This is a genomic window from Sphingobium sufflavum (genome assembly GCF_021403115.1).
In the GTDB taxonomy this organism is placed as follows: Bacteria; Pseudomonadota; Alphaproteobacteria; order Sphingomonadales; family Sphingomonadaceae; genus Sphingobium; species Sphingobium sufflavum.
The window spans coordinates 1-57,061 of record NZ_JAJSSH010000009.1; the positions used below are offsets into that span (position 1 = coordinate 1).

Annotated in this window: 49 protein-coding genes, 1 tRNA gene and 2 pseudogenes; 16 read left to right on the plus strand and 36 right to left on the minus strand. The window is 64.1% G+C overall.

Going from position 1 to position 57,061, the window contains the following annotated elements; translation table 11 throughout:
• Together LWE61_RS13440 and LWE61_RS13445 are read right to left on the minus strand one after the other, a co-directional pair.
• Positions 1-1,884 (minus strand): annotated as a pseudogene (locus LWE61_RS13440) (hypothetical protein); the annotation flags it as partial.
• 4 nt (positions 1,885-1,888) lie between these two features.
• Positions 1,889-3,928 (minus strand): hypothetical protein, encoded by a 2,040-nt coding sequence (locus LWE61_RS13445; protein ID WP_234150837.1) that lies wholly within the window; start codon positions 3,926-3,928, stop codon positions 1,889-1,891.
• Between the two features lie 772 nt (positions 3,929-4,700).
• Here LWE61_RS13445 and LWE61_RS13450 point away from each other — a divergent pair.
• A complete protein-coding gene (locus LWE61_RS13450; RefSeq protein WP_234150838.1) occupies positions 4,701-6,071 on the plus strand; it encodes a hypothetical protein in 1,371 nt (456 codons plus the stop codon).
• Positions 6,072-6,281: 210 nt separating this feature from the next.
• A tRNA-Gly gene (locus LWE61_RS13455) sits at positions 6,282-6,355 on the plus strand.
• Positions 6,356-6,394: 39 nt separating this feature from the next.
• Here LWE61_RS13455 and LWE61_RS13460 read toward each other — a convergent pair.
• Positions 6,395-7,162, minus strand: coding sequence for a competence/damage-inducible protein A (locus LWE61_RS13460; RefSeq protein WP_234150839.1), 768 nt, complete (start codon positions 7,160-7,162; stop codon positions 6,395-6,397).
• Positions 7,163-7,351: 189 nt separating this feature from the next.
• Here LWE61_RS13460 and map point away from each other — a divergent pair, with 189 nt between their 5' ends.
• The 3 genes from map (at position 7,352) to glnA (ending at position 10,262) form a co-directional block, all read left to right on the plus strand.
• The gene (gene map, locus LWE61_RS13465) at positions 7,352-8,179 is read left to right on the plus strand and encodes a type I methionyl aminopeptidase (protein WP_234150840.1); all 828 of its coding nucleotides are present in this window, start codon (positions 7,352-7,354) and stop codon (positions 8,177-8,179) included.
• Between the two features lie 266 nt (positions 8,180-8,445).
• Complete coding sequence (locus LWE61_RS13470) at positions 8,446-8,784, plus strand: P-II family nitrogen regulator (RefSeq protein ID WP_234150846.1); 339 nt, start codon at positions 8,446-8,448, stop codon at positions 8,782-8,784.
• Between the two features lie 65 nt (positions 8,785-8,849).
• The gene (gene glnA / locus LWE61_RS13475) at positions 8,850-10,262 is read left to right on the plus strand and encodes a type I glutamate--ammonia ligase (RefSeq protein WP_234150858.1); all 1,413 of its coding nucleotides are present in this window, start codon (positions 8,850-8,852) and stop codon (positions 10,260-10,262) included.
• A gap of 412 nt (positions 10,263-10,674) precedes the next feature.
• On the opposite strand, the gene folP is transcribed toward glnA, so the two are convergent.
• From folP to LWE61_RS13510, 7 genes and pseudogenes are all read right to left on the minus strand, one after another.
• Positions 10,675-11,763 carry a dihydropteroate synthase gene (folP, locus tag LWE61_RS13480; RefSeq protein ID WP_234150860.1) on the minus strand — a complete coding sequence of 363 codons (1,089 nt, stop codon included), beginning with the start codon at positions 11,761-11,763 and terminating at the stop codon, positions 10,675-10,677.
• Positions 11,764-12,288: 525 nt separating this feature from the next.
• Positions 12,289-13,443 carry a site-specific DNA-methyltransferase gene (locus LWE61_RS13485; protein ID WP_326490648.1) on the minus strand — a complete coding sequence of 385 codons (1,155 nt, stop codon included), beginning with the start codon at positions 13,441-13,443 and terminating at the stop codon, positions 12,289-12,291.
• 185 nt (positions 13,444-13,628) lie between these two features.
• Complete coding sequence (locus LWE61_RS13490; protein ID WP_234150864.1) at positions 13,629-14,339, minus strand: aspartate/glutamate racemase family protein; 711 nt, start codon at positions 14,337-14,339, stop codon at positions 13,629-13,631.
• A 105-nt stretch (positions 14,340-14,444) separates the two neighbouring features.
• Positions 14,445-15,347 (minus strand): annotated as a pseudogene (locus LWE61_RS13495) (NAD(P)(+) transhydrogenase (Re/Si-specific) subunit beta); the annotation flags it as partial.
• A gap of 5 nt (positions 15,348-15,352) precedes the next feature.
• A complete protein-coding gene (locus LWE61_RS13500; protein ID WP_234150876.1) occupies positions 15,353-15,637 on the minus strand; it encodes an NAD(P) transhydrogenase subunit alpha in 285 nt (94 codons plus the stop codon).
• Between the two features lie 11 nt (positions 15,638-15,648).
• Positions 15,649-16,413 carry a hypothetical protein gene (locus LWE61_RS13505; protein WP_234150879.1) on the minus strand — a complete coding sequence of 255 codons (765 nt, stop codon included), beginning with the start codon at positions 16,411-16,413 and terminating at the stop codon, positions 15,649-15,651.
• 193 nt (positions 16,414-16,606) lie between these two features.
• Entirely contained in the window at positions 16,607-16,732 is a 126-nt protein-coding gene (locus LWE61_RS13510; RefSeq protein WP_234150882.1) for an aa3-type cytochrome c oxidase subunit IV, read from the minus strand.
• A 217-nt stretch (positions 16,733-16,949) separates the two neighbouring features.
• Between LWE61_RS13510 and LWE61_RS13515 the strand changes: the two genes are divergently transcribed.
• Together LWE61_RS13515 and LWE61_RS13520 are read left to right on the plus strand one after the other, a co-directional pair.
• Positions 16,950-18,410, plus strand: coding sequence for a sigma-54-dependent transcriptional regulator (locus LWE61_RS13515; protein ID WP_234150884.1), 1,461 nt, complete (start codon positions 16,950-16,952; stop codon positions 18,408-18,410).
• A gap of 53 nt (positions 18,411-18,463) precedes the next feature.
• The gene (locus tag LWE61_RS13520; RefSeq protein WP_234150887.1) at positions 18,464-18,895 is read left to right on the plus strand and encodes a hypothetical protein; all 432 of its coding nucleotides are present in this window, start codon (positions 18,464-18,466) and stop codon (positions 18,893-18,895) included.
• A 20-nt stretch (positions 18,896-18,915) separates the two neighbouring features.
• Here the strand turns inward: LWE61_RS13520 and LWE61_RS13525 are convergent, their stop codons facing one another.
• Both LWE61_RS13525 and LWE61_RS13530 read right to left on the minus strand, forming a co-directional pair.
• Entirely contained in the window at positions 18,916-20,256 is a 1,341-nt protein-coding gene (locus tag LWE61_RS13525; RefSeq protein WP_234150889.1) for an amidohydrolase, read from the minus strand.
• Positions 20,257-20,434: 178 nt separating this feature from the next.
• The gene (locus LWE61_RS13530; RefSeq protein ID WP_234150893.1) at positions 20,435-20,599 is read right to left on the minus strand and encodes a hypothetical protein; all 165 of its coding nucleotides are present in this window, start codon (positions 20,597-20,599) and stop codon (positions 20,435-20,437) included.
• On the opposite strand from LWE61_RS13530, the gene LWE61_RS13535 reads away from it, so the two are divergent.
• Positions 20,582-21,691 carry a Rieske 2Fe-2S domain-containing protein gene (locus LWE61_RS13535; protein WP_234150905.1) on the plus strand — a complete coding sequence of 370 codons (1,110 nt, stop codon included), beginning with the start codon at positions 20,582-20,584 and terminating at the stop codon, positions 21,689-21,691. The genes LWE61_RS13530 and LWE61_RS13535 overlap by 18 nt on opposite strands.
• 180 nt (positions 21,692-21,871) lie before the next feature.
• Here the strand turns inward: LWE61_RS13535 and LWE61_RS13540 are convergent, their stop codons facing one another.
• The 4 genes from LWE61_RS13540 to sdhC form a co-directional block, all read right to left on the minus strand.
• Positions 21,872-22,315, minus strand: coding sequence for a hypothetical protein (locus LWE61_RS13540; RefSeq protein ID WP_234150908.1), 444 nt, complete (start codon positions 22,313-22,315; stop codon positions 21,872-21,874).
• A 1,162-nt stretch (positions 22,316-23,477) separates the two neighbouring features.
• Positions 23,478-25,280, minus strand: coding sequence for a succinate dehydrogenase flavoprotein subunit (gene sdhA / locus LWE61_RS13545; protein ID WP_234150911.1), 1,803 nt, complete (start codon positions 25,278-25,280; stop codon positions 23,478-23,480).
• Positions 25,280-25,669 carry a succinate dehydrogenase, hydrophobic membrane anchor protein gene (sdhD, locus tag LWE61_RS13550; protein ID WP_234150935.1) on the minus strand — a complete coding sequence of 130 codons (390 nt, stop codon included), beginning with the start codon at positions 25,667-25,669 and terminating at the stop codon, positions 25,280-25,282. The genes sdhA and sdhD overlap by 1 nt, the downstream gene beginning before the upstream one ends.
• Positions 25,669-26,064 carry a succinate dehydrogenase, cytochrome b556 subunit gene (gene sdhC, locus LWE61_RS13555; RefSeq protein WP_234150938.1) on the minus strand — a complete coding sequence of 132 codons (396 nt, stop codon included), beginning with the start codon at positions 26,062-26,064 and terminating at the stop codon, positions 25,669-25,671. Before sdhC ends, sdhD begins: the two co-directional genes overlap by 1 nt.
• 236 nt (positions 26,065-26,300) lie before the next feature.
• Between sdhC and LWE61_RS20800 the strand changes: the two genes are divergently transcribed.
• Together LWE61_RS20800 and LWE61_RS13565 are read left to right on the plus strand one after the other, a co-directional pair.
• The gene (locus tag LWE61_RS20800; protein ID WP_234150941.1) at positions 26,301-27,611 is read left to right on the plus strand and encodes a methyl-accepting chemotaxis protein; all 1,311 of its coding nucleotides are present in this window, start codon (positions 26,301-26,303) and stop codon (positions 27,609-27,611) included.
• Between the two features lie 200 nt (positions 27,612-27,811).
• Complete coding sequence (locus tag LWE61_RS13565; RefSeq protein ID WP_234150944.1) at positions 27,812-28,798, plus strand: 50S ribosomal protein L11 methyltransferase; 987 nt, start codon at positions 27,812-27,814, stop codon at positions 28,796-28,798.
• Positions 28,799-29,077: 279 nt separating this feature from the next.
• Here LWE61_RS13565 and chrA read toward each other — a convergent pair whose 3' ends face one another.
• On the minus strand, positions 29,078-30,391 hold the full coding sequence (chrA, locus tag LWE61_RS13570; protein ID WP_234150956.1) for a chromate efflux transporter: 1,314 nt from the start codon (positions 30,389-30,391) through the stop codon (positions 29,078-29,080).
• 290 nt (positions 30,392-30,681) lie between these two features.
• On the minus strand, positions 30,682-31,371 hold the full coding sequence (locus LWE61_RS13575) for an OmpA family protein (RefSeq protein ID WP_234150958.1): 690 nt from the start codon (positions 31,369-31,371) through the stop codon (positions 30,682-30,684).
• 212 nt (positions 31,372-31,583) lie between these two features.
• Here LWE61_RS13575 and LWE61_RS13580 point away from each other — a divergent pair, with 212 nt between their 5' ends.
• Entirely contained in the window at positions 31,584-32,900 is a 1,317-nt protein-coding gene (locus LWE61_RS13580; RefSeq protein WP_234150960.1) for a hemolysin family protein, read from the plus strand.
• Between the two features lie 149 nt (positions 32,901-33,049).
• Here the strand turns inward: LWE61_RS13580 and LWE61_RS13585 are convergent, their stop codons facing one another.
• The gene (locus tag LWE61_RS13585) at positions 33,050-33,616 is read right to left on the minus strand and encodes an HNH endonuclease (protein WP_234150963.1); all 567 of its coding nucleotides are present in this window, start codon (positions 33,614-33,616) and stop codon (positions 33,050-33,052) included.
• A gap of 113 nt (positions 33,617-33,729) precedes the next feature.
• Between LWE61_RS13585 and gluQRS the strand changes: the two genes are divergently transcribed.
• From gluQRS to LWE61_RS13600, 3 genes are read left to right on the plus strand one after another with little or no spacing between them, the layout of a single operon-like run.
• The gene (gene gluQRS / locus LWE61_RS13590) at positions 33,730-34,623 is read left to right on the plus strand and encodes a tRNA glutamyl-Q(34) synthetase GluQRS (protein ID WP_234150966.1); all 894 of its coding nucleotides are present in this window, start codon (positions 33,730-33,732) and stop codon (positions 34,621-34,623) included.
• Between the two features lie 15 nt (positions 34,624-34,638).
• Entirely contained in the window at positions 34,639-34,872 is a 234-nt protein-coding gene (locus LWE61_RS13595; RefSeq protein WP_234150969.1) for a twin transmembrane helix small protein, read from the plus strand.
• Between the two features lie 6 nt (positions 34,873-34,878).
• The gene (locus LWE61_RS13600; RefSeq protein WP_234150971.1) at positions 34,879-35,460 is read left to right on the plus strand and encodes a cob(I)yrinic acid a,c-diamide adenosyltransferase; all 582 of its coding nucleotides are present in this window, start codon (positions 34,879-34,881) and stop codon (positions 35,458-35,460) included.
• A gap of 272 nt (positions 35,461-35,732) precedes the next feature.
• Here LWE61_RS13600 and LWE61_RS13605 read toward each other — a convergent pair whose 3' ends face one another.
• Positions 35,733-37,004 carry a DUF1176 domain-containing protein gene (locus LWE61_RS13605; protein WP_234150972.1) on the minus strand — a complete coding sequence of 424 codons (1,272 nt, stop codon included), beginning with the start codon at positions 37,002-37,004 and terminating at the stop codon, positions 35,733-35,735.
• A gap of 78 nt (positions 37,005-37,082) precedes the next feature.
• Here LWE61_RS13605 and LWE61_RS13610 point away from each other — a divergent pair, with 78 nt between their 5' ends.
• On the plus strand, positions 37,083-37,964 hold the full coding sequence (locus tag LWE61_RS13610) for a 3-hydroxyacyl-CoA dehydrogenase family protein (RefSeq protein WP_234150973.1): 882 nt from the start codon (positions 37,083-37,085) through the stop codon (positions 37,962-37,964).
• A gap of 95 nt (positions 37,965-38,059) precedes the next feature.
• Here the strand turns inward: LWE61_RS13610 and LWE61_RS13615 are convergent, their stop codons facing one another.
• Positions 38,060-38,812, minus strand: a complete 753-nt coding sequence (locus tag LWE61_RS13615) for an SDR family oxidoreductase (RefSeq protein WP_234150975.1) — start codon at positions 38,810-38,812, stop codon at positions 38,060-38,062.
• Between the two features lie 138 nt (positions 38,813-38,950).
• Between LWE61_RS13615 and LWE61_RS13620 the strand changes: the two genes are divergently transcribed.
• On the plus strand, positions 38,951-39,349 hold the full coding sequence (locus tag LWE61_RS13620) for a winged helix-turn-helix transcriptional regulator (RefSeq protein WP_234151351.1): 399 nt from the start codon (positions 38,951-38,953) through the stop codon (positions 39,347-39,349).
• A gap of 67 nt (positions 39,350-39,416) precedes the next feature.
• On the opposite strand, the gene LWE61_RS13625 is transcribed toward LWE61_RS13620, so the two are convergent.
• From LWE61_RS13625 to rbfA, 15 genes are all read right to left on the minus strand, one after another.
• Positions 39,417-40,940, minus strand: a complete 1,524-nt coding sequence (locus LWE61_RS13625; RefSeq protein ID WP_234150978.1) for a methyl-accepting chemotaxis protein — start codon at positions 40,938-40,940, stop codon at positions 39,417-39,419.
• Positions 40,937-41,353: a hypothetical protein gene (locus tag LWE61_RS13630; RefSeq protein ID WP_234150981.1), complete on the minus strand. Its 417-nt coding sequence runs from the start codon at positions 41,351-41,353 to the stop codon at positions 40,937-40,939. Before LWE61_RS13630 ends, LWE61_RS13625 begins: the two co-directional genes overlap by 4 nt.
• Before the next feature lie 82 nt (positions 41,354-41,435).
• Positions 41,436-43,607 (minus strand): NAD-dependent DNA ligase LigA, encoded by a 2,172-nt coding sequence (ligA, locus tag LWE61_RS13635; RefSeq protein ID WP_234150984.1) that lies wholly within the window; start codon positions 43,605-43,607, stop codon positions 41,436-41,438.
• Positions 43,608-43,611: 4 nt separating this feature from the next.
• A complete protein-coding gene (locus LWE61_RS13640) occupies positions 43,612-43,911 on the minus strand; it encodes a hypothetical protein (RefSeq protein WP_234150986.1) in 300 nt (99 codons plus the stop codon).
• The gene (recN, locus tag LWE61_RS13645; protein WP_234150989.1) at positions 43,911-45,572 is read right to left on the minus strand and encodes a DNA repair protein RecN; all 1,662 of its coding nucleotides are present in this window, start codon (positions 45,570-45,572) and stop codon (positions 43,911-43,913) included. Before recN ends, LWE61_RS13640 begins: the two co-directional genes overlap by 1 nt.
• Positions 45,573-45,585: 13 nt before the next feature.
• Positions 45,586-46,368, minus strand: coding sequence for an outer membrane protein assembly factor BamD (locus LWE61_RS13650; RefSeq protein WP_234150992.1), 783 nt, complete (start codon positions 46,366-46,368; stop codon positions 45,586-45,588).
• 152 nt (positions 46,369-46,520) lie between these two features.
• A complete protein-coding gene (locus LWE61_RS13655; protein ID WP_234151005.1) occupies positions 46,521-47,618 on the minus strand; it encodes a phytase in 1,098 nt (365 codons plus the stop codon).
• Positions 47,619-47,684: 66 nt separating this feature from the next.
• Positions 47,685-50,018, minus strand: a complete 2,334-nt coding sequence (locus tag LWE61_RS13660; RefSeq protein ID WP_234151008.1) for a TonB-dependent receptor plug domain-containing protein — start codon at positions 50,016-50,018, stop codon at positions 47,685-47,687.
• A 140-nt stretch (positions 50,019-50,158) separates the two neighbouring features.
• Complete coding sequence (locus tag LWE61_RS13665) at positions 50,159-51,169, minus strand: sensor histidine kinase (protein ID WP_234151010.1); 1,011 nt, start codon at positions 51,167-51,169, stop codon at positions 50,159-50,161.
• 247 nt (positions 51,170-51,416) lie between these two features.
• The gene (locus LWE61_RS13670; RefSeq protein ID WP_234151014.1) at positions 51,417-51,824 is read right to left on the minus strand and encodes a hypothetical protein; all 408 of its coding nucleotides are present in this window, start codon (positions 51,822-51,824) and stop codon (positions 51,417-51,419) included.
• Between the two features lie 264 nt (positions 51,825-52,088).
• Positions 52,089-54,419 carry a polyribonucleotide nucleotidyltransferase gene (gene pnp / locus LWE61_RS13675; RefSeq protein WP_234151021.1) on the minus strand — a complete coding sequence of 777 codons (2,331 nt, stop codon included), beginning with the start codon at positions 54,417-54,419 and terminating at the stop codon, positions 52,089-52,091.
• A 271-nt stretch (positions 54,420-54,690) separates the two neighbouring features.
• Complete coding sequence (gene rpsO / locus LWE61_RS13680) at positions 54,691-54,960, minus strand: 30S ribosomal protein S15 (protein ID WP_234151024.1); 270 nt, start codon at positions 54,958-54,960, stop codon at positions 54,691-54,693.
• A 22-nt stretch (positions 54,961-54,982) separates the two neighbouring features.
• Positions 54,983-55,882: a tRNA pseudouridine(55) synthase TruB gene (gene truB / locus LWE61_RS13685; protein ID WP_234151027.1), complete on the minus strand. Its 900-nt coding sequence runs from the start codon at positions 55,880-55,882 to the stop codon at positions 54,983-54,985.
• 83 nt (positions 55,883-55,965) lie between these two features.
• Positions 55,966-56,430, minus strand: a complete 465-nt coding sequence (locus tag LWE61_RS13690; protein ID WP_234151039.1) for a DUF6491 family protein — start codon at positions 56,428-56,430, stop codon at positions 55,966-55,968.
• Positions 56,431-56,566: 136 nt separating this feature from the next.
• A complete protein-coding gene (gene rbfA, locus LWE61_RS13695) occupies positions 56,567-56,959 on the minus strand; it encodes a 30S ribosome-binding factor RbfA (protein WP_234151041.1) in 393 nt (130 codons plus the stop codon).
• Between the last annotated feature and the right edge of the window lie 102 nt (positions 56,960-57,061).

Sequence of the window (57,061 nt, forward strand, 5' to 3'; positions counted from 1 at the left end):
GCCATAGAGTTGCGCCTCGCAATAGGTGCGCGCTTCGCTCATGCCGCCTGAGAGATAATGGTTGAGCGACCCCCAAGGACGGTCTTGGAACGCGAGTTCCAGATCGGCGTGCAGTGCAATATATTCCTCTGGATCAAAGTCCAAGGGAACGAAGCGCCCTAATGTCTTGCTCTCCGCCAGAAGCACTGCAAGGGATGCAACACGCTTCTCTGAACGCCCATGGCGCTCATAATGTTCGCGCAGTTCCACATCCCCCAGATGCGCAAGATCCGGATTGTAGGAACGGCAGAAAACCGGATCGAAATCGTTGATCGACCCTCCTTCTGCACCCGAGAAAAAAGCTTGGACAACCTCGGGAAGGATCGTCACCTTCTCCGGGTCTACCGGCAGTATCCGCTGAGGATAACCATGCTCCCAATAATGAGCAACCAGATCCCGCGACGAAATCGCTGACGGAACCTGGCTCTTGTACCATTCATGGTCGAACAGCCGGTGTGTGCGCAATTGCTCCGCCGCCCCGCCAGACAGATAGTGCTGGACCATGTCATCCTTGAACGACAGCTTGTTGGCCTGGCGATAATATTCCGGGTCGAACAACGGATTGGGCGATATGTTGAGAGAACGGCTCCTCTCATAATAATGCTTCGCAACCTTCTCCCGGTCCCGGCTCTCCGCGATCGCCAACTGCTTGCACACATAGGCCGGATCAAAACCAGACCAGCGCGCCAATGCCAAAATATCAGCCGACGTGAAAGCCTTCGCAGTGGCGTCTGCCACAATAGCTTCGTCAGTGCTGGCCGGCTTGCCATTCCTTGCCATATCCTCGTGGGCTATCGGCAATGCTCGTCGAACAGATTTGCGCTCTACCAAGAGGTTATGCGCATCCGCATCGAGATGGCCATAGAGTTGCGCCTCGCAATAGGTGCGCGCTTCGCTCATGCCGCCTGAGAGATAATGGTTGAGCGACCCCCAAGGACGGTCTTGGAACGCGAGTTCCAGATCGGCGTGCAGTGCAATATATTCCTCTGGATCAAAGTCCAAGGGAACGAAGCGCCCTAATGTCTTGCTCTCCGCCAGAAGCACTGCAAGGGATGCAACACGCTTCTCTGAACGCCCATGGCGCTCATAATGTTCGCGCAGTTCCACATCCCCCAGATGCGCAAGATCCGGATTGTAGGAACGGCAGAAAACCGGATCGAAATCGTTGATCGACCCTCCTTCTGCACCCGAGAAAAAAGCTTGGACAACCTCGGGAAGGATCGTCACCTTCTCCGGGTCTACCGGCAGTATCCGCTGAGGATAACCATGCTCCCAATAATGAGCAACCAGATCCCGCGACGAAATCGCTGACGGAACCTGGCTCTTGTACCATTCATGGTCGAACAGCCGGTGTGTGCGCAATTGCTCCGCCGCCCCGCCAGACAGATAGTGCTGGACCATGTCATCCTTGAACGACAGCTTGTTGGCCTGGCGATAATATTCCGGGTCGAACAACGGATTGGGCGATATGTTGAGAGAACGGCTCCTCTCATAATAATACTTCGCAACCTTCTCCCGGTCCCGGCTCTCCGCGATCGCCAACTGCTTGCACACATAGGCCGGATCAAAACCAGACCAGCGCGCCAATGCCAAAATATCAGCCCCATCGCCAGCAATGCGGCCATTCTCCGCCTGACCGCTCACCGCACGGATCGCAGCTCCACTTTTCAAAGAGTCACTGCGCGGGCGGCCAGGTCGACCCAGCCTACGTCCCAGCCAAAGATAGTGTTCGGCCGGAGCCATCCCAAGCAACGCCACGTCGGGATAAGTCGCTTGATACCATTCGGCATCGAACATACCGGATTGTCCCAAGCTTCGGATATCGGCTTCGCTGATTGCAGTCATGGCCTTAGCGGATTCCACTCTCATTTACCGGTCGACCTTCGGCCATTCCATGCATCATATAATGCTTAAGTGGATCGACGCCGGAATAACCAACATCAGGATTGAGCGCGACATAGGCTTGTGCGTCGAATAGCCCCCGTCGCATCAAGCGACCGTAAGTCCAGCGTTGCTGCAATTTATGCGGGACGAAGGCCCACCAGCGAGGCCGATTCATCAGCAACGCACTGACCCGTCGTAACCATTCACTTTTGCTGGCTGCAACAGCTACATCCTCTTCCCGCTCCCTCAAAAAACGCGCCACAATCGCGAGTTCCGCAAAGCGCTCCTGAAGATTTTCCGTACTGCTGGTGAATTTCTCCTCCAGTCCTGCGGCCCTTTCTTCGGCGGCGTGGAGTGCAGATTGCCCCTCAGCCAAAGCCTGCTGTGCCCGCGCATGTTCAGATAGCGCCACTGACAACTTACCTTCGAGACGCAACACTTCCGCACGCGCAGCCTGCCCATCCGCCAGTGCTGACGCAGACTGCTCCTTCACCGCCTCCGCTTCATTCAGAGTGATGATCGCCTGCGATCGAATAACCTCGGCGGCGTGGCGCACGGCAGCGGCTTCATCGCGTGCCAAGGCAATAGAGATGTCAGCCGCAGCCAGTTTGCGGTCGGCCTCCAGAAGCTTCTGGTTTGCCAAAGCCTGCCACTGCTCCAATGCCCGGCGTTCGCCAGCCAGTTGGAAAACCCAGCCATTCGCATCGACCAGCTTTTCGGAAGTCAACGACAGTCGGCCCGACACCTCGGCCAGTTCCACCTTCAAGTCGGCAGCTGCGACACGATCCGCTGCCAGTTCCGCCCAGAGTTGCTCCAACTCCTCCTGACGCTGCCGCAAGGTGCTTTCCGCGGTAGCTATGGCATGGCGCAAATCCGCCACCTCCGTGGACACCCGTACGAAATCCGCTTCAAGTTCAGCGCCTCGTGCAGCCTGCTGGTCATTTTCCTGCGTTTTCAGGCTCAGGCTGCCTTCCAGATCATGGATACGCAGCGCACTCTGTTCGATCGCTGCTTCATGATGGGAGCGGAGCGCCTGCAATTCGTGGGTCAAGCCCTGCAATTGCAACTCCTTGTCGGCAAGATTGCCCTCAAGGCCGTGCACACGCTGCAGATCTTCACCCCCTGCTTGGATTAACCTCGCAAACGCCGGAGCAGCCCCGTCGAACTGCGACCTGATGTCATCCAGCCGCTGATAATCCTCAGGATTCTCGCCCCTTACTGCCCATTCAAGCATGATGGCATAAGTCAGCCGCAACCATTCCGACACCTCCGGATTGGCCAGAACCGCCTGTGTGGACCGGACATGATGACGTTCGATGGGGTCCAAGAAGCGACCAATCTCTACCGATGCATCCGTTTTATCTATTGGCCACGACAGGCCGAAATCAATCTCCATGCGGCTTATCAAACGCGACCAGTCATCCAGCAATTCACTATAGGTAGAGAATAACCGCGACCTTCCGCGCGAAGCATATTCCGCGTCCAGCACATGCCGCAGCCACAGCAATTGCCCCAGCTCTGGGTAAAAGCTATCCCGCAAGTGCAAAGATTCAGCCACTTCCAATGGATTACGCAGCGTAATCACAATGTGAGGCGTGACCTGTTCACTTTCCAAAACATCGAGCCAGAAGGGCGCAAGCCTACAGTTGCGGGGATCTTTCAGCACAAACAAGGCTGAATCGCCATATTCAGCGCGCAACACATCCACAGCACGTGCCTTGTAGCCAAGAGAGGCCACGGACTCACGCCAAGAAGAACACATCGGTCGCCAATCATTCCAGACACTGCCGACGGAAGCCAATACAGCCTCATTGAGACCCACGATTGCGGCCGATTCCCAATGGCCACGAGGATTAGTTGGATTATCGTCCAACAATGTCGCAGGCAAATCGCACCCAAGCAAACTCAAGACACGCGACAATGCACTGGTACCGGTCCTGTGCATGCCAAGCACTACAACAGCTTCGCGAGTCTTTTTGCCGGTTTTAAGTTCCCTGCCCGTCATCTTCATTTCCGCAAGCCAAAAAAATTTGGAAGCTCAAAGAAATCATTCACAATAGGCCAATCCGACCCGCTGCTGACGCCCCCGGGGCCTCTCCTATGATGCTGCGCACCATAACGTCAAATGCTTTCACTAGGCCGCGTTGACAAAGTGATACAGTCATTTGTGAACGTAGCGAGGCTCAGGAAGCTGCCGAAGGATAAGGCCGTTTTATGCTATCGAATTGCGAAACGGCAGCCAGCCTGAGGAGACCGACCATGAGCTCGATGCCATTGCGATCACGACAGCGCTGGAAGTCGCAGAAAATAGGTCCGTGACGGAAACCGCACAGACCACCGACCATAGCGTTCACGCATGTCCCGCCACCACACCGACCCACAGAACATATACGGCAGCAGCCCTGCGATCGCCATCCATCCTCGTATATCAGATTTGACGCGCGACATCCTCACTCCTCGCCAAGAGAAGCGGTGAATCAGAAATCAGACCGATTGGGAAGCGACTTAGTCAATACAACTTAAGACAGCACCGCCGCCGCATCAACTTCATAACGATCCGTGGACCGGCGAGCGGGGGCTTCGACTCTGGAGCAAACATTCTGCCCGGAAAAGGCAATATGAAGCGGGCCAGGTCAGGCCATCGCGACGAAAAACGCCGTCACCAAAGCTCGACTATTGATGTAGCTGCTGGCTATAGAGGGTCCATTCAAGCCACATTTTCCGCCGATGCGTCTCTGGGCATCCGCGAGCCGTGGCTATTGGCGGCGAGGTATTAGATGCGTAAAGAGCGAGCCAAAATCATAGGCTGCGTGGATACATTTCATCCAGCACTCGGATTCTCAGGCTGGGCAGCATGCACCGATAGCCCTGAGGCTGAGATCGATCTTTCATTGCACATCAATGGCGTCGAGCAGGACATTCTTGTTCAAAAATCCAATCGCAGCGATTTGGCGCATCTCGGCGCGGGCAAGCATGGCTTTGAGGTTACCACACAGAAAGAATTGGATTACCAAACACTGATCACACAACCTTTTGAAATTATAGCAAAGCTGCGAGACAGCGACAGTCTCGGATACAATTTGGAGCTAGGAGGCTTGCTACTGGAGCAAATCGCGCGGTGTGAGTGGAGCGATCGCCTTTCCCGTCTGGACGACAATCAGTTAAATATCGCGATCAAGGAATTAGCCCCCTTTATTGAAAAATCTCGAAACATCGGGCAAAACAATCGCACAGAATTGCCGCCAGGCAGGCTGAAGGGAACGCCAGCTTTACTCCCTGTCGGACTAAAATCTCTCGACGAAGCCATCATAATGGGTGAAAAAGGCCATGCTTTTTTGATCGGCGGATCAAACAATGTCCTTGCCAACATGCAAGATGCTCCTTCCAACGATGACACCGAACTCGCCTTGCAATGGGTAGATCTTTTTTTGGCCCGCAATGCCCGCTGTTCGAAGCAGAATATTCTCTATGCCCAATGCGTGATACCAGAAAAAATTTCGGTCATGCCAGAAATATCAGGATTAAATATTTCGACACCTGGCGGAATGCTGAAAGTCATAGAAAATGAAATGTCGCTTTATTCTACACCCTACCCTTCTATGCTTTCAACATTGGTCAAATCAGAGAATCCGCACGAAACATTTGATCGAATCGACACTCATCTTTCGGCCAGCGGAGCTTTTTTATGCTTCAGCGCGATAATGAACGCACTGAAGATTGAATTACCCATCAAACCTGAGTTCATCGTGCCGGATACGCCTATCATGGGCGACGTCTCGGATCGTTTCTTTGACGCCCCCATCTTGTGCACCAGCGAAATAGTAGCCTTTGTCCCGGTTCCGTTGAACGAGGATCAACTCAAAGTGATCGACCGACACGAGCCAAGCGGCGGCGGCCATATCGGTACGCGCTATGTTTTCAAAAATCCGGGAGCACCACTCCCCATGAAAGCTGTCGCCTTCGCAAACTCCTTCTTCGAGCGCGGCGGGGCGCCCAAAACACTGACATGGTGGTTTGCCCGCGCTTTCCAAGAATTTCACTTCATCTGGAGTCCTAATTTTGACTGGAGCTATGTTGACAGGATCAAGCCTGACATCATTATTGGGCAGACTATCGAACGCTTCCTGACAAAACTGCCGAATGCTTGACAGGCGCCATACAGGAAGACCGACAACAGGCGGGGCAAGGACACTCACCTTCGACATACGAGGGTAATCCTATATAACTCAGGGATATAGATTCAGATTTGCAGGACAGCCCTCCTTTGACCGAATGGAAGTGGCGATCGGCATTTTCCAGAGCGTCGAACCTTCACGCTATTGCTCCGGGTCAAAGTCTCCGATAACGCACTAAGTCCCGCGGGTGTAGCTCAATGGCAGAGCAGCAGCTTCCCAAGCTGACGACGGGGGTTCGATTCCCCTCACCCGCTCCAGCCCTAAGCTGGTTTACGTTACTGCGTTAGTGCCGCCGCCTAGATCCCATCGGCCACAGCGGGGAAGCCGTCCGCCTCCAGTCCATCCGACAATGCCTTAACGCAATCATCCAGCACAGTCTGGCTGGTCGAACGAATGACGAAATTCGCACCCGTTTTTCCTTCCCGGAAAAATGGATAGCTGCCGATCTGCACCCCTTCATAGGCACGCTCGGTACTGGCAAGCAGGTCAGCAATTTCGCTCTCGGCGACCCAACATCCAACCGTCGCAGACAGGACAGGCAGTCCACCCTCCAGCGTGCCGGTAAGCGAATCCAGCATGGCCGCCGCAATGTGGGGCACGCCCGCCATGATGAAGATATTGCCGAATTGGACACCCGGCGCGCCGGAATAGCGATTCTCGATCAACACCGCACCTTCGGGCACGCGCGCCATGCGGAGCCGCGCTTCGGTAAGCCCCCCGCGCGTGAGATAATAGTCTTCCAGCACAGCCCGTGCTTCGGGATGAACGATCACTGGCACACCAAACGCCGCCGCAATGGCGTCTACCGTAATATCGTCATGCGTTGGCCCGATGCCGCCGGTAGTGAAAAGATAATCATGCTGTCCACCAAGCGACCGCACCGCATCGCCGATCGCGTCCATATTGTCCGAGACGACACGTACTTCGCTCAGGCGAATGCCCTGTATATTAAGCCATATTGCAACCTGCGCGACATTCTTGTCCTGCGTCCGGCCGGACAATATCTCGTCGCCGATAATGAGCAGCGCGGCTGTCCAGACCCGTTCGTTCGCTCCCGCCGTCATTGTCTGTCGTCCTTTATTCCGCTCGCTGGCGCCTCGCCCGCGCGACAATGGCCTCGTCGCCGCACGGCATCAACCCCTGTCCTGCGCGGAGCAGAAAACCGTTGCTCCAAGGCTCAACGGCCTCTTGTCGAGCGAATCTTGCGAATCACAGTCTCGTCAACCCACGCCAAATTCTCTATATTGAGCGATATGACGACTTATATGACTCCCACCGCCGACACGATCACCACGCGCACGACCGCAATCAAGCTGCATGGGCCGGAGGCGTTCGAGGGGATGCGTCGGGCCGGACGGCTGGCAGCGGAGATACTGGACGCGCTGGCGCCTTTCGTACAGCCGGGCGTGACCACCGGACAGATCGACGACATCGTGCGCCAGATGACGCTGGACGGCGGCGCAATCCCCGCGACGCTGGGCTACCGCGGCTATGCCCATAGCTGCTGCGTCAGCCTCAACAATGTCATCTGCCACGGCATACCGGGCGACAAGGTGATCCGTGACGGCGACATTCTGAACATCGACGTCACCCCTCTGCTGGACGGCTGGCATGGCGACACCAGCCGCATGTTCCTGGCGGGGGATGTGCCGATCAAGGCGCGGCGGCTGGTCGAGGTGACCTATGAATGCCTGATGCTGGGTATAGAGCAGGCGAAGCCGGGCAATTTCCTGGGCGATGTCGGACATGTGATCCAGAGCCATGCAGAAAAGCACCGTTATGGCGTTGTGCGCGATTTTTGCGGCCATGGCCTGGGCCGGGTGTTCCATGACGCGCCGGAGGTGGTGCATGTCGGTCGCCCCGGCACTGGCCCGGAGTTGCGCCCCGGCATGATATTTACGATCGAGCCGATGATAAATGGCGGGAAACCGGGCATTCGCATGCTGGACGATGGCTGGACCGCCGTGACCCGCGACCGTACCCTTTCGGCACAATTTGAACATAGCATCGGCATCACCGAGACGGGTTGCGAGATTTTTACGCTCAGCCCGACCGGCCTGCATCAGCCACCCTACGCCTGACGGGGCTGTAATCTGTCGGCAGAGACGATAAAGCGTGCGTTGCGGCGCGGGAATCGCCGCAACGCAGCATGAATTGCACAAATTTTGGGCACAACGCGCCAGAAATGCCCGATTTCCGGGCAATATCGACAAGGCCGGTCAAAGGGGTCAATGCTTGACTGGTGATTCGCGTTGGGTCGGGATAATCAGGGAAACGGGCGTGCGATTTTTCGCGCGATAATGACCTTACAGTCCATCCGCGGACGCGAACTAGGGGTGATTCACACATGAAAAAAATCGAAGCGATCATCAAACCGTTCAAGCTCGACGAAGTGAAGGAGGCGCTGCACGAAGTGGGTGTGTCCGGCATCACCGTGACGGAGGCCAAGGGCTTCGGTCGCCAGAAGGGCCACACGGAATTGTATCGCGGCGCGGAATATGTGGTCGATTTTCTCCCCAAGGTGAAGCTTGAGGTCGTGGTCGCCGATGCATTGGCCGACCGCGTCGTTGAGGCCATTGCAAACGCAGCGCAGACCGGGCGTATCGGCGATGGCAAGATTTTCGTGATCCCGGTCGAAAAGGCTCTCCGTATCCGCACCGGCGAAACGGACGAGGCTGCTGTCTAAAAAACCGGACGGCGGGGGCCGGCACGGTATTTCATATTCACACCGACGGACAGGAAGGTAACGTCATGGCGAATACGCCCCAAGATATTCTGAAGATCATCGAGGAAAAGGAAATCGAGTGGGTTGATGTCCGCTTCACCGATCCCAAGGGTGCCTGGCACCACTTGACCATGTGCGCGGGCGCCATTGGCGAGAATGAACTGACCGACGGCCTGATGTTCGACGGTTCCTCGATCGAGGGCTGGAAGGAAATCAACGAGTCCGACATGATCCTGAAGCCGGATCTGGACGCCGTCTATGTCGATCCGTTCAGCGCGACCCCGATGCTGATCCTGGTCTGCGATATCGTGGAGCCGGAAGACGGTTCGCTCTATTCGCGCGATCCTCGCTCGACCGCCAAGCGCGCCGAGACCTATCTGCAGTCCACCGGCCTGGGCGACACCGTCTATATCGGCCCGGAACCCGAATTCTTCATGTTCGACAACGTCGAATTCGACAACACCTACAATCAGAGCTTCTACAAGCTGGACGATGTCGAACTGCCGACCAACACCGGCACGAAGTATGAGCAGGGCAACCTGGGCCACCGCCCGCGTGCCAAGGGCGGCTACTTCCCCGTCGGACCGGTCGACGTGACCACCGACATCCGCGCCGAGATGGTGTCGACGCTGATCGAAATGGGCCTGCCCATGGACAAGCACCATCACGAAGTCGCGGGCGGCCAGCACGAGTTGGGCCTGACCTTCGGCAAACTGGTGGAAACCTGTGACCGTATTCAGGTCTATAAGTATGTCGTGAAGATGGTAGCTCAGGCCTATGGCAAGACCGCGACCTTCATGCCGAAGCCGATCAAGGCCGACAATGGTTCGGGCATGCACACGCATATCTCGATCTGGAACAAGGGTGAGAACACCTTTGCCGGCAACGGCTATGCCGGCCTGTCCGACACCTGCCTCTACTTCATCGGCGGCGTCATCAAGCATGCCAAGGCGATCAACGCCTTCACCAACCCGACCACCAACAGCTACAAGCGTCTGGTGCCGGGCTTCGAGGCTCCCGTGCTGCTCGCCTATTCGGCGCGCAACCGCTCCGCATCCTGCCGCATCCCCTATGGTGCGGGCACGAAGGCGAAGCGCGTCGAGTTCCGCTTCCCCGATCCGCTCGCCAACAGCTACCTCGCCACGGCGGCGCTGCTGATGGCTGGCATCGACGGTATCCAGAACAAGATCCACCCCGGCGAGGCGATGGACAAGAACCTCTATGACCTTCCGCCGGAAGAGCTGAGCCAGGTTCCCACCGTCTGTGGTTCGCTCCGTGAGGCTCTCGACGCGCTGGCGGCCGATCAGGAATTCCTGCTCAAGGGCGGCGTGTTCACCAAGGACCAGATCGACGCCTATCTCGAACTTAAGTGGCCGGAAGTGTATCGCTGGGAAATGGCGCCCAGCCCGGTCGAGTTCGACATGTATTACAGCGGCTGATCGACTGCTCGATTGGTTTTCGGGAAGGGGCTGGTGGCGACACCGGCCCCTTTTTCTTTGCTATCCGCTTTTCACAAAGTCACGAAGCTATGCGATTAGGGGACATGGGCTCGCCCCTCTGTGGGCGGCGCCATCCAGGTCTGGCAATGATCCCCGAGCTGGGGGATACGCTCTTGCCCGAACCGGAATATTGCTCGGCCAAGGGCCACGGCCCGGTAAGCTGGCGGCCTTCTGCTTTGCCGAACTCCGCCATACGGGTTGTTCATTTGGAAGAGCGGCAAGCGGTGATGTGCTTCTTATCGCCGTGAATCTGAATAGCGTGCTTCCCTTGAGAAACGCCATCGACCGTCAGCGGTTCGCTTCAACCCCGCTGGGCTCAGGGTTGCAATGTCTCCGATCCTGCTCCGTCCCCTTACCCCACCACACTTAGCGCAGCGTCGCGCAGACCACGCCAGACCCGCACTGATTGCACACTTTCCGCCACATCATGCACGCGCAATACCGCGACACCAGCCCGCACACCCTCCAGCGCCAAGGTCAGTGAACCACCCAGCCGCTGGTCAGCGGGAGCCTCGTTGGACAGCGCCCCAACGATCCGCTTACGGCTCGCGCCCAGCAACAGCGGCAGGCCCAGGGACTGAAAGGTCGCCAGCCGGTTGAGCAGCGCCATATTGTCCGCAAGCGACTTGCCGAAACCTATCCCCGGATCGACCATGATACGGTCACGGGCGATCCCCGCCGCGATACAAGCCGCTACCCGCTCCTCCAGAAAGGCATAGGTCTCTGCAACAACGTCGCCATAAGGCGTCGCCCGTTCATGGGGGTTCTGCCCTGTCGAGGGGGAGTGCATCACCACCACCGGGCATCCCGCCGCCGCGACGACATCCAGACTGCGCGGTTCATGCAACAGGGCGCTGATGTCGTTGACGATATGTGCGCCCGCGGCCAGCGCCGCCTCCATCACTGCCGCCTTGCGCGTGTCGATGGAGATGATGGCGCCACTCCGTGCCAGCCGCTCGATAACCGGCACAACCCGCCTGATCTCGTCACCCTCCCACACCGGATCAGCGCCAGGCCGGGTGGACTCCCCACCCACGTCGATGATCGTCGCGCCCGCCAGCCCCATGGCGAAGCCCGCATCCGCCGCAGCTTCAACATCGTCGAGATGCTTGCCGCCGTCAGAGAAGCTGTCGGGCGTCATGTTGAGGATGCCCATCACCTGCGGCACGTCGAAGCGGATCGTCCGCTTGCCTAGCGTCAAGACCGGGCGATGCGCGGCAAGGCCCGCGAGTTGGGCATCGGCACGCGCTCGCTGGTCGTCGGGAAGGCGCGTCAGAAAATCGCCCAGCGCCGCGACCGGAACATGCTCTACCGGTTGCCCTGGACGGCGGACCTCTACCCCCTGATACCAGAGCAATGTATTGGCGAGGCGTGCCCATGTGCCGTCCGGCAGGCCCACGGGCGAATCCACAAAATGGATGGGGCGGAGGAGGATGGTCATCACACCGCCGTAAACCGGAGCAGGCGGGAAAGTCGAGAGGTGGCCATCGTTATGGCTCCGACGGTGCGCCGGTGGCCGTCACCGACAGTATCACCGCCGAAAGCTGATGCGCCGCGTTCCAGCACCGATCGAGCAGAGGCCCTCATGCGCTGCCCCCCCCACAACAAGGGTGAGGGTTACATGAGTATCGAGGTTAGGCACCACCAGCAGCGGCAAGCGGGATCGCTTTTCTTCGGTCAGACAGGCGCCCGACCATAGGCCATCCGTCATGGCAGACGCCCTGTTGCAATCAGGCCGCGCCGCTGAGCGGGGTCTAGCGTCCCGGCCTGTTCCTGGATTCGCATCTCGCCGATCGGCTGTTCGCGCCGGATGAAAAGGCCGTCATCAAGGGTGACAGACACGCCGCTGAAGCCCCACGTACCACCCGTTTCCACCACCACCCGGTCCCCCGGTCTCGCCAGCACAACGGTCGGAACCATGAGTGCACCGAGCGCCAGCCATCGTGATAGTTGGCGCCCCACCTGTTTATGGCTGTGTCGCGAGCAAATACATCTGCCGCAGGCTGTCGATCGGCTCCAGCCCGTTCTTCCCCTCGATATGCCAGAAGGTCCAGCCGTTGCACGAGGGCGCGCCCTGCAAGGTCGCGCCCAGCTTGTGGATGGAAGCGGCCACGCCGTCCTCACCCATCAGGGATCCGTCCGCCCGCACGCTCGCCTTCCAGCGGCGCTTGGCGTCCATCACCACCGTACCCGGCTCCAGATAGCCCGTCTCGACCAACGTGCCAAAGGCGACGCGCGGTTGCTGCTTGGCCGACTGCATGATCGTCAGCGAGGATTCGTCCAAGGGCAAGGCTGCGGAAATCCGCTCCAGCGCGGCCTCGCAATAGACATCCTCCCGCTCGCAGCCGATCCAGTGACGGCCCAAACGCTTGGCCACCGCACCGGTAGTGCCGGTGCCGAAGAAGGGATCGAGCACCACATCCCCCGGCTTGGTGCAGGCCAGCATCACGCGATAGAGCAGCGCCTCCGGCTTCTGCGTCGGGTGGACCTTGTGCCCGTCGTCACCCTTCAGCCGTTCCTGCCCGCCACAGATGGGCAGCACCCAGTCGGACCGCATCTGCAGTTCGTCATTGAGCGTCTTCATCGCCTTGTAATTGAAGGTGTAGCGCGCACCCTCGCCCTGACTGGCCCATATCAGCGTTTCATGTGCGTTGGTGAAACGGGTGCCCTTGAAATTGGGCATCGGGTTGGCCTTGCGCCAGATGATGTCGTTGAGGATCCAGAAGCCCTGATCCTGCAACTGCGAGCCGACGCGGAAGATATTATGATAGCTGCCAATGACCCAGATGGTGCCATTGGGTTTCAGGATGCGGCGCGCTTCGGACAACCATGCCTTGGTGAAGGCGTCATAGACGGCCAGCGTGTCGAACTTGTCCCACGCATCGTCCACGGCGTCCACCCGGCCACCTTCCGGACGGAACAGGTCGCCGCCCAGTTGCAGGTTATAGGGCGGGTCGGCAAAGATCATGTCGATACAGGCATCGGGCAACGAACGCATAGCCGCGACGCAATCGCTGCGGATCAAGCGATCGACCTCCAAGGCCTCCCGCGTCGCCAGAGCCTGTGCCGCAACTGCCTTCTTCGTCCGCCGCACTGGCGGAACGCGCTCGATAACGCCCATAAAAACTTGCCATCCCCGTTGAGTTATCCACAGGCATGAGTCCTCGCGACTCGCGCGTCAAGCCGGGTTAATCATGGTAAACAGAGTTTTAAGAGACAAAGTTAACGGCCCGATCAAGCGGGCGACTCGGCAGTTCCTGACTCCAGCGCGAGCCAGACTCCTTTTGTTCCCGCCTCGAAATTTTTTTATGCGAGCGCGCCCGGAGTCTCGCCCAGCATGAACTCCGCCCCCGCCAGCGCATGGATGGTGGTGCCGTCATAGATGGGCAGGACGTTCGCCTTGACGTCCACCACCATCTCCAGTTCCGTGCAGGCCAGAACGACGGCCTTCACATCCTCCTTGGCGATATCGGTCAGTTCCGACTTCATATAACGTTCAGCCTCACGGCTGGACTTGCCGGTGGACAATTCGTCATAGACGATGCTGTCGATGCGCCGTCCCAGTTCCGGGTCGCCGGGCAGCAGGGTGACACCCTGTCGGACGAGGCGCTGGCGGTAACTCTTGTCCAGCATCACATTGCTGGTGCCGATCAAGGCGACGGATTTAACCGCATCGGCGCGGAGCCTGGCGCCAATCACGTCGACGATATGGATGACGGGAATCTTAACCGCCGCCACCACCGGATCATAGAGGCGATGCAGCGAATTGGCGCAGATCAGCAGCGCCTCCGCCCCGCCATCCTCCAGGCGACGCGCCGCGCCGACCACATGGCTGCCCGCGCACTCCCAATCGCTTTCCGTCACGCAGCGCGCGACATCCGCGAAGTCGAGGCTTTCGATACCCAACCGCGCGCTGTGCAATCCGCCCAGCCGACGATGCACCGCCTTGTTGATGATTTCATAATAGCGGGCGGTGGACGCCCAGCTGACGCCCCCAATGAGGCCGAGTTTACGCATAAATCCCCCAAGGCTGCCGTCGCCCTGAGCGACATCGACGGTCCGTCCCCCTCTTTAGGAACAAGCACTGCCTTTCGACAAGTTGGAACATGCTCCGTGCGCTGCACCGTCGTCCGTTGCGGCCGTTTCAGCGCCCTGCCTACCCATGAAAACCGACAAGAGACTGCGGTTCATCCCCTTGCACATGATGCAGGCAAGGAGTGCTCCCGATGACCCGGCAAGCGCGCCCGTGGCAACCAGCGCCACATTTTGCAGCGCAAAGCCCAGCACCGCAGCCGCCCAACCGGAAGCGCTGTTCACCATCGACAGCGCGACGGGCATCTCCGCCATCCCGATGGGGATGAGGACGAGAAAACCGAGAAGCAGGCCAAGACCTGCGACTACCCAAAGGACGCAGAACATGGCGCTGGGTGCAGGCAGAATAGAGAACCAACCGATCAGCCCGATGATCGACGCCAGCAGGATCAGATTGATCGCATGGCGTGCAGGCAGCAGGATCGGTCGGCCGGGCAGGTTGCCGTTCAGTTTCAGAAAGGCGATAGCCGACCCGGAAAAGACGATCGCCCCGATAGCGATGGCAAGCCCCAGTGCAATTCGGCCATGCGCAAAAATCTCGCCCACCCGTTCATCGAGGATACCGAAAGCCGCCGGGTCCAGACAGGCCGCAGCGCCCACCAGTACGGCGGCAAGGCCGGCCAGACTATGAAAGACGGCAATAAGTTGCGGCATGGCAGTCATCGCGATGCGCCGCGCAATGACGAGGCCGATGGCCGCACCGACCAGCACCGCAATGCCAATTTCCGGCAACGACACCGCATCATAGATATAGAGGGTCGTGCCGACAGCCAGCGCCATGCCCGCCATACCCATCCGATTGCCACGGCGGCGGGGCGGCTGACTGGACAGCCCGCGCAGGGCAAGGATGAACAGGATAGTGGAGAGCAGATAGGCGAGGCTGACACCCCAGCGGATACTGGCCGCATCGACTCCGGCCTCCAGAACCAGCATCGACATCACAGGCGGTCGTTCCTGCGATACAGCGCCACTATCCGCTCCGTGATCGCAAAACCGCCGAAGATATTCACCGACGCCAGCACGACCCCTGCCAGCCCCAGATATTTCGCCAGCGCGCCTGACGCTTCCGCTGTCGCGACCAGCGCGAAGATGATGACGACGGAACTGATCGCGCTGGTCATGGCGATCAACGGCATGTGCGCCGCGGGGCTTACCGACCGGACAACATAGCAACCGATGAAACAGGCCAGCACGAAGATAGGCAGCATGCTGACGAAGTCCATCGGCCGCCCCCTTATCGGTAACTGGTATAGGTGAACACGCCGAACGGCTGCGCCGGTATCGCCTTGTCCACGCGCAGCCGGATACCCTTTTCCTGCGCTTCCAGCACGGAAAACTGCGAATCCAGCAATGCAAATGTCTGCGGATAGGGACCAGCCGACTTGAACTTGGCGAAATCGGTCAGGGACGTCATCTGCCCCTCCGGCCCGAAGTCGATAAAGAACATGCGGTTACCGTAGATGTTGAAATATTGCTCGTAGCGAATGCCGACCCAATAGCTGCGCGCCATCTCCCCGACAGGCCGTGTCGCATAGCCAATGTCGATGGCTGCCCGCTTATCCGGCACCGCTCCTTGCACGATCACACCGCCGCCCGGCACCTCGAACAGCGATTCAAAGCGCCCGTCCTTGTTCGCATCCAGAAAGCAGAGGGTAACGCCGCGACTATTGGCGATCTGTGCACCCGCCTTGTCGAGACGATGCGTCTCCAGCGCGCAATAAGCTTCTCCCGCATCGGACGATGCCTTGACGAGTTGCGCTCCTGCTTTCGCGTGCAGCCTGTTGCCCGTCGTCAGCGCGGCCGGACCATCCAATGTCGCCAATCCCATAGGCAGCAACTTTTGCCGCAGGACATATTCGCCATCCAGAACCGTTCGTTCCGAAAGGTCTGGATTGTCAAGCGCCTGGATGCTCCACAGCACCGCCACGCTGTCGCGCGCCAGCGCCATGGCAGGCGAGAGGAACACCATCCCCGCGACAAGACCGGACGATAACTTCATCCAGCACCCTCTTCCTGCGTTTAGCAATTCAGGCGACATGGGCTAAAGCGCTGCGTAGACCCATGGCCAGCAGCGTGCACCGCCTTCCGCGTGGAGGCAGCGCCCATCACGTCATCCGCTTGATCGCGCACGACGACGATGACCTTAATGCGACGCTTCCGTCCGATAGCTAATGCAGGAGCGACGCCGGAAATTATTGGGCGATCAGCAGGACGACCAGAGCCGCCACGATGATGGTGGCGATCGTGCCCCATTTTACCAGACCAATGAAGCCGGCATAGGTCTGCTCGGCGGCGCGATAATTTTGATCCGAACTCACGTCGAAATTCCCTTTCATTCTCTGCGCCCCCTTTGCGACATACCTCGTCAAATCGCAAGAGCATCCGCACGTCGATGCACGCTTGCATCCCATCAAACCCCTGCATCGCCACGGGAAAAATGCCACGTCCGACGAAAAGCGCCACAGCGTGACGGCACGCTTAAGCCCGTCTTTACCTGAAACCCTTATGCAGGCTTCGGGACTACCGGATGGACACATGACAGACGCCGAACAGCCTCTTCTTCTTCTCGTCGACGACGAACCGGCCCAGCGCCGCCTGACCACTGCTCTTGCCGCGCGCGCCGGTTGGCGCACGCTCAGCATCGGTGATGGCGACCGTGCGATCCAGACGCTTGGCACACGCGACGGCATGCGCGTCGCCGCCGTGCTGATCGACGACTGGACGCCGGGGCTAGAGATGGCGGAACTGGTCCGCACCATCGCCGTGCGCCGTCCCAACCTGCCCATCCTGATCCTGACCGCGAACGACAATGCCCGCGCCGCCGTGGAAGCGATGCGGGCCGGCGCCAGCGATTTTCTTATCAAGCCGGTGACGCCGGAACGGCTGGCTCATGCGCTGGCGACAGCGGCGAGCAAGAAGGACGCGGGCGAACTGCGCCGCCTGACCACCAAGATTCAGGCCCCGCTGGACTTCAACTCCATCATCGGCTCCTCAACCGCCTTTCGCAGCGCACTGTCCATCGCCGCACAGGCCGCCCGTTCCGGCGTGCCCATCCTGATCGAGGGCGAAAGCGGCGTGGGCAAGGATGTTATCGCCCATGCCATCCACGCAGCCTCCGCCCGCGCCGCAGCGCCGATGGCCGCGATCAACTGCCGCGCGATCCCCGAAAAGCTGCTGGACTCCGAATTGTTCGGCCATGAACGAGGTGCCTTCACCGGCGCGTTCGACCGGCATGTCGGCCGTCTGGCCACAGCGCATGGTGGCACCATCTTTCTGGATGAAGTCAGCGAACTGTCGCTCGACGCGCAGGTCAAGTTGCTGCGGCTGGTCAAGGATCATGAAATCCTGCCACTCGGCGCACGTCATCCGGTGCATGTCGATGTGCGCGTCGTAACCGCCGCCAACAAACCGCTGCTGGGCGAAGTAGAAGCCGGCCGCTTCCGCGAGGATCTCTATTATCGCCTCAACACCGTCCAGATCGTGGTGCCGCCACTGCGCGAGCGGATCGGGGACATCGCCGCACTGGCGCGGCACCTGCTCGCCCGCATCGCGACACAGCCGGGCCTGCGCGACATCGGCATCACCGCCGACGCTATCGCCCTGCTGACCCGGCACGACTGGCCGGGCAATGTCCGCCAGCTCCAGAACACCCTCTTCCGCGCCGCCGTGCTGTGCGAGGGCGACGCGCTGACACCCACCGACTTTCCGCAGATCGCCGCGCATCTGGCGGAGGGCGCGACCGGTACCGCCACCCGATCCTCCGTCACGCCGATCGAGGCATTGCGCATGGGCCATGGGCAGGATCGGGAGGCGGCCGTTCCCCTCTATGAACCGAACGGCCATCTGCGCGCGCTGGCGGACATAGAGGCTGACGTCATCCGGCTCGCCATCACCCATTATCGCGGGCGCATGACGGAAGTCGCCCGGCGCCTCGGCATCGGTCGCTCGACCCTGTATCGCAAGCTTGCCGAACTGGGCATCGACACCGCGGCCTGAGACCGGCCGCACCGGACACCCATGCGGATGATCCAGAGGTATCTTTGATGGTTATGTACAAGAAGATCGCGCTGGCCACGATTGTCCTCGCACCGCTCATCACCGAGTTCGCATCCAATTTCACCCAGCCCCCGGCAGCGACATCCGCGTCCACGCCGGAGCATGTGGCCGCACTGGTCGGCAATGCGACGGAAATTCCCGCACCCGGCCCGGAGCCGATACAATATAGTCCGATCAAGCAGCCGGGGACGCAAGCCGCCCCGTCCGGGCCGCTCGACCCCGCCCCAACCCTCGACCCCAATGCATTCGCCAGCGCCAACGCCCCGGTCAGCGCCTCCGTCGGCACGGGGTCGGATAGCCCGCCGCCCGCGCCGTCCCTCTCTCCCATCCCGGCCCTTGCGCCTGCACCGTCAGGGACCCCACAGGCCGCCGCCGCAGAATTCACGCCCAACCCCAGGCGGAGCAGCACTCCCGAACGCTTCTAGGTTAGCGACGTGACACAGCCTCAGGGGTTCTTCTTCAATATCTCCAGCGCCGCGACAGTCAGCGCCCGCGCGCCCGTTCCCACCACCGCCTCGGCATCCGGCGCCCAATAGGCGCTGTGCAATGAGGGCAGCGTCGCCTTACCATCCCGTGCCGCCGCCATCCTGGCAGCCGGCACGCCACCGACCCAGAAGATCAGGCTGCGGATCGACTTGTCCGCCCGGACATATTGGCCGAAATCCTCGCCGCCCATCGACGCCTGCGCCCGCTCGACCCGCACATCCCCGAAATGGCTGCGGAAGACGCCGCCTATCTCCTCCGCCAGATCGGGCGTGTTGAAGGTTGCCGCCGTATAACCGTCCTGCACGGTCATAAGAGGCATGCGATCCTCCGGCACGCCGGCCGCGATCGCCTCCCCCTTCGCGATGCGGGCGATCCCGTCGAGCAGGCGCTGGCGTGTCGCATCGGAATAGCTGCGCACCGTGATGAGCAGCTTCGCCTCGTCCGGCACGATATTATGCTTGGCTCCGCCGATGAAGCTGCCCACCGTGACCACTGCCGGATCCTGCGGCTCCTGCTCCCGGCTCACCAGCGTCTGGAGCGTGGTGACGATGCGGCTGGCCAGCACGATGGGATCCTTAACCGTCTGCGGATAGGCGCCATGCCCGCCGACCCCACGCACGGTCAGATCCACGCTGTCGACATTGGCCAGCGCGAAGCCGGGGGTATAGCCGATCCGTCCCGCCTCCAGATTGGCGGCGTCATGAAAGGCGATGGCATGGGTGGGTTTCGGAAAACGGGTGAACAGCCCGTCCGCGATCATCGCCCGCGCGCCCCCCCCAATCTCCTCCGCCGGTTGCAGGATCATGACCAGCGTGCCCGACCATTGGTCCTTCATCGCCGCCAGCGCCCGCGCCGCGCCGATCCATGCGGCCATATGCGTGTCGTGGCCGCAGGCATGCATGACGCCGCTCTCCACCCCGTCGCGGGTCGTCGCGCGGACCGTGGAGGCGAAGGGCAGCCCCGTCTTCTCCACCACCGGCAGACCGTCCATGTCCGCCCGGACCAGCAGCACCGGACCAGCGCCATTCTTCAGCACCGCCACGACGCCGGTGCCGCCGACACCCTCCGTCACCGTGAAGCCCAGCGGCCTGACCAGCGCGGCCAGCTTCGCCGCCGTCGCCTTTTCCTGGAGGCTGAGTTCGGGATGGGCATGGAGGTCGCGGTAGAGGATCATCAGCGCGGGCATCTCCGCCGCGATGCGGGCGTCGGCTTGTGCGCCCGCCGGCCCCGCTGCGGGCGCCGCACCGGCTGCCATCGCGATCACCGCCGCCACTGCCATCGTCCCCACCATCAACCGCATCGCCCTACCTCCCGTCGAGGGGTCGAGCATAGGGGGAATTTCGGCCCGCGCCAGAGCGATGGCGGAGCGGAGCCGGTTTCAACATGACCAACCGGAAGGGTGTTTTTCGCACAAGTCATAAGTTCTAAATACAGAATTGTTGTTCTTTAAAAGGAATTGAAATATAGCAAGAGGCGACTCATGGGCCGGAGCGCCCGCCGGCCTCGCCCGCCACCCCGCCACCGCCCCCGCGCGCATGGCAGGAGCGCAGGCGCGGCACAGGCGATCCGCACCCCGGAAAGCCACCGGTGTCCACGCCGGGCCAGACGATGATGGAGAGAATGTCGTGACGTTTCTGAAACATGCCTGGTACGTCGCCGCCCATGTCCACGAACTGGCCGAGGGGCTGGTCAGCCGCACCATCTGCAACGAACCGATCGTGATGTACCGGACGGAAAGCGGCGCGGTGGCCGCCTTGCAGGACCGATGCCCCCATCGCTTCGTGCCGCTGTCGATGGGCAAGCGCGTCGGCGACACGCTGCAATGCGGCTATCACGGTCTGGCCTTCGACACGACGGGCGCCTGCGCCTCCGCCCCCAACGACCCGCAGCAGCAGGCGCGCATCTGCGTCAAGGCCTATGCCGTGGAAGAGCGGTACAATATCGTCTGGCTGTGGATGGGCGCGCCCGAAACCGCCGATCCCGCGCTGATCCCCGCCTTCGACTTCCTGTCGGACACGGAGCATTATGCGGTCGCGCGCGGCTATTCCCATATCAAGGCGAATTACGAACTGCTGACCGACAATCTGCTCGACCTCAGCCATGTCCATTATCTGCACAGCGGCGTCCATGACGAGGTCCATTTCTCCCAGTTCGACAACAAGCTGAAGGTGGAGGGCGACACCGTCTGGTCGATGCTGTGGCGGAACAATTACCCGCTGAACCCCGCCAAGCAAAAGATGATGGAACTGCCCTTCCCCATCGTCGACGGACAGGGTCACAGCCGCTGGAACCCGCCCGCCAACATCCTGGTCGACACCGCCTATTGGCAGCAGGGGACCAGCGCGCAGGACGGGCTGCGCTCCCCCTCCGCCCATCTGTTCACGCCGGAGACGGAGAGCACGACCCATTATTTCTGGGCGTCGGGCCGCACCAACGACATCCACAACGAACCGCGCACCCGCGTCACCGAGGAACGGATGAAGCTGCTGTTCGAGACGGAGGACGGCCCGATGTGCGAGGCGCAACAGGCCTATCTGGGCACGGAAACCGACTTTCTGGACGCCAAGCCGATCATCCTGAAGGCGGACGCCGCCGGCGTCGCCGCCCGCCGCGTGACCCGGCGCAAGCGGCGCGAGGAAGCCGCCCTGTTCGCAGGGGGAACGGGTGGTGCGGCGGTGTTGCCAGAGCCGGACGCGCGACCGGTGAGCGGGGATAAGCTGCGGGTGGAGATTTAAGGGGCTTGGTGGGCCGGTTTGCGCCACTTCTCGCCGTTCGAGGACAGATTTTCTTTTCCCGAAAGCTGCCGTCCGTTCATATATCTGTCGGACAGGAGGAGACGGGAAAGCTGCCGGTCGGCCGCCGACCATTTGTTGCCATTTCATCGACGCTAATGACTGCCCGGTAGCGGACTGTTGTTAGTCTGTTAAACCAACCTGCCTCGGTGTCCGCCGGATACGCCCGAGGCTATCCAAGACCCTGAGACGCTTTAGCGGAATGCCCGTATATTCTGTCGTTGAGCTATCGCCGTTTCGGTCGGTCACCAGAAGAAGTACCCGTCGATCGAGGGCAGTAGCGTCAAAGATCACCGACAGAGCCTTGAAGTCCGTCGCCTCTGCCCCGTTCTTCCGACAAAATTCTGGAAACACCTCTCCGAAACGAGCAGCGGCGGCTTCAAGGCTATCGGAGGCCGTCCCTTGTGCAATGCGGCCGTTCAAGAAATCGACTTCAATGAAACCATCTGGAGATGATGCAGCTTCACCGAACACATCCATCGAATGGTAGCCGATCACAAACCCTAAGCCGCTAGCCATCGAATCTGCGAGATTATGCCCTATGGCACATAGCTGGTCGTGCTTCATGCTTAGACAATGCCAGATTTTTAGTCGGCTTTCCATTCGCGCTCGCTTCAAACCGGACGTTCCGCTTCCCACCCCTTCGAGCCGCTGGGGCGAAAGGTAGGCTCGTCCCATTGCCCCGATGCTGCCGGTCCGCTCCGCAGTCTCGCCATATCAGCGGTCGGAGTGGCGCAAAGGGGTGGATTTGAGACTGTCAGCTTTCGGTGGGAGGCGGGACCATATAAGACGTAGCAAATGAGGCTGACACTCCCAAAGGCTGCTGCTCTCGTAGCACTGTTCGCTATGGTTGCGTGGGTTCTGTCCGTGGTGGGCTGGCCAAACGCGATCTTCGCAGTTTTTGCCTACTTCATGATGAGCCTGATTATAGCCCGGTGGTAACGAAGCGTGGGGAGGAGACTGGCCGCTGCCGGGCGCACTTCCCGTAGTAGCTGACATTTCTTTTCAACGGAAAGATGGCCACAGCAAGATGTATTGCTCTTGATCCGATACCCCGTCACAAACAGGGCATGGATGGAGCTACCGACCGCCTCAGAGTTTTTGGGAGAGTTGCTGCGGCCCATATTTTCGGGCTTTCAGTGACGGGGTCTTATGGCACGATAGGGACGACCGCAGGGTTCAACGTCATAACAGGTAGTTTTCTTGGGATTTTCCTAGGTGGCCTGCTTTCTGTGCCGTGGATAATCGCGTTATCGATCTTGATCTGGTTCCGAGCATCATGGATTGAACGGCATCCTCTAATATTTTCTATTATCGGACCTCCTCTGATAATCGCATCCTACGCCTTGCTGGGTGGTGCGTTTCTCGATGCCATCACCCTTGCGACGATCAGCGCAAGCATCTTCTATCTATCGATATTCGTGTTCCAGCGATGCCTGCTGCCTCGATTGTTAAACGTCCGCTATTGAGCGTCGCAGTATCCCAGATGGACGTCCACAAATGGTCGAGGGCCGACCGGCAGCTATCACCCCCTCGCATAGTGTAGCGGCATGACAGCGGACCGGCAGCTATCCCCGTCTGTCTGCCCGAGACCGGACAGTCTGAAATCGGCCATAACCTTCCCCACGCATCGTGGTCATGACCGCAAGTGGCAACCACCCCACCGCCCCAACGAAAAAGGGCGGACCCTTCGGCCCGCCCTTTCCCTGTTCATCATGCCCGAAAGCGATCAATATACGCGCGCCTTGGGCTTCACATATTCTGCTTCGTCGGTCATCGTATAGTCGTGCACCGGACGATAATCGAGCGTCACCTTGCCGCCCGTGCCGCCCCAGCCTTCGAACCAGCTGATGGTGTGCTTCATCCAGTTTTCGTCATCGCGGTTCGGGAAATCCTCGTGCGCGTGCGCGCCGCGCGATTCCTTGCGGTTTTCCGCGCCGGTGATCGTGCAGATCGCCTGGCTCATGAGGTTGTCCAGCTCCAGCGTCTCCACCAGATCGGTGTTCCAGATCATCGAGCGATCCTTGATGCCGACATCCTGGAGCCGCTTGTTGACGACCTGCATCTTGGCCACGCCCTCGGACAGCAGCGCGCTGTCGCGGAACACGGCGGCATGTTTCTGCATGGTGTGCTGCATGTCGAGGCGGATTTCCGCCGTCGGCGTGCCGCCCGTCGCGTGGCGATACTTGTCGACGCGGGCCAGCGCGAGGTCCGCCGAATCGGCGGGCAGCGGCTTCTGCTTGGCGTTGGGCTTGAGCGTATCCTTGAGGTACAGGCCCGTCGCACGGCCGAACACGACAAGGTCGATCAGCGAGTTGGAGCCAAGCCGGTTGGCGCCATGCACCGACACGCAGGCCGCTTCACCGACAGCGAACAGGCCGGGCACCGGCACTTCCGGATCGTCGCCGACCTTCGTCATCACCTGACCATGATAGTTACAGGGGATGCCGCCCATATTGTAATGGACCGTCGGGGTAACCGGCAGCGGCTGGCGGGTCAGGTCGACACCCGCGAAGATCTTGCCGCTCTCGGTGATGCCGGGCAGACGCTCGGCCAGCACCTTGGGATCGATATGGTCGAGGTGGAGGAAGATATGGTCCTTGTTCGGACCCACGCCCCGGCCTTCGCGCATTTCCATCGCCATCGACCGGGACACGACATCGCGCGACGCCAGATCCTTGGCCGACGGGGCATAGCGTTCCATGAAACGCTCGCCTTCGGAGTTGGTCAGATAGCCGCCCTCGCCCCGTGCACCCTCGGTGATGAGAACGCCCGCGCCATAGATGCCGGTCGGGTGGAACTGCACGAACTCCAGATCCTGAAGCGGCAGGCCCGCACGCAGCACCATGCCGCCGCCGTCGCCGGTGCAGCTGTGCGCGGAGGTCGCGGAATAATAGGCGCGGCCATAACCGCCGGTCGCGAGAACCACCGACTGCGAACGGAAACGATGGATTGAGCCATCGTCCATGCACAGCGCGATGACGCCCCGGCACTCGCCATTTTCCATGATGAGGTCGAGCGCGAAATATTCGATGTAGAAGTCCGCGTCATACTTCAGGCTCTGCTGATAGAGCGCGTGGAGCATGGCGTGGCCGGTACGGTCGGCCGCGGCGCAGGTGCGCTGCACCGGCGGGCCAGCGCCCATATTCTGCATATGGCCGCCGAAGGGACGCTGGTAGATGGTGCCTTCCGCATTGCGGCTGAACGGCACGCCGGCATGTTCCAGCTCGTACACGGCAGCCGGCGCCTCGCGCACCATATATTCGATGGCGTCCTGGTCGCCCAGCCAGTCCGACCCCTTGACGGTGTCGTACATGTGCCAGGTCCAGTGGTCGGGCGAGTTGTTGCCCAGCGAGGCCGCGATGCCGCCCTGCGCCGCCACGGTGTGCGACCGGGTCGGGAACAGCTTGGTGATGCAGGCGGTGCGCAGGCCCGCCTCGGCGGCGCCCATGGTGGCGCGCAGGCCGGAGCCGCCCGCGCCGACGACGACACAGTCATAGCTGTGGTCGATGATCTTATAGGCTTGGGTCATCAGCCGGCGGTCCCCGTGAATGCGATCTTGGCGATGGAGAAGATGCCCAGAGCGGGCGCCCCGATCGCGTAGAAGTTGAGGAGCAGGAGGGCGAACAGCTTCGTCGCTTCCTCATGCAGATAATCCTCGATCAGCACCTGAAGGCCGAGCTTGAGGTGCCAGAAGATGCTGATGAGCATCAGCATGGCGGGCACCGCGACCAGTGGCTGCGCCAGCCAGCCCGTCACCGCGCCATAATCCAGACCGGGCAGGACCAGCAGGCTGGCGATCAGCCAGAGCACCAGCACCAGATTGCCGATGGCCGTGATCCGCTGCACGATCCAGTGATGCGTGCCCGTCTTGGCCGAGCCGAGGCCGCGAACGCGACCGACGCGAGTTCCGCCGCCCATCAGATCGTCCCCCAGAAGACATAGCCCCAGATCGCGGCGGTCACGAACACCGCTGCGAAGGGAATCGCCAGCGCCCACAGGCGGTTGGCGCGCAATTCATAACCCGCGCCCGTATCCAGCACGAAATGCCGCAGGCCGGAGAAGAGATGCTCGAAAAAGGCCCAGGTCAGGCCGATCAGCACGACATAGCCATACCAGCTGGTCGCGTGATGCTGGAACGACGCATAGGCGTCCGGCCCGCTTGCGGCGGCGAAAAGCCACCAGATCAATCCGATGCCCCCCACGACCGCCAGGCCATCGCCAGCGATACGGTGAAGAATGGAAACCGTCATATGCGGTCCCCAGCGCCAGATGGTGAGATGCGGCGATAACGGGCGCTGCCCTGTTCCTGCCATGATGAGCAACCCCCAAATTATCCAGAAGTGCGCCTCCCTTAGCCGAATCCTGCCGCCATGCAAATTCTTCCGCAAGCCCCGGCCTTGCTGCAAATCACTCGCAAGAATAGCGGCGGAAAATGCGCTATTGAAAACGCATCGTTAACCAACCGGGGTTATTCCCGACGGAGGTTTGTAGCAAAGCTCCGCACGCGGGCGGCGATAACAAGGGTTGGACCATGATCGAAGACGTATCGATGAGCGTGAGGATCCAGGAGTTCGATCAGACGGGCACCCTTGTCGACAATGCTCGCAAGCTGCTGGAAGCCATTGGCGACGATCTCGACACCGTCGCGGACGCCTTTGTCGACTCCTACATCCCGGCCGCCGGGCTGGCGCACAAGCTGGACGCCGTCAACATCGCCAACATGCGCCATAGCGCCCGCAAATATCTGACGACCAAGCTCAGCCGGCTGGACGGCGAGGAATGGCGCCTGATGGTCCGCGAATCGGTGGAATTCGCGCACCGGCAGAAGGTGCCGGTACGGGTGCTGACGTCCTGCCTCAACGCCCAGTCGCTGGCGTTCAACATCACGCTGATCCAGAAGCACGGCTTTGCGCTGGACGACCCCAACACCCATGTGATCCTGCGCGCCAACTGGCTCATCAGCCTGCTGGAGACGGAAGTCGTCTATTCCTGCATCCATGAAATCGACCTGCGCGAGGCGGAAGCCCAGCGCCGCGCGCTGAGCGACCAGTTCGACCAGAGCATCTTCAACCATCTCGACGGGGCGTCCGGCCTGGGCCTGCGCCTGCGCGATCAGGCGCGGGGCGCATCCGCCGCGACGCGCGGCATGTTGGACAAGGCATCCGAAGTCGCCGCCGCCGCCGAACAGTCCGCCATCGCCATGCGCGAGGCGGCGCAGACATCCGCCGGCCTGATCCGCGCGATCGAGGAAGCCCGGACCGAGGTCGAGGGTTCGGCCGAAGTCGCCGCCCGCGCATCGGCGCAGGCGATCGAGGCCGTGGCCATGTCCGCCACCCTGTCGGACCATGCGAAATCCATCGAATCCATCCTGGGCCTGATCCGCGACATCGCGGGCCAGACCAACCTCCTCGCCCTGAACGCCACCATCGAGGCGGCGCGCGCGGGCGATGCGGGACGCGGCTTTGCGGTGGTGGCGCAGGAGGTGAAAAGCCTCGCCAACCAGACCGCCCGCGCCATCGACGACATTGCGGGCAAGATCGCGGCCATCCAGTCGTCCACCCGCCAGTCGGTCGAGACCAACGAGCGCATCCGCGAGACGGTGGAGGAAGTGCAGACCATGGGCCTGCGCATCCGCAGCGCGATGGACGCACAGGCGCAGACCGTGACCATGATTACCGCCGCCGTGGACGAAACCGCTCTGGCCGCCGACTCCATGTCCAGCAACATCTCCGCCATCCGTCAGGACACGGAAATCGTCGCGTCGGAGATCGACACGCTGGAAAGCGGCTTCGCGGACGTGGCGGGCACGCTGGCCGCCCTGCGCGAGGCCTCGGACCAGTTCAGCCGCAAGGTGGGGTGACGGGCTACGTCGGGCGATGCGCCTGACGACGCCCTGATTTTCCGGTTATAGTAGCCGCGCGTCATCCGTATCCGTTCGTCCTTGCGGGAATATCGACCTTTGCATGTGGGAGGCGCGGCTGTCGGCGCGCGCCCTGCCCTCTCCCCGCCCAGAGCAAGCCTCCGCTTGGCCCCGCCCCCATGCTGCGCTAGACGGCAGGGATGAGCGACACAGAGAATGACGTATGGATGGCCACCCTGCCCTGCGCGCGGGTGGATGCGGAGCGGATCGACGCGGAGGCGGAGATATTGTTCGCCGACAGCGCCACGCCGCCCATCTTCTCCTTCGTCGAGGCATCGCCCGACAATCCCGACGACTGGCTGCTTCAGGTCTATTTCCATGGCAAGCCAGGCCGCGCGCTGCTGAAGCAGGTGCGCGACCTGCTGCCCGGCGCCGCCGCGCCAAAGGTGGAGCAGGTGGTGGCGCAGGACTGGGTCGCGGTCAGCCAGGAAGGGCTGCCGCCGATCACCGCGGGTCGCTTCCATGTCCGCAATGGGGTGGATGACCCGCCCTCCACCGGCCATGTCAATTTCCTGATCCCGGCCAGCCGCGCGTTCGGCACCGGCCAGCATGAGACGACCCATGGCTGCCTGGAGATGCTGGACCGGCTGCGCGCGCGGGGCCAGCGGTTCGGCAATATCGCGGACGTGGGCACCGGCACCGGCCTGTTGGCGTTCGCCGCGCTGGCGCTGTGGCCGCGCGCCCATGCCATCGCGTCCGACATCGACCCCGCCTCCGTCGAGGTGACGGTGGAGAATATCGCGCTCAACGGCCTGCGCGAAGGCGGCGGCGCGGGCGAGATGGCGGTGGTCGAGGCGGCGGGCATGGACCATGAGGCGCTGGCCGCCCGCGCGCCCTACGACCTGCTGATCGCCAACATCCTGGCGGGTCCGCTGATCTCGCTCGCCCCCGCCTTTGCCGCGCATCTGGCGGAGGGCGGATCGCTGGTCCTCGCGGGACTGCTGGACGAGCAGGCGGACGCGGTGATCGCCGCCTGCCAGCGCGCGGGCCTGCGCCTCGCCGCGCGGACGCAGCGGGGCCAGTGGCCGACCCTCCACCTGCGCAAACGCCACCGCCACGGCCATCGCCGCCCCGAACGGTGGGGCGACAGCGGCGACAGCGTCGCGCCGGGGTTCGGGAGCTGGTGACATTGGCGCGGGGCGGGATGATCGGCCTCGCCCTTTTCGGATTTGGGGAGAGGAACGCCCCTCATCCCCGGACCTGATCGGCAATGATCCCTTGGGAGGCTGTACCCCCTTCCCATTCGTCCTGTTCGAACGAGGCGCGGGACTCGCCTGAACAGGGCCAACGGTGATTTCGATCCTACAGGTTCAGGCGGGATGATCGCCCGCCAGAGCCGGGAGGGCGATCGATGCCGCTGGCCCCGTCCGCCCTGCCCTGTCCCGCGCTTCTACGCGGACCTCATTTTAGGCCCAGACCCATCGCACCACGATGGCGGCCGCGCCGCAGATCGCCAATGTGCCCGGCACGCCGATCCGCGTCCTGAACAACAGGCCGAACGCCAGCAGGGCGAGGCAGAGCGCCAGACCGTCCACGCTGCCCGGATCGGGGACGTGGAGACGCAGCGGCCCGGTCCGCACTATGGCGACGCTGCGGAACAGGACGTGCAGGCCGAACCAGACCGCCAGATTGGCGATCACCCCCACTACGGCGGCGGTCAGCGCCGCCAGTCCGCCCTGCAACCGGCGCGCATGTTCCAGCCGCTCGATCCACGGCGCGCAGGCGAAGATGCCGAGGAAACTGGGCGCAAAGGTCGTCCATGTCGTGATGGCCGCGCCCAGCACGCCCGCCACCATCGGGGAGAAGGGCGCGGGCAGACGGTAGGCGCCGAGGAAACCCACGAACTGCGTCACCATGATGAGCGGTCCCGGCGTCGTTTCCGCCAGCCCCAGACCGTCCGCCATCTCGCCCGCGTTCAGCCAGTGGTGCGCCTGCACCGCCTCCTGCGCCATATAGGCCAGCACCGCATAAGCCCCGCCAAAAGTCACAACGCCCAGCCGGGAGAAGAAAGCGCCGATAGCGAACAGTGGATGGTGGATGCCGAGGGCCAAGGCCACCGCCACCATCGGCACCGACCAGACCGCCAGCCACGCCAGCACCGTCCCCGCCGTCCGGGCGACCAGCACCCAGCCCGATTCCGACGGCGGCGGGGGCGCGGCCTGCACCTTCAGCCGCAGCCAGTGCGGCGCAAAGGCCGCGACAACCATGCCCAGCGCGCCCGCGCCGAGGACGACCAGCGGAAACGGCAGGTCGAAGAAGAACAGGGCGATAAACGACAGGGCGGAGAGCAGATATTTGAACGGGCTGTTGAGCGCCCGCTTGCCGATGCGGATCAGCGCCTGCGCCACCAACGCCAGCACCGCCGCCTTGATCCCCAGGAACAGCGCCGCGAACCAGCCAAGCTGCGCCGCCTGTACATAGAGGATAGACAGGCCCAGCATCACCAACGCGCCCGGCAAGACGAACAGCCCGCCGCCGACCAGCCCGCCCCGCACGCCATGCAGCCGCCAGCCGATATAGGTGGCGAGCTGCTGCGCCTCCGGGCCGGGAAGCAGGTGGCAGAAGTTCAGCGCCTGAAGAAAACGCTCCTCGCTGATCCACGCCCGGTCATCGACCAGTTCCTTGTGCATCAGGGCGATCTGCCCGGCAGGCCCGCCAAAGCTGAGCAGGCCGATACGGCCGAACACACGGGTCAATTGCTGAAAAGTCGGTCCAGACATAGGCTCCCCAACGGCGCATCGCGCCGCCCCTTGACGCAACGCTTGGGCGGGGAACGCCTGAACGGGAGGTTGCCTGACCCCGGTTCCAGCGTGCTGCCACAGGATGGGGAGCCGGGCAAGGGCCTGCGGAGCGGGATGGCGCGCGAACCCATCGCCCGCGCGCCAGCCATGGGGTTTATCAGTCGTGGAGCAGGGTCCGATGCGATTACGTCGGCCCGGCTACGTCCGTCCCAGGGCTTTCCGCATTGTCCGGGTCAGCCGATGATCCCGTCGGCTGACCCGGCAACCTCCTAGCGGCGCGACGCCGCCAGATCGGCCTCCGTCACCGGCACCAGCTTGATCTCGACCCGGCGGTTCGCCGCCTTGCCGTCGGGCGTCTCGTTGCTGGCGATCGGCTGCATCTCGCCATAGCCGCGTGTCGCCAGCCGCGCGGTCTGCACGCCATGGCTGCCCAGATAGCTGGACACCGCGCCCGCGCGCCGCTCCGACAGGGTCTGGTTATACGCCTCGCTGCCGTCCGAATCGGTGTGGCCCATCACGTCGATATAGGTTTTGGGATATTCGGACAGCACCTGCGCCACGTCGTTCAGAACCGGCTGGAACTGCGGCTGCACCGTCGCGTCATTATAGGCGAAGGTGATGCCCGACGGCATACGCAGGAGGAGATTGTCGCCGTCGCGCACCACCTCCACGCCGCTGCCCGCCGTCTGCTGGCGCAGCTTGCGCTCCTGCGCGTCCATATAGGCGCCGATGCCCGCGCCCGCGAGCGCGCCGATGCCCGCGCCCACGATCTTCTCCGTCCGGTCGTTGCGCCCGCCGAGGATGTCGCCCAGCAGATAGCCGCCGACGAGGCCGACGCCGCCGCCGATCGCCGCCCTCGACACCTTGCGCTCGCCCGTCACCGGGTCGGTGGTGCAGGCGGTGGTCGTCGCCAGCAGCATGGCCAGCGACGCGGCGGCGGTGAATGTGCGGATGGTCATTGTTGTCTCCCTCAAATCTCTCTGGTCCGGCCCGATGGTCCTGCCAGCCCGTGGGACGGGCCGCGCCGCGCGGAGCCTGCCCCCCATAATGCCCCGCGCAACGCCCTTGTTCCGCATGTGAACTGAACAGGGGCTGACGCACCCATCGGCGGCTTTTCCGGTCAACGCCCTTGTCGTGGACCGAAATTGACGGCAATAGGGGTTCGGCCATCATGTCACCCCCAGCATCCCTGCCCCCTTTCCCCATCGCCGATGTCGCGATCATCCTCGCGCTCGTGGTGCTCAATGGCGTCTTCGCCATGTCGGAGCTGGCGATCGTCTCCGCGCGCAAGCCGCGCCTTCAGGCGATGGTCAATGCGGGCAAGAAGGGCGCGGCGGCCGTACTGAAATTGCAGGAAGACCCCGGCCGCTTCCTGTCGTCCGTCCAGATCGGCATCACCGGCATCGGCATTCTGGCGGGCGCCTATTCGGGCGAGGCGCTGGGCACGCCGCTGGCCGCCTATATCGCGGTGCTGGGTGTCTCGGCGGATACGGCGCACACCATCGGCTTCACCCTCGCCATCGTCGCGACCACCTATGTCTCGCTCATCATCGGCGAACTGGTGCCGAAACAGATCGCGCTGCGCAACCCGGAGCCGGTCGCCGCCCTTGCCGCGGCGCCGATGATCCTGCTGGCGAAGGTCACGTCGCCGCTCGTCTGGCTGCTCGATGCGTCAAGCAGCGCGATCTTTCGCCTCATCGGCCTCAAGCGCGAATCGCAGGAGCATGTGACGGCGGAAGAGTTGCACCTGATCGTCGCGGAGGCCAGCAAGTCCGGCGTGATCGAGGAGAGCGAGCGGGCCATCATCTCCGGCGTGGTACGGCTGGCCGACCAGCCGGTGCGCAATGTGATGACGCCGCGCACCGATGTCGACTGGATCGACGTGGATGCGGACGCGGATGTGATCCGCGACGCGCTGCTCGCCACGCCGCACACCCGTTTGCCGGTGGCGGAGGGCCATGTGGAGGCGATCATCGGCATCGTGCAGGCGCGTGACGTGATGACCACCCTGCTGCGCGGCGAACATCTGGACCTGCGCGCGCTCATCCGCCCGGTCGCCATCGTGCCCGATCAGGTCGACGCGATGGACGCGCTGGAAACGCTGCGAAAAGCGGACGTGCCCATGGTGATGGTGCATGACGAATATGGGCATTTTGAGGGCATCGTGACCCCCGCCGACCTGTTGTCCGCCATCGCGGGCGAGTTCGCGTCCGACCTCGACCTGTATGACGAGCCGATGCTGGTCGAGCGGGAGGATGGCTCCTTCCTGATCTCCGGCCAGATGCCGATGGACAATCTGGCCGACCGGCTCGACGTCAGCCTGCCGGACGAGCGCGACTATGCGACGGTGGCGGGATTCTGCCTCTGGGCGTTCAAGCACCTGCCGCAGGTTGGCGAATATTTCGAGGAGCAGGGCTGGCGCTTCGAGATCGCCGATCTGGACGGGCGGAAGATCGACAAGCTGCTGGTGACGCGGGTCGGGGAATAGGGGGCAGGAAGGCGGGGCTTATGGCCGTTGCCCCCCGTCATCCCGGACCTGATCCGGGGTTCCGCTTTTGCCTTGCCCGCTGTGCCTGATGAGGACGCTGGACCCCGGATCAGGTCCGGGATGACGAGAGGGTGTATGTCGACGAGCCTTCACGCCAGCAATTCGACATCCCAATAGAGCCAGTCCCGCCAGCTATCGTGCAGATAGTTGGGCGGAAAGGCGCGGCCATGGTCCTGCAACTGCCATGTCGTGGGGCGGATGGGTTCCTCATGCAGCTTCATGCCCGCCTCGCGCGGGGTGCGTCCGCCCTTGCGCAGGTTGCAGGGCGCGCAGGCGGTTGCGACATTCTCCCAGGTCGTGCGCCCGCCCGCGCGGCGCGGCACCACATGGTCGAAGGTCAGGTCGCTGCCCGTCCCGCAATATTGGCAGGTAAAACGGTCGCGCAGGAACAGGTTGAAACGGGTGAAGGCCGGGTGCTCCGACGGCCGCACATATTGGCGCAGCGCGATGACGGAGGGTATCCGCATGTTGAAGCTGGGCGAATGGACTTCGCGGTCATAGCTGGAGACAATATCCACCCGGTCGAGGAACACCGCCTTGATCGCGGTCTGCCAGGGCCAGAGACTGAGGGGATAATAGCTGAGCGGGGTATAATCCGCATTCAAGACCAGGGACGGGCAATTATCCGGGTGTCGTATTCGTTCGGGATGGTACATGCGTGAAGCAACCCCCTCAACAGCCTGTGGCCGTGATCCTGCTGCACGGATCGTGGCCCAGTGACGTGACAGGGGCATGACACATCAGCCGAGACCCTGCGTCAACCCCTCCCATGACTTCGCCCACCCCGCCCATCACCCGTTTCGCCCCCAGCCCCACCGGCGCGCTGCACATCGGCCATGGCTGGTCCGCGCTGCTGGCGCATGACGTGGCGCGGGCGCAGGGCGGGCAGTTCCGGTTGCGGATCGAGGATATCGACGGCGCGCGATCCCGGCCGGAGCATGTCGCGGGCATCCTCCATGACCTCGACTGGCTGGGCCTCGTCCCCGATGGGCCGGTGGTGATGCAATCGGAGCGGCTGCCGCTGTACCGTGCGGCGGTGGAGCGGCTGGCGGGGGATGGCCTCGCCTATCCCTGCTTCTGCACCCGCGCCGACATCGCGCGGCAGATCGCGGCGAGTGCATCCGCGCCGCATGGGCCGCCAACCGCCGACAGTCCCGACGGTGCGCCCTATCCCGGCACCTGCGCCCACCTGTCGCCGGACGAGCGGGCGCGCCGGATCGCGGCGGGCGAGGCCCATGCCTGGCGACTGGCCATGGCGCGGGGGGCGGCGCGCGCCGGGCCGCTGGCGTGGACGGACATGGACCGGGGCGAGATCATCGCGGACGCCCTGCCCTTTGGCGACATCGTGCTGGCGCGCAAGGATGCGCCGGGGAGCTATCATCTGTGCGCGACGATGGACGATGCGGCGATGGCCAGCCATGTGGTGCGGGGCACCGACCTGCGCCCCGCCACCCATGTCCACCGGCTGTTGCAGGCGCTGCTTGGCCTGCCCACCCCGCTCTATCGGTTCCATGGCCTGTTGCTGGACGCCGACGGCAGGCGGTTGGCCAAGCGCAGCGGCGGCCTGTCGCTCGCCGAATTACGGGCGGCGGGTCAGGCGCCGGAGCGGCTGGTGGCGGACCTGCGCGCGGGCCGCTTTCCTGTTGGAATCCATGTGGGCTGAGCCTACATTATCGGCATGACCGTCTTTCTCACCATCCTCATCATCCTCGCGGCGCTCGCGACCCTGTTCATGTTCATCCGGGGCCTCGTCACCTTCCTCAAGACGACCGAGGCGGAACTGAACAGCACCGATACGGGGCCTAGCCCGTCGAGCCTGAAGCAGAACAAGATGATGATGGGCCGCATCGCCTTTCAGGCGATCGCGATCCTGTTCGTGGCCGCGCTGCTGCTGCTCAACAGCGGCAAGTAAGCCCCCTTGGTCAAGCTCAACAAAATCTACACCCGCACCGGCGACAAGGGCACGACGGGTCTGGTCGACGGATCGCGCGTCGCCAAGTCGGACGCGCGCATGGTCGCCATCGGTGACGTGGACGAGGCGAACAGCGCCATCGGCGTCGCTGTGGTGGCGGTGGAGGGCAATGCCGGCCACGCGGTCCATGCCGCCGGACTGCGCGTCATCCAGAACGACCTGTTCGACCTTGGCTCCGACCTCGCCACGCCGATCAGCGACGCGCCCGACCCGACATGGGCGCTGCGCATCGTCGCCAGTCAGGTGGAACGGCTGGAACAGGAGATCGACCGGCTGAACGAACGGCTGACCCCGCTCGACAGCTTCGTGTTGCCTGGCGGATCGGCGGGTGCGGCGGCGGTGCATCTGGCCCGCGCCATCACGCGCCGGGCGGAACGGGCCGCGGTGCGCGCGGGCGAGGAGCAGGCGATCAATCCCCATGCGCTGACCTATCTCAACCGCCTGTCCGACCTGCTGTTCGTGCTGGCCCGCGTGCTGAACGACGATGGCCGCGCCGATGTAAAATGGGTGCCGGGCGCGTCACGGTGATGGGGCGATGGGCGGGCAGGCTGAGCCGGCGGCCCGGTCTCTTCGCCATGCGCAGCGCCATCTGTGCGGGGGCGGGTGAGAGTTTCGCCATGATGGCGTTGATGGATGGGTTAGGCTTTGCCCGCCTGCGGCCCGCTGCGCTCGCAAGGGCAATTCAAGGGAAAGTCATCCCGCTCCAGCCTTTTGATTTGCCGCATTTTCCGTGCCGTCACACCGGGTTGACGGCCCGGCGCTGATACGTCCCGACCGGCGTCAGCGTGACCCGACCGGCGTCAGCGTGGCGCAACCACCGCCGCGACGGGGACCAGCGGCGCGCGCTGCGGTTCCGCCTCCCACAGCCGTATCCATTCCCACGCGCCCCGGCAGACATGCATCGCCCGGCTCTCGATCAGGCGGAACAGCGTGCCGTCCCACACATAATTCTCCGACGCGCCGCAATCGCCCACGCCGCGTCCCTTCGCCAGACTGGACAGGATGCCCCGGCGCGCATCCCACAGCGCGTTGACGACAAGGGGCGGCTTGCCCGGCTCGCCCGTGAAGCCCGGCGCAAAGTCGAAGCGCGCCACCGACAGGGTGCGCCCACCCGCTGCGCCGCGCGCGATCAGCGGCACGGCGGAGACATTATAGGCCCCCGCCTCGCACGGCAGCAGCAGCAGCGCCGCATCCGCGTCCAGCGGGAAAAGCTCGACCGCGCCGTCCGCCATCAGGCTGGCATCGCAAACCGCGAGGCGGCGCGCCACCGCCAGTTCCATGGCATTGAGGCCGGGCGCGGCGTCGGCATCGGGCGATGGCACCTGCTGCACCACCGGCATCGCCGGGCGCGCGGGGACAGCGGTTTCGGGCGCAACCCCGCGTGCGACAAAGGCCATGGCGGTCCCCGTCCGCCCCTGCCGCGTATCGACAAAGCGCAGGCTGTCCGCCAGCCCCGCGCTGGACAGCGACAGGAGGCGAGGCTGCCCCCGGTTGCGCCGTCCGGCGGCGCGCACCTCCAGCGTCGCGGCGGCGGCCATGGCCTGCACGGCGCGCAGGGCGGCGTCCCCCCGGATCAGCGCCTCGTCCGACCGGCTGGAAAGGCGCGCGACCTCCTGCCCGTCCGCCACCAGCGCAATCTCCGGCGGCAGCGTCGACAGGGCGGTGACGCCCAGCATCACATCCCCGCCCGGCCCGCCGGCGCGCACGATTCGCACCAGAATCGGCTCGCTGTCGTCGCCGCCCGCGCCACCGCTGCCCCCCACGTCCGGCTGGAGCGCGATCGCCTCGCACTGGAGCAGGTTGTCGCATCCCACGGCCCAGTCGCCGTTATACTGGAGGAGGCCGGGTTGCGGCGCGGCGGTGCGGGGCGTAACTCCACCAGACAACGCAGGGGTCGACAACACACGGGCAGACGGGGCACGGGCCGCCGTTCCCGCACCCGCTGGAGCAGCCGTCGAAACCGGGCGCGCCCGAACGGTCGCCGAAGCCGACACCGACGGCGCCTGACCCGTCGCCAGCAAGATGGTCGCGGCCCATGCCCGCGCCATTGTGGTGAGTACGCCCCTTGTCATCCCCATCTGCATAATGCAGTTCAACAGGCACGGGTAGGAATTTGGTCGGTTAGCGACCGCGAAAGGATAGGAAAAACCATGACGGCTATCGGCGGCAGCATCGGGATCGTTGGCGCAGGCCAGATGGGCGCGGGCATCGCGCAGGTTGCCGCGCAGGCCGGATATAAGGTCATCCTGTCCGACGTGGACGTGGAGCGCGCGACCAAGGGCAAGGACGGCATCGCCAAGCTGCTGTCCCGCGCGGTGGAGAAGGGCAAGCTGGAGCAGGCCGCCGCCGACGCGACCCTCGCCAACATCACCCCCGTGGGCGACGCCGCCGCCGTGGCCGACTGTGCGCTGGTGATCGAGGCCGCGACCGAGCGGGAGGACATCAAGCGCAAGATTTTCGAGACCATCGGCCAGCATCTGGGCGCGGACGCGATCCTCGCCACCAACACATCCTCCATCTCCATCACCCGGCTGGCGCAGGCATCGCCGGACCCCAAGCGGTTCATCGGTATGCACTTCTTCAACCCGGTGCCGGTCATGCCCCTGCTAGAGGTCATTCGCGGGCTGGGCACCAGCGACGCGACGCTGGCCCATGTGCGGGAATTTGCCGAGAATATCGGCAAGACGGTGATCGTGGCGAAGGATTCGCCGGGCTTCATCGTCAACCGCATCCTCGTCCCCATGCTGAACGAGGCGTGCTTCGTGCTGAGCGAGGGCATCGCCAATGTGGTGGACATCGACAATGGGCTGAAACTGGGCTGCAACCATCCGATGGGTCCGTTGACGCTGGCGGATTTCGTCGGCCTCGATACCTGCCTCGAAATCTGCAAGGTCTATCTGGATGCGACCGGCGACCCCAAATACCGCCCCGCCCCGCTGCTGGTGAAATATGTCGAGGCGGGCTGGTACGGTCGCAAGACCGGGCGCGGCTTCTATGACTATTCGGGACCGGAGCCGGTTCCGACGATCTGAGGACCGGTGGTGGCGCCGGGGTTCGGCTCCCTCCCTTTTCGCGATAATCGTCTTTGAGGAGAGGGCGGCACCATGCCAGCGCCGCCCTCCCCGTATCAGTGCCCGTAGCTGTTGTTCAGCGCCTCGAACGTCGCGTCATAGCGCCCTTCCGCCTCCGCATGGCGCAGGAAAGGCAGCGTGCTGACCTGAATCTCCGCCGGGGTCGGCGTCAGGGCGAACAGGGCCATCACCTCGTCGGTGAACTGCTGGAGCGGCATATAGGCGGCGTTCGTCGCCTGTCCGGGGGTCAGGTCGGTCTGCACGGCGGGCGGGGCCAGTTCGATCACCTCCACCTTGCCGCGCAACTGCCAGCGCAGCGACTGGCTATAGCTGTGGATCGCCGCCTTGGTCGCGCTGTAGGTCGGCGTGGCGGCGAGCGGGACGAAGGCGAGGCCCGACGACACCGTGACGATGGCCGCATCCGCCTGCGCCGAGAGATGATCGACCAGCGCGTCGATCAGGCGGATGGGCGCGGTCAGGTTTGTCGCGATCATCTCCTCCGCATCGGACAGGTCGCGGCGGTGGCTGGCGTCCTCCGCGCGCATGATGCCCGCATTGGCGATGACGATGTTCAGCGCCGGATGATCGGCCAGCACCCCCTGCACAAAGGCGTCGGTCGCGGCCCCGTCCACCATGTCCACCGCATAGCCCGCAATGCCAGGGTTCGCCGCCGTCACCTCGTCCAGCAGGGCCTGCCGCCGCCCGGCGATGATGACCTTGTTCCCGGCGGCGTGGAAGCGTTCAGCCAGCGCGCGGCCGATGCCGCTGGTGCCGCCTGTAATGAGGATGGTGTTTCCGGTCTGGCGCATGGTCTTTCTCCCTCGATGCTGTGGACCGCCCCGATGTACGTCACCGCTCTCCAACTTGAAGAAGGCACCAGAAAGATTTATACACACCTTATGGAAAGTGACTTACCACAAAGCATACGTCCGCTCGATACCGCGACGATGGAGGCGGTGGGCGCGAGTAGCTGCCCTCTCTCCACCGGTCCTGTGGACCCGCGGGTCGAGCGCCTGGTCAACGAGTTGATCGGGCGGGTCGCCGACAAATGGACCATGCTGATCCTGGAGGTGCTGGAGGAGCATGGCGAATTGCGCTTCACCCGCATCGGCAAGCTGGTGGAGGGAATCAGCCAGAAGATGCTGACCCAGACGCTGCGCCAGATGGAGCGGGACGGCCTGCTGATCCGCACCGTGCATCCGGTCATCCCGCCGCGCGTCGAATATCGGCTGACCGATCTGGGCAACAGCCTGAGCGCCGCCTTTTGCGGGGTGTGGATGTGGGCGGCGGCCAACCTGGATCGGATCGAGGCGGCGCGGGAGGTTTTCGACACGGGCAGGCGGTGAGGAGGCCGCCTTCGATGTCATACATGGGGATCGCCTGAACAGGGCAGGCGGGCCGTATCGAGCGGCGTCAGGCCGCTCGCAGCTTTTGCGTGAAATGCGATGCCGCATCCTGAAGCGTAGCCACCTGTCCCAGCAGTCCGTGCGCTGCGGTCTTCACCTGCGCCGACACCGATCCCGTCTCGTTCGCGGCGGCGGAGACGCGCGCCAGACTGGCAGCCATCTCCTCCATCGCCGCCGCATTGCCGCGGGCGTCATCCTCGATCATCGCGGTCGCCTGCCCCTGATCCTGCGCGGCGCTGCGAATCCGCGTGCTGGCTTCGGTCAGGCGGGCGACGGCGGTGGCGACCTCGTCAAAGCGGCCCTCCGCATCGCCAGCGCGGGACGCGATCGTCTCCACCAGACCCACGATGTCGCCGGTCGCCCGGCCGATCTGGCCCGCCAGCGCCTTTACCTCCTGCGCCACCACGGCGAAGCCCTGCCCCGCCTCGCCCGCGCGCGCCGCCTCTATGGAGGCGTTGAGCGCCAGCAAATTGGTCTGGCGCGCGATGGCGGAGATGAGGTTGGCGATGCTGGCGACCGATTCCGTTGTTTCCGCCAGGCTGCGGATGGCCCGCGCCCCGCCCGACGAGCATTGGCGCGCCCTGTCGGCCAGTTCCGCCTGTTCATGCGCGGTGTCGACCACGCTGTCGGCGGCCCGCGCCAGCACGGACACCTCGCCCGCGACCTCATGCGCCGCCTCCGACGCGCGGTGTGCGGCGCTGGCGACTTCACCCGCCTTGCTGCGCGTACCCTCGGCCAGCACGTTGAGCGATCCCGCCGCATGGTCCAGCGTCTGGGCGGCGTCCACGACCGCCGCCGCGATGCTGGCCACGGACTGTTCGAAATCGGTCGCGACGTTGCGCAGATCCTCCGCCCGCGCCTCCCGCGCGCGCTTCTCGGCGGCGCTGCGCCGTTCGCTTTCCTTCTCGGCCCGTGCCTCCGCAGCGCGGGCGGCGAGCAACGCCTGCTCCGCCTCCATCCGCGCAGCCTCGGCCTTTTGCGTCAGGTCGCTGCTTTCCTGCCGCGCGCTTTCCTGCCGTTCCAGCAGGTTGCGGAAGCGTTCCGCGAAATAGCCCAGCACACCGCACTGGATCACCACAGCCAGCGCGTGGATGAACACTCGTACGACACCGCCGCCGCCGGAAAAGACGAAGTTAGGCGCAAAGATCGACAGCACCAGATGATGCACCGCGACCAGCGCCGCCGCCGGGATGATCGCCCAGACGTCGCACAGGATCACCAGCGAGGCCAAAGCGACGAAGAAATACATGTGCATGTCCACCTGCCAGGGCGAGTGGTTCATCGCGAACACGAACAGGGCAGGCTCCAGCGCGACCATCAGGCCGGTGGCGATACGCGCCGCCCGGTCGGATCGCCCGGCCCATGCCGCCTGAATGGGCATGAGCGTGGTGGCGATGCCCGCGCCCAGCGCCAGCCAAGCCTCCGGCCGCCGCAGGATCAGGGCGAGCACGCACAGCGCCGCCATCGCCAGGCAACTACCGACGGCCAGCAAAAAAATGCCGCGCTTCCTGAGCCGGTCGACTTCCGTCATAACGCCTGTCCCTTGTCCCCGCACCCGCCCGCAGCCGCCCGCAGGACGAGCATATGCCCATCCCGCATCGCAGCCAGCAGAGCGGAGCGTTCGCCCGATACGATCAAACTATTGCGAAATGGCCCGGCGTCTACCAGCGCCGCGCCCGCGCCCAGCGCGACCCGCGCCAGCCCGTCGCGCCCGCCCCCATCCAGCGGAACCAGCAGAATGCGGCCCTTTGCGGGCGGCGCCACAATCATTGCGCCCGCCAGCACAAGGACGAGCACAAGCTGGACAATGGCGATGCCGTAGCGTCCGGTTGCGGTCGCACTCCCGGCCCCCGGTCCCCGCGCCGACAGCGCGACGGCGGCGCTGCGCGTCGGGTCGGGAGCGAGGCGGCCATGGGGTCGCGGCAGGAGGGCAGGCTGGTCCATTTCCCCCAGCGGATAGGCCGGTTTCGCTAATTTGGCGTAAACCTTGATCCAGAAACTACCGATTTTCTGGAAAACACGGGTTTCAGCCCGCGCGGGCCGCGGCGACGATGGCGGCCCATCCGGCCTCGTCGATCACCTCTATGCCCAGTTCCTGCGCCTTCTTCAGCTTCGACCCCGCACCCGGCCCGGCGACCAGCAGGTCGGTCTTGGCCGACACCGATCCCGCCGCCTTTGCACCCAGCATTTCCGCCTGCGCCTTGGCCTCATCGCGGCTCATCGTCTCCAGCGCGCCGGTGAAGACGACGGTCTTGCCCGATACCGGGCTGGCGCGCGTTTCCACGATATAATCGGGGGGCGACACCTGGGACAGGAGGTCGTCCCACGCCTTGCGATTATGCGGTTCGTGGAAGAAATCCGCGAGCGCATGGCCGACCGCCGCGCCGATATTCTCGACCGAGATCAGCTCGGCAATGGCCTTGTCCAGCCGGTTGCGGAACCGCGTCGGCTCCTCCCCCTCCACCGGCTGCGTCGCGTCGCGCAGGGCGATGATCCGCTCCGCCAGTTGCCGCACGGCATCAAGGGTGGTGTACCGTTTCAACAGGTCGCGCGCGGACACCACGCCGACATGGCGGATGCCCAGCCCGAACAGCAACCGCGCGACATCGGGGCTGCGCTTGGCCTCTATCGCGTCGAGCAGGTTCTGGACGGATTTTTCCTTCCACCCCTCCCGGCCCAGCATGGCCTCCCGATGCGCGGCGAGGCGGAAGATGTCGGCAGGCTCCGCGATCCAGCCGAGGTCCAGAAACTCCTCTATGCTCTTGTCGCCCAGCCCCTCGATGTCCAGCGCACCGCGACTGACGAAATGGCGCAGCCGCTCGAACCGCTGCGCCGCGCAGATCAGGCCGCCAGTGCAGCGAACATCGACCTCACCATCCTCTGCCACCGCTTCCGACCCGCAAACCGGGCAGTGATCGGGATAGAGGAAGGGCACGCGCGCCTCCTCCCGCGTCAGATTCTCGGCGATCTGCGGGATGACGTCGCCCGCGCGCTGCACCACCACCCGGTCGCCGATCCGCACGCCCAGCCGGGCGATCTCGTCGCGGTTGTGCAGGGTGACGTTGGAGACGGTGACGCCGCCCACGGTCACGGGTTTCAGGCGACCGACCGGTGTCAGCTTGCCGGTGCGGCCGACCTGTATGTCGATGGCTTCAAGAGTGGTTTCCGCCCGCTCCGCCGGGAATTTATGCGCGATGGCCCAGCGCGGCGCCTTGGCCACGAAGCCCAGCCGCTCCTGCCAGTCCAGCCGGTCGACCTTGTACACCACGCCGTCGATGTCATAGGCGAGGTCGGCCCGGCGCTGCTCGATCGCGCGATATTGCACCAGCATCCCCTCGACAGTCTCCACCCGGACCAGATCGGGCGACAGGGGAAAGCCCCAGCCGCCGATGGCGCGCATCACGTCATGCTGCGTCTCGCCCGGCACCGCACTGGCCACGCCCCAGCCATGCGCCATGAAGCGCAGCGGCCGGGTGGCGGTGACGGCGGCGTCCTTTTGCCGCAGCGAACCGGCGGCGGCGTTGCGCGGATTGGCGAACTGGCGGACGGTGGCGGGATCGAACTCCAGCCCGCGCTGGGCGGCCAGCGCCTCCCCCTCCGCCAACAGCCGGGCGTTGAGGGCGAGGAAATCCGCCTTGGCCATATAGACTTCGCCGCGCACCTCGAACAGGGCGGGCGCGCCCGATGGCAGGCTCTGCGGAATATCGGGGATATGGGCGACATTGGCGGTCACATCCTCGCCCACCTGCCCGTCGCCGCGCGTCGCGGCCCGGATCAGGCGACCCTGCTCATAGCGGATGGAGAGCGACAGGCCGTCGATCTTGTCCTCCGCCGTCACCGCGACGACCACATCCTCCGCCAGTTTCAGGTAGCGCCGCACCCGCCCGACGAAGTCCGCGACATCCTCGTCCGCGAAGGCGTTGTCGAGGCTCATCATCCGCTTGTCATGCGCGATCTTGGCGAGCGGGGACGCCTCCACCGATGCGCCGACCAGCGCATTGGGGCTGTCGGCGCGGATCAGGTGGGGGAAGGCCGCCTCTATCGCATTGTTCTCGCGGACCAGCGCGTCATACTCGCCGTCGCTGATCTCCGGCGCGTCCTTCGCATGATAGAGCGCATTGTGGCGCGCAATGGTGCGCGCCAGGCGCATGAGGCGGTTGGCCGCATCGGCTTCGGTCAGGCTGGCAATGTCCGTCATGGGATCAGAATTCCAGCGCGACGATCGGCGCCAGCGCCGCCAGCGCCGACACCGCCACGATGGCGAGACCGGGCCATGTCGGGACGACCACCAGCTTCATCGCGCGATAGCCGGTCCACAGGGTCAGGACGAAGCTGAGCGGCAGCGCCACGCTCTGCCGTGCGGAAATGCTGCCGTCGAGAATGTCGTAGCAACCGATCAGCACCAGCGCGATGAGGCCGAATCCGCAGGCGAACTCGACCGCCGTGGTGATGACCATGATCGTCACCTGATCGCGAATCCTGGGTTCCGCCTCGTCCGTCATCATACTCCTTCCAGCAGGCGGTCGGCCTGCGCGCGCGCCTCCGGCGTGATCGCCGCGCCGGACAACATGCGCGCGATTTCCTCCCGCCGCTCCGCATCGTCAAGGGCGCGCACGCCGGTGCGGGTGATCGTGCCCTCGCTGGCCTTTGCGATCAACAGATGCGCCGCACCGCGCGCCGCAACCTGCGGGCTGTGCGTGACGACCAGCAACTGGCCGCCGGACGCAAGGCGCGACAGGCGATCCCCGATGGCGGAGGCGACAGCGCCGCCCACGCCCCGATCAATCTCGTCGAAGATCATCGTGGTCGCCCCGCCCCGCTCCGCCAGCGCGACCTTCAGCACCAGGATGAAGCGCGACAATTCGCCGCCCGATGCGATCTTGATGAGCGGAGCAAAGGGCGCGCCGGGATTGGTGGAGATGAGAAATTCCACCCGGTCCATGCCGCCCGGACCCCATTGCCCCTCGTCCAGCGGATCGACCGCCGTGCGGAACCGCGCCGCGTCGAGCTTCAGCGGGGCCAGTTCGGACGCCACCGCCTCGTCCAGCCGCTCCGCCGCCGTCCGCCGCTGGTCGCCGAGCGCCTTTGCCGCCGCCAGATAGGCGGTGCGCGCCGTGGCTTCCGCTTTTTCCAGCGCCGCCAGACCTTCCTCGCCCGCGTCGATGCGAGTCAGCTTGTCGGACAGTTCGGCGGCCAGCGTCGCCAGTTCGTCCGCCGCCACCGCATATTTGCGGGCCAGCGCGCGCAGGTCGAACAGGCGCACCTCGATCGCGTCGAGCCGGGCGGGGTCGACCGCCAGCGCCTCCGTCGCGGCCGCGACATGCTCCTCCGCCTCGCCCGCCTCGATCAGCGCGCGGTCGAGCGCGGCCAGCGCATGTTCGAGCGAAGGATGCTCCGCCGCGATCCGGTCCAGCCGCCGCGCCGCCTGTCGCATCTGGGACAGGCCGCCATCGGAGCCGTCGAACAGGCCGGACAGCGCCGACAGGTCGTCGGTCAGCCGCGCGCCTTTCTGCATCGCGGCGCGCTCCTCGGCCAGTTCCTCCTCCTCACCCACGACGGGGGCGAAGGCGGTGAGTTCGGTCACGGCATGGGCGAGCCATTCGCGCTCCGTCGTGGCCGCGGCGAGGTCCGCGCGGGCCGCCTCCAGCGCATCGCGCGCGCCGGTCCAGCGGGCATAGGCGCCCGCCACGCCGGCACTGTCGCAGCGGCCATAATGGTCGAGCAGCAGGCGATGGCCGCGCGGGTTCATCAGGCCGCGGTCATCATGCTGGCCGTGGATCTCGACCAGCGCCGTGCCGATCTCACGCAACAGCGCGGCGGAACAGGGCTGATCGTTGATGAATGCGCGGCTACCGCCGTCCGCCTTGACCATGCGGCGGACCAGCAGAGGTTCGCCGGGTTCGGCATCGAGGCCATTGTCCGCGACGGTCGCGAGCACGGGGCTGTCCGCCGCCAGTTCGAAGCTGGCGGTCACGCTCGCCTGATCGGTGCCCTGCCGCACCAAGCCACTGTCCGCGCGCGCCCCCAGCACCAGGCCGAGCGCGTCGAGCAGGATCGACTTGCCCGCGCCGGTTTCACCCGTCAGCACGGCAAGCCCCGGTCCGAAGTCGAGGTCAAGCGCCTCGATCAGAACGATGTTGCGAATGGAAAGCCGGGTCAGCATGGGCGCCCGTCTGTCACGCCGCCGGGGCGTGCTCCTTCATGAGGTCATAGGACCGCTGATACCATTGGGTGCCGCGGTAATTGGTGCCCAGCACGGCGGCGGCCTTCTTCGCCTCGTCCACCAGACCCAGCGAGAGATAGGATTCGACCAGACGGTGCAGCGCCTCCGGCGTGTGCGTCGTGGTCTGATATTTGTCGATCACCGTACGGAAGCGCAGGGTCGCGGCCAGCCACAGCTTGCGCCGTTCGTAGAAGCGACCGATCTCCATCTCCTTGCCCGCCAGATGGTCATTGACCAGATCCAGCTTCAACCGCGCATCGGCGGCATATTGGGTGTCGGGATAGCGGCGCGCCAACTCGCTGAGCGAGGAGCGAGCCTGATCCGTGATCTTCTGGTCGCGGGTCACGTCGCTGATCTGCTCATAATAGCAAAGCGCGATGAGATAATAGGCGTAGGGCGCTTCCTTGTTGCCCGGATGGATCGACAGGAACCGCTGCGCGGTCTGGATCGCCTTCGTATAATCCTTCGCGCCATAATAGCTGAACGCCGCCATCACCTGCGCGCGGCGCGCCCAGGGCGAATAGGGATGCTGGCGCTCCACCTCGTCGAACAACTGGCCCGCGAGGCGATACTGGCCCCGGTCCAGACGATATTTGCCCGCATTGTAGAGCGTGCTGACATCGCGGGCGACATATTGGGTGTCCGCCTTGTTCTTGGTTGTGGCGCAACCCGACAGCAGGAAAGCGGTCGAGCCAAGGGCGATCAGGGCGGCGGAGCGCAGGACAGTGTGACGCATGCCCGTGCCATAGCCGAGCCAATCCGCCGCGCCAAGCGATGATCGTCGCCCCGGTCGAGGAAGATGCGGCGGGCGCGGAAACAGGCGGGGAAAGGACGGGCGGGGAAAGCGCGAGCGAATATGGGGTCCGCGCACCTGCCCCGCCCCGCCCGTCATGGCAGGGTCAACGCGGCCTTGATGTCCGCCCAACTGACCAGCTTGAAATTCTGCGCCTGCGGCAGGTTATCGCCATCCTGCGCCACGAACAGACCGGCGGGATAGTCCGGCCCGAAATCGCCCAGCGCCAGTTCGATGCCGTCTGTCTCATAGGTGCCGTCGATCGCGCCGCCGTCGATGCGGAAGCGGCCGCGCAGCGCGCCATCGGCAAGGTCGAGCAGCGCATAGGCATTGTCGCCCTGGCTGGAGACGACGAGCAGGCCGCCCTTCTCCCCCGACGGGGCGAGCGCCAGCCCCTCCACATCCGCGACAAGGCCCTGTGCCGCACCGACCTTTGCAAAGGGAATGGCCACGGGTTGCGCGGCGTTGAGGTCGAAGCGCCAGATGCCGACATCCTCCTCGCCCAGATAGAGCTGGCCGGTGCGGTCATCGACGACGCAGCCCTCCGGCTGGGTCGCGACGCCGAACTGGCGCAGCAAGGTGACGGGCTTTGCGGGATCGGCGGACAGGGCAAGTTCGAGGACCATACCCTGCTTCGTCACCACATAGGCGCGCGGGATGCCGTTCCCGTTCTGCCCAGATGCGTGACGACCGAAGCAAAAGCCATAGGCCTCCCCCTTCGCGCCGCTGGCGTAGCTGCCGATCTGGCTGAGCGCGCCGGTGGCGCCGTCGAGGGTGAACAGCGCGACCTTGGGCGTGGCGCGATCGGTGCGGTCACTGGCCCCGATCAGGACCACCGGTTTTCCGGCCCATGTGACGCCATCGCGCAGGTCGACATTGTTGAGCTGCCCGGCGGCCACGAAGCTGCGCTTCCTGCCATCCAGCCCGTAGGAATAGAGACCCGCCTTCTTGTCCGTGCCCACGATCAGGCTGGCGGCGGGATTGGCGGTGTTGCGCCAGATGGCCGGGTCGTCGGCGGCGTCGGCCAGCGCGGTGCCGACCGGGTCCGTCTCCGCCTTTGCGGGCACAGTGGTGGCGGGCAAGGGTGGCGGCACAGCGCCCGCCGAGGGCGTGGCGGCGGGCGGCGTGGCGGCGCAGGCGGCCAGCAGGATCGACAGGGACAGGACGGCGGTCAGCCGGGGTGAGAAAAACATGGCAGCATCTCCAAAAACGGACAGGGGACCGGACGACATGCGCCCGGTCCCCCGCGAGAAAGACGATCAGAAGGCGTAGCGCGCCATGATCTGGAACACCGGTCCCGCCGTTTCCTTCTCAATCTCATATTCGTCGAAGCTGCGGCGGAACTGGTCGTTCAGGCTGCCGAACTTGTTGAACACCTCATCCTTGCTGCCGTTGAGCAGGTTGGACGCCACCGCGCGCACGGTGAAGGACTTGGCGAACCGCTTTTCCACGAAGATTTCGAGGTCCGCGCCGTAGCGGGTCTTCACTTCCTCCGCGATCACCCGGTCGAGGGCGTTGCCCTGCTTGCGGTAGGTCGCGCCCAAGGCGATCCCAGCCTGCGGGAAGTCCTGGATGAAACCGAAGTTATAGACATAGCGCGACTGACCGTTGAAACGACGCTTGCCGAACTGGTCATAGGCCTCACTGCCCAGCCAGGACAGGTTGCCGAAGATGCCGGTGTTGGGCAGGCCGACGAAGACGAGGCTGGTCGACAGGTCGAACTCGACGCCATAGACCTTGCCATTGCCGACGTTGCGCGGCTGGTAGATGAAGGTGCCAGCCCCCGCCGAACCCTGTGCGCCGGTGTTGGTCATCTCGATCAGGTCGCTGATCTCGCGGTAGAAGGTGTTGAGGCCCACCACGCCGGTCGCGCCGATGCGATGTTCATAGCCAAGGTCGCCGCCCCATGCCTTTTCCGGGCGAAGCTGCGGGTTGCCGCGCAGGTCGTTGTCGCCCAGTTCCTCCTCCAGCGTGGCGGGCGTGATGAAGTTGAAGTCCGGGCGGCGCACGGTGCGAGCCACCGATGCGGTGATGCGGTCGCGCGGGCTGATGTCGAAGCGGATGGAGGCGGAGGGCAGCCAGTTGCCATAGCTGACCTTCTGGTCGCGCAGCGACGCGGCGACGGTATAGTCGTTGACCGTCACGTCGGTATGTTCATAGCGCACGCCCGCTTCCCAGCTCAGCGCGCCGCCCTTGCCCTCGACGAGCGCGAAGCCGTCGCGGCGCTGTTCCTTGATGCGGTTCACGCCGCCCGCGTTGGCGACGGCCACCGGCGTGCCGAACGCGATGGCGAGGTCGGTGGGGTTGCGCGCGCCCGTGTCCCAATTGGCGGTGCCGCCGACGTTGAAACGGTTGCGGGGCGATTCCAGCAGGTGCGACCGGCGGGATTTATCCTGCGCATAGCCGCCGAAGGCCAGGTCGATGCCGTCGACCAGACCGATCTGATGCTCCAGACGCAGGACGATTTCCTCGTCGCGGATGCGCGTGTCGGTGCGGTCGCTGGTCAGCCGCGGCGTGGCGCGGTCGAACTCAATCTCATGCTCCGTCTCGATGCTGTCCTGGTTGAAACCGGCATAGCCGACCTTCACCGTCGTCTTGCCCAGCGACCATTCATGGCTAAGCTTGGCGTCGAAGCTGTAATTTTCCTGGTCGATGTCGTTCACATTGGCATTGTCCACCAACAGGCCGCCCACGGGGATACGGCTGGTCGCGGTCGCGCCGTTGAACTCGTTCGACCGCTCGTCTTCCTTGCGGTCGGTGCGGACATAGAAGCCGGTCAGGGTGAACTTCGTATCGTCACCCTCGATCGTATAGGTGGCGTTGGCGCTGTAATCCTTGCCGTCGCGCGTGTCCTTCTGCTCCTCCCGGTTGACGAGGGGACCGCCGGGACGGTCATAGCGCCAACTGGTCTTACGCTTGGGATTGTGGCGGCCCTGAAGGTTGAGGCCCAGCAGCAGTCGGCCCGGACCAACCTGCCCGCCATAGACGAAGCCAAGGCTCGGCTCGATCTCCGCATCGCGATAGCTGAGGCCACCGATGCGGATATAGCCGCCGTCGAGTTGCAGGCCGTCGCGCAGCACGATGTTGAGCGTGCCGGCGATGGCGTCGCCGGTGCGGCGCGCGGAGGAAGAGCGGACGATTTCCACCCGGTCGATCAGTTCGGCGGGGATGCGGTCCATGAAGAAGCTGCGGTCGGCGCTGGAACCGGGCACGCGCTCACCATTGATGAGGATCTGCGTGTAGGCGGGCGCGAGGCCGCGAAGGCGCACGCCGTCGCTCTCGATCACGTCGGACAGGAAGGTGACGGACGGCACGCGCTTGAGCGCGTCACCGGCGGTCAGCGGTTCGAACCGCTGAAAATATTCATTGCCATAGGAGAGGGTCGGCTCGGCGGCTTCGGTGCGGTTGCGATAGCCGATGTTGGCGAGCACGACGATGTCGCTGGCGGAGCGCATCTCGCCCGCTTCGGCGTCGGCGGCATCGGCCACGGTCGCGGGCGCATCCGCCGCCATGGCGGGCTGGAACGCGGCGGACAGGAACAGTGCGGACAGAACGCTGGCAAGGCCAGCGCCGTTCAGAACATGGAATTTCATGAAGACCCCCTTTTGTGTCGGGGGGCGGTTACGAGGCGTTCGTTACCCGCAAATGTCAGGCTGACGGCATTGGGATGACAATATCATGACGATTGGATGACAGCCCGGACAAGGCGCCGGAACAAGGCCGGTCGTGTCGGTCAGTCTGCGAGCACGTCCTGCGCCAGCGCGTCCACATCCAGCCGAGCCACGGTGCCGCGCGTGTCGGAGGTCAGGGTGTAGCTGCCGTGCAATTGCCGGGCGAGCGTGGTCGCGATCTTCAGGCCAAGGCTGGACGACTGGCTGGCGTCGAAGCCCGAAGGCACCCCCTGCCCGTCGTCGGTGATGACGATGTGCACCCGCGCGCCCGCGCCCTTGCGCACCACAATGTCGATGCGGCCATTGCCGCGCGCGCGAAAGCCATGCTCCAGCACATTGCTGATCGTTTCGGCGACGATCAGGGCGATGGGAACCGCGGCCTCGCTGGACAGTTCGATGCCCGGTTCCGCATCGACAGCAAGCTGCACATTGGGCGCCCCGCTCTGCTCCACAATGTCGTGCCCGACCCGGTCGAGAAAGGCCGCGATGCCCAGTCCGCCCCGGTCGGGATCGTGCAGCGCCCGGCTGATCCGGCCGATCATGCCGACCCGCAACGCCGCCTCCTCCAGCGCCTTTTGCGCGTCCGGGTCGACGATGGTGCGCCGCTGGAGCGTCAGCAGCGAGGCGATGATCTGAAGCTTGTTGGAGACGCGGTGCTGCAATTCCTGGAACATCGCGTCGCGCACCTCATGGCGGCGGAGCGACTGCTTGCGCTGCTCGTTGAGCAGCCGGTTGGCGCGCTGGACCAGATGGATGATGCCGATGTCGATCAGAATGACCAGCCAGAAGAACAGGCAGGCCACCACCACGCCCGGCCCGAAAGCCAGCGTCCCCACCGGCGCGATGAAGAAATAGCGCGCCGCCAGCCAAGAGGCCAGGCCCGCGACAAGACCCGCACGCGACCCGAACAGGAAGGCGGACAGGATGACGGCGGGGAAGAAGGTGACGAACGGATAGCCGCCGGGCAAATAGCCTTCCGCCGCGATGCGGACGAGGAGCGCCACCGCCGATGCGAGGATGGCGAAGGCATAGCCCACCGCCGGCCGCTCTTGCGCCGCCGGCAGCCGTTCCATCCATTCAAGCCACCCGGATGTCATCTATCATAGTTTTCCACGGAGGAGACAGACTGCCAATAGCAGATAGTTACGCCCACGCTCTAATCTCAATCAAGGGGGACGTGCCATTATTCAGGCGAAACGATGCGTTTCGTCGCAGAACGGGCGGCGGCGATGCGGGCGGGAGTGAGGCACGGATGGCCAGATTGCGGGGGTGGATATACCGGCGCGCGGGAACCGGAGGCCCCACGCGCCGGCGCGCGCACTATATCAGGTCCGACGAATCGGCGATATAGGCGCGCATCCGCGCGGACCCGAGGGGCGTCAGCCCGACCGAACGCCGCCCCGGCATTTTGCCAGTAACGACGACCAGTCCCGCTTGGACAAGAGTATCGAGAAGCGTAGCGCCCGCCAGCGGCGCGACCCGGTTGGCCAGCAGCAGACTCTGTTCCCCGGCGGCCATGTCCTGGCACGCGCTGATGAACAGGGTCAGCATCAGGCCCATGGCGTCGTCGGCCATGGCGGGGCTGATGAAGTGGCGCTGCCGCAATCTGTAAAGATTGTGCAGCGCAACAGCCCGCGCCTCGACCGGGACCGCAGCCGCCATGACCGCACTGTCGGCGGCCGGGTCAGGCTGGGAAACGTCCCGGTCAGGGCTGTCGGTTACGGTCACGCTGTCTCGAAAATCCCGAAAAATACCAAAGAGCGCCGCCGGAAACGACCGACGGCGTCCATGCCATATGCTGGTGGAATGGGGGTGCCCTAGGCCGCCTTCGCACCTGCGTCATGTCCCGTAATTGGACGACACGCGAATACGGGACGTTTCCCCGATGCAACGAAGCGCAAGAAAAACCGGCCGGAGGATGTCCCCCGGCCGGTCCGAATGTGTGTGGGCGGGCGCGCCCTGTGGATCGCGCCCCCTGGATCGCTGAAGCGATCAGTCCTGCGTGATGAAGCTCGGCAGGCCGATATCGCCGCCGTCATCGTCATTGCCACCACCGTTACCGGCGCTGCCGCCGCCGTCACGACGCGGGCCACGACGATTGCGGTCGCCGCCACCGCCGCCATCACGACGCGGGCCGCGATCGCCGCGCGGGCCGCGATCGCCACGGTCGCCGCGATCACCACGGCCTTCGCGCGGTTCGCGGGCAGGACGGGTATCCTCCAGCTCAGCGCCGGTTTCCTGATCGACAACGCGCATCGACAGGCGAACCTTGCCGCGCGGGTCGATTTCGAGAACCTTGACCTTCACGTCCTGGCCTTCCGACACGACGTCGGTCGGCTTCTCGACGCGCTCGTTGCGCATCTCGGAGACGTGGACGAGGCCGTCCTTGCCACCCATGAAGTTCACGAAGGCGCCGAAATCGACGATGTTGACGACCTTGCCGTCGTAGATCTTGCCGACTTCCGCTTCCTGCACGATGCCGAGGATCCACTTCTTGGCCGCCTCGATCTGGGCAATGTCGGACGAGCTGATCTTGATCAGGCCCTCGTCGTCGATGTCGACCTTCGCGCCCGTCTCCGCGACGATCTCGCGGATGACCTTGCCGCCTGTGCCGATGACGTCACGGATCTTGGACTTGTCGATCTGGATCGATTCGATGCGCGGGGCATGGGCCGACAGTTCGGTGCGGGTGCTGTCCAGAGCCTTGGCCATCTCACCCAGGATGTGGGTGCGACCGTCCTTGGCCTGCGCCAGCGCGACGCGCATGATCTCTTCGGTGATGCCGGCGACCTTGATGTCCATCTGCATCGTGGTGATGCCTTCGGACGTGCCAGCAACCTTGAAGTCCATGTCGCCGAGGTGATCCTCGTCGCCCAGAATGTCCGACAAGACGGTGAAGTCCTTGCCTTCCAGGATCAGGCCCATGGCGATGCCCGAAACCGGACGCGCCAGCGGAACGCCCGCGTCCATCATCGACAGCGAACCACCGCAGACGGTCGCCATCGAGGACGAGCCGTTCGACTCGGTGATGTCGGACAGGACGCGGATGGTGTAGGGGAACTCGTCCTTGGTCGGCAGAACGGGGTGCAGCGCACGCCATGCCAGCTTGCCATGGCCGACTTCGCGGCGGCCCGGCGCGCCGAAGCGGCCGACCTCACCGACCGAATAGGGCGGGAAGTTATAGTGCAGCAGGAACCGCTCGTACGACAGGCCGGTCAGGCCGTCGATCATCTGCTCCGCATCCTTGGTGCCAAGGGTGGTGGTGCAGATCGACTGCGTCTCGCCGCGCGTGAACAGGGCGGAGCCGTGCGTGCGGGGCAGGAAGCCGACGATGGCCTCGATGGGGCGGATTTCGGTGGTCTTGCGACCGTCGATGCGCTGGCCGTCCTTCAGGATGGCACCGCGAACGATTTCCGCTTCCAGCTTTTTGGTCAGCTTGATGCCGGCCATCACGGCCTGCGGGCTGAGGCCCTGCTCGGCAAAGCTCGCCTTCGCCTTGTCGCGCGCGGCGTTCAGGGCGTTGGAACGGGCCGACTTGTCGGTCAGCTTGTAGGCTGCGGCGATGTCCTTGCCGATCAGCGTCTTCAACTTCTTCTTCAGGTCGCCCAGATCGTCCTGCGCCGCGATGGTCCAGGGATCCTTGGCAGCCTTCTCGGCCAGGTCGATGATCGCGTCGACGACCTTCTTGATCTCGTTATGCGCGAACACCACGCCGCCGAGCATGACGTCCTCGGACAGCTCCTTGGCTTCCGATTCCACCATCATCACGGCGTCATAGGTGGCGGCGACGACGAGGTCGAGATCGCCCGACTTCACTTCGTCCATCGACGGGTTCAGCGAATATTCGCCGTCCTTGTAGCCGACGCGCGCCGCGCCGATCGGACCCATGAAGGGCACACCGGACAGGGTCAGCGCAGCCGACGCCGCGATCATCGCAACGATGTCAGGCTCGCTCTCGCCGTCGAACGACAGAACCTGCGCGATCACGTTGATCTCGTTGTAGAAGCCCTCAGGGAACAGCGGGCGGACCGGACGGTCGATGAGACGGCTGGTCAGCGTCTCCTTCTCCGTCGCGCCGCGCTCGCGCTTGAAGAAGCCACCGGGGATGCGGCCGGCAGCCGAATATTTTTCCTGATAGTGCACGGTGAGCGGGAAGAAATCCTGCCCGTCCTTCACCGACTTTGCAGCCGTCACGGCGCACAGCACAACGGTTTCGCCATAGGTCGCCAGAACGGCGGCGTCGGCCTGACGGGCGATGCGGCCCGTTTCGAGCTTCAGCGTCTTGCCGCCCCACTCAATCTCTACAGTCTTTACGTCAAACATGGGTTTTTCCTTCCACCCGCGACGCCCTATTGCGTGGCGGGGCTGGCTTCGCGGACAAAAGCCGGTCCGCGGCGGCACAGGGCATTTGCTGCCCTTCAACTGAGGCTCCCTCCCCGCCGGATTGCGAGGCCGCCCCTTCCGTTCGCCATTTCCCGTTCAGGCGGCATGCCTGCGTAACCGGGAAATGCGACAAACTCGATGACTCCACGCTCCATCCAGGGAGCCAGAATCAGAAACGGCCCCGCGAAGGGGCCGTCCCGTCAATATGGGCTTACTTACGCAGGCCGAGCTTTCCGATGAGAGCGGTGTAGCGCGCTACATCCTTCTTCTTCAGATAGTCCAGCAGGCTGCGACGCTTGTTGACCATCATCAGCAGGCCGCGGCGGCTGTGGTTGTCCTTGTGGTGGCCCTTGAAATGCTCGGTCAGGTTCGAGATACGCTCGGTCAGGATCGAAACCTGGACTTCCGGCGAACCGGTGTCACCCTCAGCGCGGGCATGTTCCTTGATCAGCGCTTCCTTGCGCTCGGCAGTGATCGTCATATATCGTTTCCCTCGAACATCCTTAGAGATTGAAACCCCGCACGACCCGGATTTCCGGGCCAAGGGCGTCCACCAGCGCGACGGGCAAATCCCCTTCTATCGCCAGCATCAGACCCTGTTTGCAGGGATCCCCGGACAGCACCTTCCCCTGACGGAGCATGAGTGCCTCTTCCGAGGAGACGGGGAGAGCCGGGATGTCGTCCAGCCCCGCCGTCAGGGGCAGCATATGCCGCTCCAAGCCGCGCTCGTTAGCAGCATCGGACAAATTGTCCAGTGAAATTGAGTCGGCCAGCCTGAACGGACCCGCCTTCACCCGGCGCAGCATGGTGACATGGCCGACCGTCCCCAGCGCCAGCGCAATGTCGCGCGCGAGGCTGCGGATATAGGTGCCCTTCGACACATGCGCGGTGAGGGTGATCTGGTCCAGTGCGTTCTGCGGCGCGTCATGACCGGCGGCGATCGTCAGGCCGTGGATCGTTACCGAACGCAGCTTCATCTCTACCGCCTCCCCTGCGCGGGCGAGATCATAGGCGCGGCGGCCGTCGATCTTGATGGCGCTGTAGAGCGGCGGGGCCTGCTCGATGGGACCGGTGAAGGCCGGGAGGGCCGCCTGCACCGCCGCCAGCGTGGGGCGGGCGTCGCTGGTCGCGATCACCTCCCCCTCCGCATCGAGGGTGCTGGTCTGCTCCCCGAAACGGATGGTGAAGTCGTAGATCTTGTCGCTGTCGAGCATCCGCCCGGCAAGCTTCGTCGCCTCCCCCAGCGCCACGGGCAGGACGCCGGTCGCCAGCGGATCGAGCGTGCCGCCATGGCCGACCTTGACCTTGCCCAGCCCCGCCTGACGGCAGGCGCGCTTGACCGCGCTGACGACCTGGGTCGAGCCGAGGCCGAGCGGCTTGTCGATGATGATCCATCCATGCATGGGGCCGCGCCCTACACGGTGGGGGCGGGACTGTCAGCCCCGGTCGGCGGGAACGGGGCGTGGAGGACGGCAGATGGCGGTCGTTACCCGGCCTTGCCCTGCCCGCCTACCTGCTGGAGTGCGTGCTTCGCACTTCGCTTCGATGGCCGATCGCTCGTCACCAGCGTGGAGAAAGCGCAGCGTTGCCCCTGCACCGCGACGGACGAATATTTGTCGAGCTGGTCAGCCCCCTGCGTCAGGAAGGCGATCCGGCTGGCGGTCGGCAGGTCGGTGCAGGGCGCGATCAGGGTCGCGCGATACCAGTGGCCGCGCTGATCCTGCACGAAGAGAGCGCTCGCGCCGTCCGGTTGCCAGTCGCGGATCGCGCCGCTGTTGGGAAAGGGGATGGTCGCGTCCCGGCCCGGCTGGATGGCGAGGCGTGTCGCGCCCTGCTCCTCCGCCCGGACAGCCTGTTCCGATGCGCGGATGCCGCCCGTGACCGCAAAGACCATGAAGGCCGCCGCAAACGCCGAGGCGTAGATGCCGATCCGTCCGCCAATCCGTCCCATGCCGTCCTCCTCGTCCCGGCCCTCCGCGTGCGCCACCCTATAAAGGGTGGATGAGCGGAGGATGAACCATGCGGCGAGCGGGACGATGGAAAAGGCCACCTGCCCTGCATGAGGCGCGCGGACGCGGTGAGGAGGATCAGCTGGGGTCGAGATCGAGGTCGCGCTGGACCTTGGGATCGCGCAGCAGCTTGTCGATATGACTGCCCTCATCGAAGCTGTCATCCGCCAGGAATTTGAGCCGGGCGGCGTATTTCAGCTTGGTACGGGTCGCGACCTCCCGCTGGAGATAGGCGGTGTTGGTGCGCAGCGCCTTGAGCACCGCCGCCTCATCCTTGCCCAGCAGCGGCTTGATGAACACCGTGGCATGGCGCAAGTCGGGTGACATGCGGACTTCAGTGACGCTCACCACATGCTTGTCCAGGACATCGTCATGCACATCCCCGCGCGCGAGGATTTCGGAGAGGATATGCCGCACCTGCTCACCCACGCGCAGGACGCGGACGGAGGGGCCTTCGGTCGGTGCACTCATTTCAAAATCCCTAGGCTATCCGAACCGATCAGTCTGGAACCACCCTGACACCATCGTCTGTGATTTGCAGGATACAATGTTTTGGACAATCGTCCGCCAGTT

Excerpts from the sequence above, each read along its gene's own strand:
- LWE61_RS13575 (WP_234150958.1), bottom strand. The coding sequence starts at position 31,371 with ATGACCATCCGCACATTCACCGCCGCCGCGTCGCTGGCCATGCTGCTG.
- LWE61_RS13620 (WP_234151351.1), top strand. The coding sequence starts at position 38,951 with ATGGAGGCGGTGGGCGCGAGTAGCTGCCCTCTCTCCACCGGTCCTGTG.
- chrA (WP_234150956.1), bottom strand. The coding sequence starts at position 30,391 with ATGTCTGGACCGACTTTTCAGCAATTGACCCGTGTGTTCGGCCGTATC.
- LWE61_RS13640 (WP_234150986.1), bottom strand. The coding sequence starts at position 43,911 with ATGACGGACGAGGCGGAACCCAGGATTCGCGATCAGGTGACGATCATG.
- ligA (WP_234150984.1), bottom strand. The coding sequence starts at position 43,607 with ATGACGGACATTGCCAGCCTGACCGAAGCCGATGCGGCCAACCGCCTC.
- LWE61_RS13660 (WP_234151008.1), bottom strand. The coding sequence starts at position 50,018 with ATGAAATTCCATGTTCTGAACGGCGCTGGCCTTGCCAGCGTTCTGTCC.
- sdhA (WP_234150911.1), bottom strand. The coding sequence starts at position 25,280 with ATGACCCAAGCCTATAAGATCATCGACCACAGCTATGACTGTGTCGTC.
- LWE61_RS13540 (WP_234150908.1), bottom strand. The coding sequence starts at position 22,315 with ATGAAGCACGACCAGCTATGTGCCATAGGGCATAATCTCGCAGATTCG.
- LWE61_RS13585 (WP_234150963.1), bottom strand. The coding sequence starts at position 33,616 with ATGTACCATCCCGAACGAATACGACACCCGGATAATTGCCCGTCCCTG.
- LWE61_RS13445 (WP_234150837.1), bottom strand. The coding sequence starts at position 3,928 with ATGACGGGCAGGGAACTTAAAACCGGCAAAAAGACTCGCGAAGCTGTT.
- LWE61_RS13520 (WP_234150887.1), top strand. The coding sequence starts at position 18,464 with ATGTACAAGAAGATCGCGCTGGCCACGATTGTCCTCGCACCGCTCATC.
- recN (WP_234150989.1), bottom strand. The coding sequence starts at position 45,572 with ATGCTGACCCGGCTTTCCATTCGCAACATCGTTCTGATCGAGGCGCTT.
- LWE61_RS13490 (WP_234150864.1), bottom strand. The coding sequence starts at position 14,339 with ATGCGTAAACTCGGCCTCATTGGGGGCGTCAGCTGGGCGTCCACCGCC.
- LWE61_RS13565 (WP_234150944.1), top strand. The coding sequence starts at position 27,812 with ATGAGCGACACAGAGAATGACGTATGGATGGCCACCCTGCCCTGCGCG.
- LWE61_RS13525 (WP_234150889.1), bottom strand. The coding sequence starts at position 20,256 with ATGCGGTTGATGGTGGGGACGATGGCAGTGGCGGCGGTGATCGCGATG.
- LWE61_RS13605 (WP_234150972.1), bottom strand. The coding sequence starts at position 37,004 with ATGACAAGGGGCGTACTCACCACAATGGCGCGGGCATGGGCCGCGACC.
- LWE61_RS13690 (WP_234151039.1), bottom strand. The coding sequence starts at position 56,430 with ATGGGACGGATTGGCGGACGGATCGGCATCTACGCCTCGGCGTTTGCG.
- truB (WP_234151027.1), bottom strand. The coding sequence starts at position 55,882 with ATGCATGGATGGATCATCATCGACAAGCCGCTCGGCCTCGGCTCGACC.
- gluQRS (WP_234150966.1), top strand. The coding sequence starts at position 33,730 with ATGACTTCGCCCACCCCGCCCATCACCCGTTTCGCCCCCAGCCCCACC.
- LWE61_RS13460 (WP_234150839.1), bottom strand. The coding sequence starts at position 7,162 with ATGACGGCGGGAGCGAACGAACGGGTCTGGACAGCCGCGCTGCTCATT.
- LWE61_RS13615 (WP_234150975.1), bottom strand. The coding sequence starts at position 38,812 with ATGCGCCAGACCGGAAACACCATCCTCATTACAGGCGGCACCAGCGGC.
- LWE61_RS13485 (WP_326490648.1), bottom strand. The coding sequence starts at position 13,443 with ATGGGCGTTATCGAGCGCGTTCCGCCAGTGCGGCGGACGAAGAAGGCA.
- map (WP_234150840.1), top strand. The coding sequence starts at position 7,352 with ATGACGACTTATATGACTCCCACCGCCGACACGATCACCACGCGCACG.
- LWE61_RS13470 (WP_234150846.1), top strand. The coding sequence starts at position 8,446 with ATGAAAAAAATCGAAGCGATCATCAAACCGTTCAAGCTCGACGAAGTG.
- glnA (WP_234150858.1), top strand. The coding sequence starts at position 8,850 with ATGGCGAATACGCCCCAAGATATTCTGAAGATCATCGAGGAAAAGGAA.
- rpsO (WP_234151024.1), bottom strand. The coding sequence starts at position 54,960 with ATGACGATCACTGCCGAGCGCAAGGAAGCGCTGATCAAGGAACATGCC.
- sdhD (WP_234150935.1), bottom strand. The coding sequence starts at position 25,669 with ATGGGCGGCGGAACTCGCGTCGGTCGCGTTCGCGGCCTCGGCTCGGCC.
- LWE61_RS13580 (WP_234150960.1), top strand. The coding sequence starts at position 31,584 with ATGTCACCCCCAGCATCCCTGCCCCCTTTCCCCATCGCCGATGTCGCG.
- LWE61_RS13450 (WP_234150838.1), top strand. The coding sequence starts at position 4,701 with ATGCGTAAAGAGCGAGCCAAAATCATAGGCTGCGTGGATACATTTCAT.
- LWE61_RS13630 (WP_234150981.1), bottom strand. The coding sequence starts at position 41,353 with ATGGACCAGCCTGCCCTCCTGCCGCGACCCCATGGCCGCCTCGCTCCC.
- LWE61_RS13655 (WP_234151005.1), bottom strand. The coding sequence starts at position 47,618 with ATGTTTTTCTCACCCCGGCTGACCGCCGTCCTGTCCCTGTCGATCCTG.
- pnp (WP_234151021.1), bottom strand. The coding sequence starts at position 54,419 with ATGTTTGACGTAAAGACTGTAGAGATTGAGTGGGGCGGCAAGACGCTG.
- LWE61_RS13650 (WP_234150992.1), bottom strand. The coding sequence starts at position 46,368 with ATGCGTCACACTGTCCTGCGCTCCGCCGCCCTGATCGCCCTTGGCTCG.
- folP (WP_234150860.1), bottom strand. The coding sequence starts at position 11,763 with ATGACCATCCTCCTCCGCCCCATCCATTTTGTGGATTCGCCCGTGGGC.
- LWE61_RS13595 (WP_234150969.1), top strand. The coding sequence starts at position 34,639 with ATGACCGTCTTTCTCACCATCCTCATCATCCTCGCGGCGCTCGCGACC.
- rbfA (WP_234151041.1), bottom strand. The coding sequence starts at position 56,959 with ATGAGTGCACCGACCGAAGGCCCCTCCGTCCGCGTCCTGCGCGTGGGT.
- LWE61_RS13610 (WP_234150973.1), top strand. The coding sequence starts at position 37,083 with ATGACGGCTATCGGCGGCAGCATCGGGATCGTTGGCGCAGGCCAGATG.
- LWE61_RS20800 (WP_234150941.1), top strand. The coding sequence starts at position 26,301 with ATGAGCGTGAGGATCCAGGAGTTCGATCAGACGGGCACCCTTGTCGAC.
- LWE61_RS13665 (WP_234151010.1), bottom strand. The coding sequence starts at position 51,169 with ATGGAACGGCTGCCGGCGGCGCAAGAGCGGCCGGCGGTGGGCTATGCC.
- LWE61_RS13530 (WP_234150893.1), bottom strand. The coding sequence starts at position 20,599 with ATGTTTCAGAAACGTCACGACATTCTCTCCATCATCGTCTGGCCCGGC.
- LWE61_RS13505 (WP_234150879.1), bottom strand. The coding sequence starts at position 16,413 with ATGAAGTTATCGTCCGGTCTTGTCGCGGGGATGGTGTTCCTCTCGCCT.
- sdhC (WP_234150938.1), bottom strand. The coding sequence starts at position 26,064 with ATGGCAGGAACAGGGCAGCGCCCGTTATCGCCGCATCTCACCATCTGG.
- LWE61_RS13625 (WP_234150978.1), bottom strand. The coding sequence starts at position 40,940 with ATGACGGAAGTCGACCGGCTCAGGAAGCGCGGCATTTTTTTGCTGGCC.
- LWE61_RS13500 (WP_234150876.1), bottom strand. The coding sequence starts at position 15,637 with ATGGACTTCGTCAGCATGCTGCCTATCTTCGTGCTGGCCTGTTTCATC.
- LWE61_RS13515 (WP_234150884.1), top strand. The coding sequence starts at position 16,950 with ATGACAGACGCCGAACAGCCTCTTCTTCTTCTCGTCGACGACGAACCG.